The 57,671-nt window shown below is 40.6% G+C and carries 47 protein-coding genes, 2 tRNA genes and 1 pseudogene (1 of these 50 only partly in view); 32 read left to right on the top strand and 18 right to left on the bottom strand.

The window, feature by feature from the left end; translation table 11 throughout:
• Positions 1–45: 45 nt before the first annotated feature.
• From narL to AC3Z9T_RS14665, 3 genes are all read right to left on the bottom strand, one after another.
• Positions 46–702, bottom strand: coding sequence for a two-component system response regulator NarL (gene narL, locus AC3Z9T_RS14675; protein WP_490126844.1), 657 nt, complete (start codon positions 700–702; stop codon positions 46–48).
• Between the two features lie 40 nt (positions 703–742).
• Complete coding sequence (gene narX, locus AC3Z9T_RS14670; protein ID WP_490126843.1) at positions 743–2,461, bottom strand: nitrate/nitrite two-component system sensor histidine kinase NarX; 1,719 nt, start codon at positions 2,459–2,461, stop codon at positions 743–745.
• Between the two features lie 161 nt (positions 2,462–2,622).
• A complete protein-coding gene (locus tag AC3Z9T_RS14665) occupies positions 2,623–3,549 on the bottom strand; it encodes a DUF808 domain-containing protein (RefSeq protein ID WP_490126842.1) in 927 nt (308 codons plus the stop codon).
• A 348-nt stretch (positions 3,550–3,897) separates the two neighbouring features.
• Between AC3Z9T_RS14665 and AC3Z9T_RS14660 the strand changes: the two genes are divergently transcribed.
• From AC3Z9T_RS14660 to AC3Z9T_RS14635, 6 genes are all read left to right on the top strand, one after another.
• The gene (locus AC3Z9T_RS14660) at positions 3,898–4,881 is read left to right on the top strand and encodes a glycosyltransferase (RefSeq protein WP_490126841.1); all 984 of its coding nucleotides are present in this window, start codon (positions 3,898–3,900) and stop codon (positions 4,879–4,881) included.
• Positions 4,882–5,114: 233 nt separating this feature from the next.
• The gene (locus tag AC3Z9T_RS14655; RefSeq protein WP_490126840.1) at positions 5,115–5,885 is read left to right on the top strand and encodes a helix-turn-helix transcriptional regulator; all 771 of its coding nucleotides are present in this window, start codon (positions 5,115–5,117) and stop codon (positions 5,883–5,885) included.
• Positions 5,886–6,106: 221 nt separating this feature from the next.
• Positions 6,107–7,408, top strand: a complete 1,302-nt coding sequence (locus tag AC3Z9T_RS14650; RefSeq protein WP_490126839.1) for an NAD(P)/FAD-dependent oxidoreductase — start codon at positions 6,107–6,109, stop codon at positions 7,406–7,408.
• Positions 7,409–7,456: 48 nt separating this feature from the next.
• Positions 7,457–7,825, top strand: a complete 369-nt coding sequence (locus AC3Z9T_RS14645) for a cupin domain-containing protein (RefSeq protein WP_070927014.1) — start codon at positions 7,457–7,459, stop codon at positions 7,823–7,825.
• Positions 7,826–7,852: 27 nt separating this feature from the next.
• Positions 7,853–9,346 carry an aldehyde dehydrogenase family protein gene (locus tag AC3Z9T_RS14640; protein WP_490126838.1) on the top strand — a complete coding sequence of 498 codons (1,494 nt, stop codon included), beginning with the start codon at positions 7,853–7,855 and terminating at the stop codon, positions 9,344–9,346.
• A 302-nt stretch (positions 9,347–9,648) separates the two neighbouring features.
• On the top strand, positions 9,649–10,392 hold the full coding sequence (locus AC3Z9T_RS14635; RefSeq protein WP_490126837.1) for an SDR family oxidoreductase: 744 nt from the start codon (positions 9,649–9,651) through the stop codon (positions 10,390–10,392).
• 29 nt (positions 10,393–10,421) lie between these two features.
• Here AC3Z9T_RS14635 and AC3Z9T_RS14630 read toward each other — a convergent pair whose 3' ends face one another.
• Positions 10,422–11,093, bottom strand: coding sequence for a LuxR C-terminal-related transcriptional regulator (locus AC3Z9T_RS14630; protein ID WP_490126836.1), 672 nt, complete (start codon positions 11,091–11,093; stop codon positions 10,422–10,424).
• Positions 11,094–11,490: 397 nt separating this feature from the next.
• Between AC3Z9T_RS14630 and AC3Z9T_RS14625 the strand changes: the two genes are divergently transcribed.
• The 6 genes from AC3Z9T_RS14625 (at position 11,491) to AC3Z9T_RS14600 (ending at position 18,175) form a co-directional block, all read left to right on the top strand.
• On the top strand, positions 11,491–12,984 hold the full coding sequence (locus AC3Z9T_RS14625; protein ID WP_490126835.1) for an APC family permease: 1,494 nt from the start codon (positions 11,491–11,493) through the stop codon (positions 12,982–12,984).
• Positions 12,959–13,564 carry a DUF3156 family protein gene (locus AC3Z9T_RS14620; RefSeq protein ID WP_490126834.1) on the top strand — a complete coding sequence of 202 codons (606 nt, stop codon included), beginning with the start codon at positions 12,959–12,961 and terminating at the stop codon, positions 13,562–13,564. The genes AC3Z9T_RS14625 and AC3Z9T_RS14620 overlap by 26 nt, the downstream gene beginning before the upstream one ends.
• Before the next feature lie 246 nt (positions 13,565–13,810).
• Positions 13,811–15,250 carry an alkaline phosphatase gene (gene phoA, locus AC3Z9T_RS14615; RefSeq protein WP_490126833.1) on the top strand — a complete coding sequence of 480 codons (1,440 nt, stop codon included), beginning with the start codon at positions 13,811–13,813 and terminating at the stop codon, positions 15,248–15,250.
• Between the two features lie 404 nt (positions 15,251–15,654).
• Complete coding sequence (locus AC3Z9T_RS14610) at positions 15,655–17,307, top strand: Na/Pi cotransporter family protein (RefSeq protein ID WP_490126832.1); 1,653 nt, start codon at positions 15,655–15,657, stop codon at positions 17,305–17,307.
• A complete protein-coding gene (locus AC3Z9T_RS14605) occupies positions 17,291–17,818 on the top strand; it encodes a GNAT family N-acetyltransferase (RefSeq protein ID WP_490126831.1) in 528 nt (175 codons plus the stop codon). The genes AC3Z9T_RS14610 and AC3Z9T_RS14605 overlap by 17 nt, the downstream gene beginning before the upstream one ends.
• A gap of 96 nt (positions 17,819–17,914) precedes the next feature.
• Positions 17,915–18,175 carry a DUF1435 family protein gene (locus AC3Z9T_RS14600; protein WP_490126830.1) on the top strand — a complete coding sequence of 87 codons (261 nt, stop codon included), beginning with the start codon at positions 17,915–17,917 and terminating at the stop codon, positions 18,173–18,175.
• Between the two features lie 34 nt (positions 18,176–18,209).
• Here the strand turns inward: AC3Z9T_RS14600 and AC3Z9T_RS14595 are convergent.
• The 3 genes from AC3Z9T_RS14595 to rsmC all read right to left on the bottom strand — a co-directional run bounded on the left by AC3Z9T_RS14595 (position 18,210) and on the right by rsmC (position 19,641).
• A tRNA-Leu gene (locus AC3Z9T_RS14595) sits at positions 18,210–18,295 on the bottom strand.
• Between the two features lie 62 nt (positions 18,296–18,357).
• A tRNA-Leu gene (locus AC3Z9T_RS14590) sits at positions 18,358–18,444 on the bottom strand.
• Positions 18,445–18,627: 183 nt separating this feature from the next.
• Entirely contained in the window at positions 18,628–19,641 is a 1,014-nt protein-coding gene (rsmC, locus tag AC3Z9T_RS14585) for a 16S rRNA (guanine(1207)-N(2))-methyltransferase RsmC (protein WP_490126829.1), read from the bottom strand.
• A gap of 211 nt (positions 19,642–19,852) precedes the next feature.
• Between rsmC and AC3Z9T_RS14580 the strand changes: the two genes are divergently transcribed.
• Complete coding sequence (locus tag AC3Z9T_RS14580; RefSeq protein ID WP_490126828.1) at positions 19,853–20,263, top strand: DNA polymerase III subunit psi; 411 nt, start codon at positions 19,853–19,855, stop codon at positions 20,261–20,263.
• Positions 20,232–20,684, top strand: coding sequence for a ribosomal protein S18-alanine N-acetyltransferase (gene rimI / locus AC3Z9T_RS14575; protein WP_490126827.1), 453 nt, complete (start codon positions 20,232–20,234; stop codon positions 20,682–20,684). Before AC3Z9T_RS14580 ends, rimI begins: the two co-directional genes overlap by 32 nt.
• 210 nt (positions 20,685–20,894) lie before the next feature.
• Here rimI and AC3Z9T_RS14570 read toward each other — a convergent pair whose 3' ends face one another.
• From AC3Z9T_RS14570 to AC3Z9T_RS14560, 3 genes are all read right to left on the bottom strand, one after another.
• On the bottom strand, positions 20,895–21,947 hold the full coding sequence (locus tag AC3Z9T_RS14570; RefSeq protein ID WP_490126826.1) for a hypothetical protein: 1,053 nt from the start codon (positions 21,945–21,947) through the stop codon (positions 20,895–20,897).
• A gap of 236 nt (positions 21,948–22,183) precedes the next feature.
• Positions 22,184–25,108 carry an autotransporter domain-containing protein gene (locus AC3Z9T_RS14565; RefSeq protein ID WP_490126825.1) on the bottom strand — a complete coding sequence of 975 codons (2,925 nt, stop codon included), beginning with the start codon at positions 25,106–25,108 and terminating at the stop codon, positions 22,184–22,186.
• Between the two features lie 244 nt (positions 25,109–25,352).
• Positions 25,353–26,921, bottom strand: coding sequence for a BCCT family transporter (locus AC3Z9T_RS14560; protein WP_490126824.1), 1,569 nt, complete (start codon positions 26,919–26,921; stop codon positions 25,353–25,355).
• Positions 26,922–27,211: 290 nt separating this feature from the next.
• Here AC3Z9T_RS14560 and AC3Z9T_RS14555 point away from each other — a divergent pair, with 290 nt between their 5' ends.
• From AC3Z9T_RS14555 to AC3Z9T_RS14545, 3 genes are read left to right on the top strand one after another with little or no spacing between them, the layout of a single operon-like run.
• Entirely contained in the window at positions 27,212–28,339 is a 1,128-nt protein-coding gene (locus tag AC3Z9T_RS14555; protein ID WP_490126856.1) for an aromatic ring-hydroxylating oxygenase subunit alpha, read from the top strand.
• 17 nt (positions 28,340–28,356) lie between these two features.
• Positions 28,357–29,805: an NAD-dependent succinate-semialdehyde dehydrogenase gene (locus AC3Z9T_RS14550; protein WP_490126823.1), complete on the top strand. Its 1,449-nt coding sequence runs from the start codon at positions 28,357–28,359 to the stop codon at positions 29,803–29,805.
• 29 nt (positions 29,806–29,834) lie between these two features.
• A complete protein-coding gene (locus AC3Z9T_RS14545; protein WP_490126822.1) occupies positions 29,835–30,788 on the top strand; it encodes a PDR/VanB family oxidoreductase in 954 nt (317 codons plus the stop codon).
• A gap of 64 nt (positions 30,789–30,852) precedes the next feature.
• Here AC3Z9T_RS14545 and AC3Z9T_RS14540 read toward each other — a convergent pair whose 3' ends face one another.
• A complete protein-coding gene (locus tag AC3Z9T_RS14540) occupies positions 30,853–31,752 on the bottom strand; it encodes a helix-turn-helix domain-containing protein (protein WP_490126821.1) in 900 nt (299 codons plus the stop codon).
• Between the two features lie 21 nt (positions 31,753–31,773).
• The gene (locus AC3Z9T_RS14535) at positions 31,774–32,697 is read right to left on the bottom strand and encodes a LysR substrate-binding domain-containing protein (protein ID WP_490126820.1); all 924 of its coding nucleotides are present in this window, start codon (positions 32,695–32,697) and stop codon (positions 31,774–31,776) included.
• A 104-nt stretch (positions 32,698–32,801) separates the two neighbouring features.
• Here AC3Z9T_RS14535 and AC3Z9T_RS14530 point away from each other — a divergent pair, with 104 nt between their 5' ends.
• The 12 genes and pseudogenes from AC3Z9T_RS14530 (at position 32,802) to AC3Z9T_RS14475 (ending at position 45,846) form a co-directional block, all read left to right on the top strand.
• A complete protein-coding gene (locus tag AC3Z9T_RS14530; RefSeq protein ID WP_490126819.1) occupies positions 32,802–33,869 on the top strand; it encodes a tartrate dehydrogenase in 1,068 nt (355 codons plus the stop codon).
• 220 nt (positions 33,870–34,089) lie between these two features.
• Positions 34,090–35,679: a peptide chain release factor 3 gene (prfC, locus tag AC3Z9T_RS14525; RefSeq protein ID WP_490126818.1), complete on the top strand. Its 1,590-nt coding sequence runs from the start codon at positions 34,090–34,092 to the stop codon at positions 35,677–35,679.
• Positions 35,680–35,923: 244 nt separating this feature from the next.
• Positions 35,924–36,322, top strand: a complete 399-nt coding sequence (locus tag AC3Z9T_RS14520) for a BON domain-containing protein (RefSeq protein WP_490126817.1) — start codon at positions 35,924–35,926, stop codon at positions 36,320–36,322.
• Positions 36,323–36,465: 143 nt separating this feature from the next.
• Positions 36,466–37,620, top strand: a complete 1,155-nt coding sequence (locus AC3Z9T_RS14515; RefSeq protein ID WP_490126816.1) for a patatin-like phospholipase family protein — start codon at positions 36,466–36,468, stop codon at positions 37,618–37,620.
• Positions 37,613–38,419, top strand: coding sequence for a TatD family hydrolase (locus AC3Z9T_RS14510; RefSeq protein ID WP_490126815.1), 807 nt, complete (start codon positions 37,613–37,615; stop codon positions 38,417–38,419). Before AC3Z9T_RS14515 ends, AC3Z9T_RS14510 begins: the two co-directional genes overlap by 8 nt.
• Positions 38,420–38,814: 395 nt before the next feature.
• Positions 38,815–40,101 (top strand): NupC/NupG family nucleoside CNT transporter, encoded by a 1,287-nt coding sequence (locus AC3Z9T_RS14505; protein ID WP_490126814.1) that lies wholly within the window; start codon positions 38,815–38,817, stop codon positions 40,099–40,101.
• 633 nt (positions 40,102–40,734) lie between these two features.
• The gene (deoC, locus tag AC3Z9T_RS14500; RefSeq protein ID WP_490126813.1) at positions 40,735–41,514 is read left to right on the top strand and encodes a deoxyribose-phosphate aldolase; all 780 of its coding nucleotides are present in this window, start codon (positions 40,735–40,737) and stop codon (positions 41,512–41,514) included.
• A 43-nt stretch (positions 41,515–41,557) separates the two neighbouring features.
• Complete coding sequence (gene deoA / locus AC3Z9T_RS14495; RefSeq protein ID WP_490126812.1) at positions 41,558–42,880, top strand: thymidine phosphorylase; 1,323 nt, start codon at positions 41,558–41,560, stop codon at positions 42,878–42,880.
• Positions 42,881–42,945: 65 nt separating this feature from the next.
• On the top strand, positions 42,946–44,169 hold the full coding sequence (gene deoB, locus AC3Z9T_RS14490) for a phosphopentomutase (protein WP_490126811.1): 1,224 nt from the start codon (positions 42,946–42,948) through the stop codon (positions 44,167–44,169).
• Between the two features lie 160 nt (positions 44,170–44,329).
• Positions 44,330–45,046 carry a purine-nucleoside phosphorylase gene (gene deoD, locus AC3Z9T_RS14485; RefSeq protein ID WP_490126810.1) on the top strand — a complete coding sequence of 239 codons (717 nt, stop codon included), beginning with the start codon at positions 44,330–44,332 and terminating at the stop codon, positions 45,044–45,046.
• A 140-nt stretch (positions 45,047–45,186) separates the two neighbouring features.
• A pseudogene (locus tag AC3Z9T_RS14480) lies at positions 45,187–45,484 on the top strand (type II toxin-antitoxin system HigB family toxin).
• A gap of 2 nt (positions 45,485–45,486) precedes the next feature.
• Positions 45,487–45,846: a helix-turn-helix domain-containing protein gene (locus AC3Z9T_RS14475; protein ID WP_490126855.1), complete on the top strand. Its 360-nt coding sequence runs from the start codon at positions 45,487–45,489 to the stop codon at positions 45,844–45,846.
• A gap of 47 nt (positions 45,847–45,893) precedes the next feature.
• Here AC3Z9T_RS14475 and AC3Z9T_RS14470 read toward each other — a convergent pair whose 3' ends face one another.
• The 3 genes from AC3Z9T_RS14470 to AC3Z9T_RS14460 form a co-directional block, all read right to left on the bottom strand.
• Positions 45,894–46,397: a GNAT family N-acetyltransferase gene (locus AC3Z9T_RS14470; protein ID WP_490126809.1), complete on the bottom strand. Its 504-nt coding sequence runs from the start codon at positions 46,395–46,397 to the stop codon at positions 45,894–45,896.
• A 113-nt stretch (positions 46,398–46,510) separates the two neighbouring features.
• Positions 46,511–47,359 carry an AraC family transcriptional regulator gene (locus AC3Z9T_RS14465; protein WP_490126808.1) on the bottom strand — a complete coding sequence of 283 codons (849 nt, stop codon included), beginning with the start codon at positions 47,357–47,359 and terminating at the stop codon, positions 46,511–46,513.
• A gap of 30 nt (positions 47,360–47,389) precedes the next feature.
• The gene (locus tag AC3Z9T_RS14460) at positions 47,390–47,851 is read right to left on the bottom strand and encodes a MarR family winged helix-turn-helix transcriptional regulator (protein ID WP_490126807.1); all 462 of its coding nucleotides are present in this window, start codon (positions 47,849–47,851) and stop codon (positions 47,390–47,392) included.
• A 230-nt stretch (positions 47,852–48,081) separates the two neighbouring features.
• On the opposite strand from AC3Z9T_RS14460, the gene AC3Z9T_RS14455 reads away from it, so the two are divergent.
• From AC3Z9T_RS14455 to AC3Z9T_RS14445, 3 genes are all read left to right on the top strand, one after another.
• A complete protein-coding gene (locus AC3Z9T_RS14455) occupies positions 48,082–49,215 on the top strand; it encodes an LLM class flavin-dependent oxidoreductase (RefSeq protein WP_490126806.1) in 1,134 nt (377 codons plus the stop codon).
• Positions 49,212–49,688 (top strand): flavin reductase family protein, encoded by a 477-nt coding sequence (locus AC3Z9T_RS14450; protein WP_490126805.1) that lies wholly within the window; start codon positions 49,212–49,214, stop codon positions 49,686–49,688. Before AC3Z9T_RS14455 ends, AC3Z9T_RS14450 begins: the two co-directional genes overlap by 4 nt.
• A 279-nt stretch (positions 49,689–49,967) precedes the next feature.
• Positions 49,968–50,972 (top strand): hypothetical protein, encoded by a 1,005-nt coding sequence (locus tag AC3Z9T_RS14445; RefSeq protein ID WP_490126804.1) that lies wholly within the window; start codon positions 49,968–49,970, stop codon positions 50,970–50,972.
• A gap of 85 nt (positions 50,973–51,057) precedes the next feature.
• Here AC3Z9T_RS14445 and AC3Z9T_RS14440 read toward each other — a convergent pair whose 3' ends face one another.
• The 3 genes in view from AC3Z9T_RS14440 to AC3Z9T_RS14430 are tightly spaced (at most 60 nt apart) and all read right to left on the bottom strand, a layout consistent with a single transcriptional unit that may run on beyond the window.
• Complete coding sequence (locus tag AC3Z9T_RS14440) at positions 51,058–53,847, bottom strand: M16 family metallopeptidase (protein ID WP_490126803.1); 2,790 nt, start codon at positions 53,845–53,847, stop codon at positions 51,058–51,060.
• 2 nt (positions 53,848–53,849) lie between these two features.
• Positions 53,850–55,523, bottom strand: a complete 1,674-nt coding sequence (locus AC3Z9T_RS14435) for an ABC transporter ATP-binding protein/permease (RefSeq protein WP_490126802.1) — start codon at positions 55,521–55,523, stop codon at positions 53,850–53,852.
• 60 nt (positions 55,524–55,583) lie between these two features.
• Positions 55,584–57,671 carry the 3' portion of a secretin and TonB N-terminal domain-containing protein gene (locus AC3Z9T_RS14430; RefSeq protein WP_490126801.1) on the bottom strand. The gene runs 681 nt beyond the window's last position, so only the last 2,088 of its 2,769 coding nucleotides appear in the window; the start codon falls outside the window, past its right edge; it ends in the stop codon at positions 55,584–55,586.

Genomic DNA, 57,671 nt, shown 5'->3' with positions numbered 1-57,671 from the left:
ATTACTCACAGCTATTACAAATTATAGCTGTGAGCTAAATAATTGCTATTTTTGCTGAAGCACCCATACTGCGGCTTCAACTCGTGATTTGAGGTTTAATTTTTTTAATAAATGCTTCACATGCACTTTAACCGTACTCTCTGCGATATCTAACTTACGAGCAATCATTTTGTTCGAAAGCCCTTGGGATATGAGTTCTAAAATATCAGACTCCCTCGGTGTTAAGGACAGTATGTTATTTTCTGTTTGTGGACGAGTTTCTCTGAGTGATTCGGCGAGAACTGAAGTTAAAGCGGGACTCACAACCATTTTACCGCTTGCAGCTTCTTTAAGTGCGATAATAAGCTCTTCAGGCTCCATATCTTTCAATAGGTAGCCATCTGCACCACGTTTGAGTGCGCTGACAAGGTCTTCACTATAATTTGAAACAGTGAAAAGGATGATGCGACCAGACAATTCACGTTTTCTTAACTCATCTAAGGTTGCAAAGCCATTCATGCCAGGCATATTCAGATCAAGAAGGATAAGATCTGGATCCTGTTCTTCTGCGATCTTGATCCCTGTAGCACCATCACCTGCTTCACCAATAACAAGTAATGATGGTTCAAGGCTAATAAGTTGCTTAACGCCATTTCTTAGCATTGGATGGTCATCAATAAGTAAAATCGTTGATTTTTCATTTGTTATATTTGTATTTTCCATGAATTACTCTGCTCTAAAAAATAAATAATGATGCTATCGATTAAGTTATAGGCAAGGAGAATGTGACTTTTACTTTTGTTCCACCTTGCTCTCTTGGAATAATATTGCACTCGCCATTTAAACTGAGTGCTCTTTCTCTCATTATAATTAAACCATAATGGTTTTGTTTGTCAGGTGTAGTTCCTATTCCTTCGCCATTATCTTCTATGATTATTGTGACGGTGCCGGAATTTTGCTGAAGAGTCACTTGTGCCCAATTTGCATGAGCATGTTTTAGTATATTACTGAGAGCCTCTCTGATGATTTGTATGATATGAATGGATTGGTGTGGTGAAATACTTTTAGCTGGGAGATGGTAGTGTAATAAAATCTCAAAACCCATTTTTTGACTAAATTCATTAAGCGTGCTTTCAAGTGAAGGTAGCAGCCCTGGTTCTGTGAGTTTTAGCCTGAATGTTGTCAGCAGTTCTCTGAGCTGGCTGTATGCCGTGTTAATTTCCCCTCGCATTTCACTAAGTAGTTGCTGATGTTTGTCAGGTAGTGGCTCAGGTTGCATTTGCAAGTAGCTGATTTGCATTTTAAGGCAAGAGAGTGATTGGGCGATTGAGTCATGTAATTCTCTAGCAATAGCAGAACGTTCATCCATGATCAAGAGTTGCTGTTGTTGCTCTATTTGATACTCCATCGCAAGCATTCCTGATATCTGTTTGGCTAACATTAGTGCTAGATTATTTTCCTCTTCAGGTAATTCTTTATTTTGTTCTATTTCACCAATAATCACACCATAGCGGTGAATATTATCAGAGAGTTCCCATAATAATGAACGAGTTGCTTTCTCACAAACATCGGTTGTGCTATGAATTTCGTGAAAATACTCTTCATTGCTATCTTCATATAGCTTTAAATTGACACTCTTTAATTGGGTAATACTTTGTAGCTTATTAAGTACTTTCTGTAGCCTTGAATCTAGTGGTTCAGTGGAATGCAGTATTTGGTTTGATTGATAAAGATAGGAAAGTACTTGATTTTTATTGCGTAGATCAGATGTTTTTTCGGCAACTCTGGATTCTAGTTGATGATAGCTTTGAGCCAGTTCATCGGACATTTGATTTAAAGTTAAACCAAGAGCATTTAGTTCATCTTGTTGATTATTATTTGGATAGCGTTGACTAAAATCTTTCTGGCCGATGGCATTAACCATTGAGAGTAGCTTCATCCACGGGTAGTAAATTTTACGTCTGAGATGCCAAATGGTTGTCATTAATAATAAAAAAACCAAGCCAATAAAAATCATCTGTGTCATGGCGACATAAGCGATTTTCCGTTCAGTTTTGTCATCTATATCATGAACCAGTTCATCAAGTTTATTGACAAAGGCGATGACCTCATAACGTGCGTCATTAGGTGCGCTTGCGCTCTGTAATGAGGGCCGTAAGGTTTTTTGCCAGAAAGCGTGTAGTTCATCTAGCTTTGAGGTGAGTTCTTCTGCTTTAGCAACTTGAGTGAGTTCGGGGCTAGATAAATCGTTTTCGAGTATTGAGAGATATTTTTCTGAGTGATCATTTAAAGGCACCAATGATAGCAACCGATAGCTTTGCATACGAAGGGAGCCGGACTTATTAATAGCATGAGCATTGCCTTGCACACTAATGATGATGCGATTTGAAATCGTCATGCCAATGATGCCAAGAATAGCAATAAGTAGCATCAACCCAATGATTTGATTAATGATAGAAAATCGACGATGGAATGTCGGCATATCTAGTTCCTTCAAGCACCTGCTACTTATCACAGTGTTTTCTATGCACCTAACGGCACTTTAAATTATCTAAAGCATGAATGTTTTTTTAATGGTTACATCGTTAATCGTTTTCTTGAAATTAAATATACCACTTTAGAGTTAGCATGGGTTTTTTATATTCATGTTGTTAAACGAGTCTTAGCTTGTTTTATTAAAGTTATCAATACCACAAGGACAATACCAAAAAGAAGTCCAAAAATAAGATTAGCTATCGAAGGCATGATGAACTGCATGAGCGGCCCAATCTTTGGGGTTAGTGATGCAGCTAAGGCGAGTTCTTCTATCCATTGATAGATAATTGTAATACCGTGAGTTAGTATACCACCTCCAACCATAAACATGGCGGCAGTTCCAACGATAGATAAGGTTTTCATTAAATAAGGTGTTGCATAAATCAGGCTTTTCCCCAATTTACTCAGGAAAGTTGAGGTTTTTTTCTGTAAATAAAAACCAAGATCATCAATTTTAACGATCCCTGCGACGATCCCATAAACCCCGATTGTCATCACAATGGCAATGATAGAAAGAATAGCGAGCTGATTAATTAATGTTGTAGAGGAAACAATGCCGAGTGTAATGGCAATGATTTCGGCGGATAGCACAAAGTCAGTACGTATTGCTCCTTTGATTTTATTTTTTTCGAAAGCCGTGATTTCTTCTTGGGACATCATTGCTTCTTGTTCTTTCTTTTCGCTGTGTTCCTGAGGTACATGAAGATATTTGTGCATTAATTTTTCTGCGCCTTCAAAACAAAGGTAAGCGCCACCAATCATTAGTAATGGTGTCACTGCCCAAGGAATAAACGCGCTAATCAATAAGGCTAGCGGTACTAATATCAGCTTGTTGATGAATGAACCTTTTGCGACGGCCCACACTACTGGGATCTCTCGCTCTGCGCGAACACCGGTGACTTGCTGAGCATTTAGCGCTAAGTCATCGCCAAGTACTCCGGAGGTTTTTTTAGCTGCCATTTTAGTCATGACCGATATGTCATCCAACACAGCAGCGATATCATCGAGTAAAGCGAGTAAGCTTGTTCCAGCCACAGAATATCCCTTACTATTTGAGTTAATGTACGTTTATTGTTTGTTAGGTTGATATTGCGATAATTAGCTCATCGGTAAAAGAGGGAATAAGTCTGATTTAAGTAAAAATTCCATCTAGAATATCATTAAGTATGAATAATGAACTGTAATAATGGAACCAAAGTGTTCATTTTTTCTCTAATAGTTTAATTTTGTATTGAGATGAAGTTGCTTGAATAGTGATTTCAATAAAACATTTAATATACTCTCAATGATTCCAAGTGTGGCTAGGTCGCTGCATGAAGTATGGTGAGTATCAAGTGGCTAGTCGAATAGGCTGGTTAATATAGGATTTTATAAGGTTAATACATGTCATCCCATCCTGTTTTGAGTATTGTTGTTGCAGTTTACAATGGCGAAAAATTTCTTCCTCATTTTTTTGATAGCTTATTAGCACAAAATTTAAGTAACTGGGAACTCATCGTGGTGAACGATGGCTCTAAAGACAATAGCGAAGACGTTATTCGTCAATACCAAGACAAATTCAGCAACTTTAAAATGCTAACACAAGAAAATCAGGGTGTTTCAGTTGCTCGTAATACGGGTATGTTGGAAGCAACGGGGCAGTATATTACTTTCCCTGATATTGATGATGAAATCAGCCCTAAAATGTATGGCCGCTTATTAGAAATTGCGTTGGCAAGCGACTTAGATGTGGCAACCTGTAATGGAACTTATATTTATACCAATGGTGATGCGCCAAAAGCTATTTTTCCGCCCAATAAAGTACCTTCAACGGGTGTGATTAGTGGCCCTCAGTGGCTAGAAATTGGCTTAAGTTCGCGCAAGTTTTTGCATGTAACGTGGTTGAACCTCTATCGTTTGGAGCTGATCCGCCAATATAACTTTTCATTTGAACCAAAACTGCATCATCAAGATATTCCTTGGACAACAGAGCTATTATTGGTGGCGAAAAAAGTACAGTTTATCAATGAGCAGTATTACGATTATTTGATCCACAACCAGTCGGTTTCTCACTCATTGCAAGGTGACGAGCGTTCAGTTCGTAAGATCAATACTTATTTGAAAATTATCGATATGTTATTGGCTATTTACAAACGTTACCCAGAACAAGTTAAGCAAGCACCCGCTTGTTTGTGGCAGGTGGGTAAAGAAGGGCTTGGTGTCATTCAAGCGATATTGGCGATTAAGTCACCTGAGATCCAGCGTGACATGTCACGAAAATTTATTGAAAGTGGCTATTGGGATATTGTTTGGTCTCATGCGACCACAATCAAACTAAAATGGCGCCTGATCCGCCGTTATTCTAAGCTAAAAGCCGCTGCTAAATAAGTTGTTTAAGGGAGTTTATTTGTCGATGAACTCCCCTTTCTTAGCTTGATATATACAAGCATGAGTGATGATGAATTATTCATACTTTTGGGCGATAGTGTGATTTAATTAACATATTAATAACAATTGATTTGAGTTGCATGGGATAATGTGGTTTTTATAAGCATTTAGAAGGTGATTTTCTGGTACAACGAAACTGGTTTTGTTAATAAATTAATAATTTTGGAGGCAGAATGGAAAACTATCTGGATAAACTACCTGATGTGATTGATTCTGTTGCAACTAACCAGTTTTATCCTAATTTGTTAGCATGGCTATCATCTTTTATCGCATTTGATAATGCTATCGTTTACTCCTTTGAAAAAAATGCCCCCCCACGTTTCCTGTCTAAAGTTGAAAAACGTAATAGTGATAGTGTGAATCGAATTTATCAGCGCGGTGCTTATTTGATGGATCCGTTCTATCAGGCCTTACAAAAGGGTAGCGGATCACAGGTGTTAACATTAAGAGAACTTGCGCCAAAAGGCTTTTATCATACTGACTATTATCTCAATTTTTATCGCAAAACCGGTTGGTGTGATGAGGCTGCATTATTGCTAGAAATTACCAATGATAGGCAGTTAGGGATCTTTTTTGGTAATGAAGATGAGCCATTTTTATCTGAGAAAAGTACTCAAGCTCCATTAAAAGAAGCTTTTGAAATTATTCGCAGTATGGCGAAGCTGCACAAAGAAATTTCCCCCAGTGAAGTATCTAGTCATTATCGTTTGGCGGATATGCAGACGCGATTTGGGCTGACGCCTAGGGAATGTGAAATCGTGGAACTGATCCTTGAGGGCAAGGGCTCACCGCAAATTGCCCAATCATTGTTTATCAGCCTAGGCACAGTAAAAAACCATCGAAAAAATATTTATCAAAAATTGGATATCAATTCTCAAGGTGAATTATTTAACCTATTAATGGGTCAAGCTCGCCACACTTCAAACCGTAATCATTTATGTTAAAAAATGGACTTTTATCCGTATTATTAACATTAAAAAATTCATTAGCTAATTAATAAGTATGAATTTATTCCTGTTTTTTTTATATATTGTTTATATCGAAATATTCTACTTACATCACAAATGTTAAATCAATGTTTCAAATATCCCTAAAGGGCTATGTAAATGTTAATGGTGGGTTAAGATAATCGAGGTTATGACAAGATACTAACAGGGTATCCAATATGAATAACCAAGTTGAATCGTTAACCTATTACGCAGCGACGAAGAAGTATGATCTTCGTTTCCCTACACTGAAAGAAGATCTTGATGTTGACGTCGTGATCATCGGTGGTGGTTTTTCTGGTGTGAATACGGCTCTTGAGCTGTGTGAAAAAGGGATCACCAATATCGCGATAATCGAAGGCCGTCATATTGGTTACGGTGGTTCAGGTCGTAATGGTGGGCAAGTGATGGCAGGGATCGGCCATGATCTTGATGTCATTAAAAAGCATGTTGGCTCTGAAGGGTTAGAGACAATATTTAAAATCAGTAATATGGGCGCTGGTATTATTCGTGAGCGTATTGCGAAATATAATATTGATGCTGATTTTTGCCATGGCTATGCCTATTTAGGCAGTAATAAACGTCAAGAAAAAACCCTACGCAGCTGGTTAGCAGATTTTAAATCGGTTTCACCTAATGAAGAAATTGAGTTTTATACAGGCTCCGATCTGAAACAGATTATAGGTTCAGATGCCTATACTTGTGGCATTAAACATATGGGCGGTGGGCATGTTCACTCTCTGAACTTGCTATTAGGTGAAGCGAAAGCTATCACAGATTATGGTGTTAAAATTTTTGAAAATAGCCAAGTTCTTAATGTGGAATATGGTGATACCGTTACGGTACGCACGGCTATGGGCTCTGTTCGCGCCAAAAAAATGCTCTGGGCATGTGACTCATTTTTAAATGGCTTAGAGCCAACTATTTATCCAAAAACCATTAATACCTATGCATATCAGTTGATGACGGAAGAGTTATCAGACGAGATGATTGAACGTATCAGTCCGATCCGTGGTGCATACAGCGATATCCGTCCTGTTATTGACTATTACCGTGTGACCAACGAAAACCGTTTATTATTCGGTAGCTCAACCCATTTTCTTGAATATATTCCATCTGACTTAAAGGCATGGAATCGTAACTTAATGCTGAAAATTTTCCCTTATTTGAAGGATGTGAAAATTGAATTAGCGTGGGGAGGGCCAATGGCGTGTAGCGCTAACTTGTTCCCTCAAATTGGTTCATTACCAGGCCATAATAATGTCTTCTTTGTACAAGGTTATTCAGGTTTCGGTGTAACGCCGAGTCACATCGTGTGCAAGGTATTGGCTGAGGGAATGGCAGAAGGCTCACACCGTTATGACTTAATGAGTTCAATTCCTCATGCCAATATTGCCGGTAAAGATAGCATGCGTAATGTCATTGTGTCTCTGGCTAAGATTTGGCATCAAACATCGGGTTATTGGCAAGGGCGCCGCTAGCTCAACAGTTTTTGTATCATCTTGTATAATATATAGAAGGGTAAAATCATGATTAGTCCATTACTGTTAAACAAACCGCTTCCTGAGTTGCTAAATATTGGCAGCGTTACTAATTTAGGGTCTGTGGTTGTTGAAGGTGATCCGCAAGCGAGTGTTGCGATGATCCACGGTGAGCCAACGGATAACCTAACATGCGGTATTTTTGCTTGTACTAAAGGTAAATTTAAAATGGTTTACCCATTCGATGAAATGGCGACTGTTCATGAAGGTTCAGTGAAGCTAACGGATGTGAAAACAGGCCAAACGGTTGAATATCATAAAGGTGACACTTGGTTTGCCGCTAAAGGCACTGAAGTCCTGTGGGAGATCACCGCTGAGCGTTTTGTGAAGCATTATCTTGCTTGTGTAAACGCATAATTAACTTTTAAAAGTGGAGTGATAACGATGAGTCAATTAGCCTTATTGCCGGAAGTGAGTGCGTTTTTACAGCGCCAGCATGCACATTTTATTAACGGTCAGCCTGTTTCCGGTGAGGGAGAGGCTTGTTTTGAAGTCGTTAACCCTGCCACTGAACAAGTTATTGCTAAAGTAAAAGAAGGCACTAAAGCTGAAGTCGATGCCGCGATGGAATCCGCTTATAGCGCTTTTCACGGTGCATGGGCGAAAACCACGCCAATGGAAAGGGGAAATTGCCTTAATCGTTTAGCGGATTTGCTTGAGAAGCACCTCGAAGAGCTTGCGCAGTTAGAAACCTTATGTTCAGGGAAAACCATCCAGTTATCACGCTTTCTTGAAGTCGGTTCTGCTGCGCAGTTCTTACGCTATTTTGCTGGTTGGGCAACAAAAATCAGCGGTGAAACGTTGAATGTTTCACTGCCTTCCTTTAAAGGGGAGCAGTATTCAGCCTTTACTCAGCGTGAGCCTGTCGGTGTGGTTGCAGGAATTATTCCATGGAATTTCTCGATCATGATTTCCATTTGGAAACTGGCTGCGGCACTCACTTGTGGCTGTACGATTGTTCTCAAACCAAGTGAATTTACGCCGTTGACTATGTTAAGGGTTGTAGAGCTAGCTAAAGAAGCTGGGATCCCAGATGGGGTTATCAATATTGTTAATGGTGGTGGTCGTGAAGTTGGTCCTGCCTTAATTAGTCATCCTCTTTGTTCTAAAGTGACTTTTACGGGCTCTGTGCCAACTGGCCTTGCTGTAGGTCGTGCGGCAATGGATGGAAAACTAACTCGTGTTACGCTTGAATTAGGCGGAAAAAATGGCGCTGCTTTCTTGGCTGATCTTCCTGTTGAGAAAATCGTTGATGGTATTATTGAAGCCGGTTATTTAAACCAAGGGCAAATCTGTGCAGCGGCAGAGCGTTTTTACATTCCATCATCACTGATTGATGAAGTTTTAGTTCAGTTAAAACAGCGCCTTTCCACATTTAAAATCGGTTCTCCATTAGATGAAACCACTGAAATGGGGCCTCTAGCGAATAAAGCGCATTATGACAAAATTTTAGGGCTATTTGATAAGGCACGCAAAGAAGGTAATGAAATTATCTATGGTGGGCAGCCTATCGCGGGTGCTGGTTACTTTGTTCCTCCAACTATTATTCGTGCGAATAGCCCAAATGATGCATTAATGACAGAGGAGACATTTGGGCCTATCGGAACTTTCTTAAGTTACGATGATGAAGAGGAGCTGATCAAACAAATGAACAGCACGCCTTTTGGTCTTGCTGCAAGCCTTTGGACTAATGATTTAAGTAAAGCCATGCGTATGATTTCCCGTATCGAAGCGGGTACGGTATGGGTGAATATGCATACGTTCCTTGACCCAGCGGTGCCATTTGGCGGCATTAAGTCGTCTGGGATCGGACGTGAGTTTGGTAGTGCGTTTATTGAGCATTATACAGAATTGAAATCAGTCATGATACGTTATTAATTATAACACGTTGATTTTATAGTGGTTGCCCAGCGAATGCTGGGCTGGGTTGTTGACGAAGCGGGATAAAAGCGTGGTTTTTCCCGCTCCGTGTTATCAGCCGAAAATCAATAAATTGATTTTCCTGGTTTATTTCAAAAACCTTAACGACCGCAGACAAACAAAATACGTTTGTCTGCGGTCTGTGCCCAGCGAATGCTGGGCTTTTTTATTCAAACTTAATCTGAAAATAAAAATTAACAATTGAATAACAATAAACAATTGCCTACTGTGGGAAGCTCATCGCTTATTAGGAGTTTTTAATGAAAAATGTATTAATTACAGGTGGAAGCAGAGGGATTGGCAGGGCGACAGCAATACAGCTTGCGGGCTTAGGTATGCAGGTTTTTATTAACTATAAAAATAATCAAGCTGCAGCCGATGAGGTGGTTAATCATATTATCGCATCTGGTGGAAAGGCGGTTGCTGTTCAAGCGAATATTGCGAATGAAAGCGAAATCACCCAGATGTTTACTACCATTCGTGAGCGGTATGGTGATCTACATTACTTAGTGAATAATGCTGGGATCTTATTTCAGCAAAGTACAACTGAAAACCTGACTGCTGAGCGCATTAATCAAGTATTAGCCACAAATGTGACAGGGCTTCTAATTTGTAGCCGTGAATTTATTAAAAGTGCGCGCCACTTTGATAGTTTCCAAGGGAAGGCGATTGTTAATGTGTCTTCTATTGCTTCACGTACAGGATCCGCTGGGGAGTATGTTGACTATGCGGCTTCTAAAGGCGCAGTAGATACGATCACCATAGGCCTTTCGATTGAACTGGCTGAATTAGGCATTCGTGTTAATGCTGTTCGTCCTGGGGTGATTTACACCGAAATTCATGCAGATGGTGGTGAGCCTGATCGCGTTGATCGTGTTGCACATGTTGTACCGATGAAACGAGGGGGCAAGCCCGAGGAAATGGCTGATGTGATCACCTGGTTGCTCAGTGATGCTTCGTCTTACGTGACGGGGGCAATCATTGATGCGGGTGGTGGGTTGTAGCTTTTTCAATGATGTGAGTGGTTGAACACTCACATCATTTTTTCTTGGCGAATAATAAAACCGGATGAAACAAGCTCGGTTCGGTTACTCACGTTAGCTTTGGTGAATATGTTACGTAAGTGGGTCTTTACGGTAGACAGTGACACGCCCAGTAGTAGAGCAATACGTTTATTACTTGCCCCTTCGCGTACCAAATGAATGATTTCTTGTTCTTTAGGCGTATAGGAGACCAATGAATCAGGTAGTATGTCAAAGGTCATTAACTCTGCGATGGGTAAAATCGCATTTAACCGCATTACTTCTTGTTGTTGAAAAGGTCTATCGCGTAGTACGGATATACCAGCAATAATTTTATTTTTACGGCGAATAAAAATTTCTGCCATATCGGTAATATTATTTGGGCGCATAAAATCATTGTAGAACTCTTGGCTCTGCTGCTTCATATCAGGAGCCATTCTGACTAAGCGTAAATCATCGCCTTTAAATTTATCGGGGTGCAGAGGATCTAATTGATAGAAGTGTTGTAAATAATCTTGATGCATACTGGAGCTGATCCCATATAAAACATGGTTATCAGGTTGCCAAAAATCATCAACTAAGTAATAAACGGATGCTGAAACAGGGATAATATGGGCTATTGTGTTCAAGCAACAGTTTATTAACGTTCGCTGGTGGTAGCACAAAGGTGGTGTCTTCATCATATTCCCTTCCATAGTGAGCCTTATTATTATCATGCAATTAATTTCAATTAACATAAAATAAACATGTTAATAACGTGAGCTTGGTTACAATATTTAAACTTCATGAGTGATAAGCCAATTGGCTAAATACGCCTACCTGTATATTTCGCTGAAAATTTATTAATATATTAATGAATTGATGGCTTGTTATATGTTGATATTTCATGCTTTATCTTTTTTTTAGTGAATTGATTCGGTACTTTTCGCTACCCCTTTCTGTTTAACCTCTCCCGATGGGTATCGTTCTTTAGGACGATGGCGGCATGTTTATGCTTATTTCTATAGTGACAATGCAGTCACTCTATTTTTACAAAAAATTCACAATCACGACTGTGTTCTAGGAAGAGAGGGAAGCAAAATGAATATGTCCTCAAAATTAACGTCACATATTGAGAAGGGGAAAGTTGGTTTTCCAACAACTCTTGCAAGCTCTGTGGGCGTGATTATGGCAAGCCCTGTCATCTTGACGGTGACCAGCGGTTTTGGAATTGGTGGTGATACGTTCGCTTTGGCCGTATTGTTGAGCTTTATCATGATGCAAGCTCAATTGACGACGTTTTCCGAAGCGGCGGCTATTTTACCGACATCAGGCTCTGTTTATGATTATATTTCATGTGGTATGGGGCGTTTTTGGGCGATAACAGGTGCGCTGTCAGCATATCTGATCGTGCATGTGTTTGCTGGAACGGCAGAAACGATTTTGTCCGGTATCATGGCATTAGTGAACTTTGAAAGCTTAAATACCGTGATGGAAACGAGTAATACCTCCTGGATGGTTGGGGTAGGCCTGGTGGTCACATTCGGATTATTGAACGCACTAGGTATTGAAGCTTTCAGTAAAGTTGAAGTAGTGCTGACTTTTGCAATGTGGAGCACCTTGGTTATCTTCAGTATCGGTGGGTTACTGATCCCTTTCCATACTTCTGTTGATGGATGGTTTGGTCATGGTTTGAATATTTCAGATCCAACTCTTGTTTTAAGCTTTGTCGGCATGGCAATGTTTATGTTTGTAGGCTGTGAGTTGGTGACACCAATGGCACCTGAAATTAAAAACTCAGCAAAAGTTATTCCACGTGCGATGGCGACAGGGTTATGTGGCGTGGCATTCTGTATGTTCTTATTTGGGGCGGCAATGACGAATCAAGTCGAAAACGTCATTGTTGATCCTACTAATAATGTTAGTTTGTTAGAAACGCCAATGGCTATCCCTGCTTTTGCGAGTCAAGTTTTTGGTGATATTGGTAAGTATTGGATTGGGATTGCGCTGTTACTTGCTGGTGGCGCGACTATTAATACATTAATGGCTGCGGTACCAAGGATACTTTATGGCATGGCATTGGATGGTGCATTACCACGTATTTTTGCTTACTTGCATCCTCGCTTTAAAACGCCAGTCTTTGGTATCTTAGTTGCGGTAATGATCCCTTGTTTACATACATTCGCTATTCAAGGTGATTTAGACCGCATTATGCCATTAGTGTTAGCTGCGGTATGTTCTTGGGGAACGGCTTATTTACTGGTTACCATTTCAGTCATTTTATTGCGTATACGTCGCCCTGATTTGCACCGTGCTTATCGCTCACCATTTTTCCCCATTCCACAAATTATTTCGAGTGTTGGGATCATTTTAGCTATTGTCTACATTACCCCTCCTGGAATGAATAAATCTGATGTTTATATTCCATTTATCATTATGTTAGGGCTGACAGCAAGTTATGCATTAATTTGGACGGTATTTGTGCAAAAGGTTAATCCGTTTAAACCTGTTCCTGTTGAGCAAGTGTTATCAAGCACATTTACTGAGGAAGAGCTGAAGGGGGTGAAAATTGAGCCATTACGCAACCTCGCCTAAGTATACTTTTTGGCAGCGTTTGATAAAGAAGCGTTTGCCAACAGGCTATCAGCAAGGCCTAACGCTGAATAAGGTCGAACGTGATATCTTACCCTATCAGTGTGAATGGGGAGCTCCGGGGGAGCTCCTTATCCACCCACAAGATGAGTTAACGATTTGTGTTACAGAGCGGGTTAAAACGCTATTTATGGCATTTATTGTGTTTAGCCGATTCTCTGTGATAGGGCGCTGTAGTCAAACCATCGATGCGCAGATTACGGTGAAAACAGGTGGAAGCTTACGTAAAAAGCATGTTCATTTTGTGTCGAAGGATGAAAAAGGGCAATCGCTAGTGAGCTTACTGAAGCAATACCCGATTATCGCTAGTACACTCGAAGAGCTAGATTTTAATTATTGCCATTTGGAGGTTAAAAATGGCATGTGGCGTTGTGAGATAGAACCGTTTACGGCTTCTGAAATGGTCAGCAGAATTCCAGCCACAAGGCGTTATTTACGGTTAACTTCGGAACAAAGGCATCGTTTATTGAGTGCGTTGCAGTTGATTCACCAATTTATGGAAAAACATTTTGTTAAACATTGAGTTTGAAATATCAATTTGATAGTAATATTTTCCATTAAATAAATTTTCAATAGAAAATGATGTGAAAACATTACCGTTAATCGGCTATAAGGCAGTTAACCAATAACTGCCTTTTTCACATTAATGACAATCATCTTTTTTTCGACATAAATCCGTCATCCAACTGTCATCTGGCTAGCTTAGCATGCCAATCATTATTCGAAGCGACTTAATATTTAAACTTCTTTTATTGGCAAGGAAATGATTATGACAGGTCATTGCATGAAATCGATTCTAGCAGTTGCAGTAAGTACAATGCTTTTAGGCGGCACTCTCCCAGCAAATGCTGCAACACCAAACGATGCTGTTTCAGAAAATCGCGCTGCGCAAGGTGATATTACCCAATTTGGTGGCGCTCGTCGTTTAGCACAAGAACAAACTGATATCATGAAAGCGGCTCTGCATAATGGGCAAGCCAAGAACGTGATCCTGTTTATTGGTGATGGAATGGGTGATTCTGAAATTACTGTTGCACGTAACTATGCTGAAGGTGCGGGTGGTTTCTTTAAGGGCATTGATGCATTACCGATTACGGGCCAGTATACCCATTACGCATTAAACAAAAAAACCAAAAAACCTGACTATGTGACGGATTCTGCTGCATCTGCAACTGCTTGGTCATCTGGTGTAAAAACCTATAATGGTGCGCTTGGTGTTGATGTCTTCGATAAAGATCACGATACCTTAATTGAGTTAGCTAAACGAAATGGTAAAGCAACAGGAAACGTCACAACGTCAGAAATTCAAGATGCGACGCCAGCAGCTCAATTTTCTCATGTGACGGCACGTAAATGTTATGGTCCTGAAGAGACCTCAGAAAAATGCGCAACTAATGCATTAGAAAATGGTGGGCGTGGTTCAATCTCTGAACAGCTACTGGTGACTCGCGCTGATGTAACGTTAGGTGGTGGCGCGAAGAGCTTTAAGCAAGTTGCGAAGGCGGGGGATTACAAAGGTAAAACCCTCGAAGAGCAAGCAAAAGAACGTGGTTTTAATATTGTACGTGATGCGAAATCATTAGACGCTATTACTGTCGCTAATCAAGATAAGCCGGTGTTAGGTTTATTCCATGACGGTAATATGGCAGTGGCTTGGGAAGGGCCTAAAGCAACACATTATGGCAATATTAATAATCCTCCGCTTGAGTGCAAGCCGAATGCTAAGTTAGATCCTAACGCACCAACATTGGCTCAAATGACAGAGAAAGCGATTGATTTATTACAAACCAACCCAAATGGTTTCTTCTTACAAGTTGAAAGCGCTTCTATTGATAAACAAGATCATAAAGCGAATCCATGTGGTCAAATTGGTGAAACCGTTGCATTGGATGAAGCGGTACAAGTAGGTTTAGATTTTGCGAAAAAACATGGTGATACTTTAGTGATCGTGACTGCTGACCATGCGCATTCTAGCCAAATCATTCCAGAAGGGACTAAATCAACAGGTTTAACCCAAGCTCTGATCACTAAAGATGGCTCTGTGATGGTAATTAACTACGGCAACTCCGAAGAAGATGATTCACAAGAGCATACAGGCGCACAATTACGCGTAGCAGCTTATGGACCACATGCAGCTAACGTTATGGGCCTGACTGACCAAACCGATTTGTTCTTTACCATGCGTGATGCCATGGGACTGAAACAATAAACCAACCCTGTAAGTTAAATCCTCTGCGACAGGACGTTGTGGAGGATTTTTTATTTCTCCTGCCAATTATCCCCCCTTTCATATTAATGCTAAATCTTATTATGAATTTTGCGTTAATTAGTCTATTCATGTATAAAAATTATCAGGTGTTGAGGTTTTATTTGTTTGCGTTGACTTACAATTAATCAGATGATCATTCTCAATAGACTTTTATTTTAACTTTTTGAAAAATAAAAGAAATAATGTATAATGAAGTGTTTTTACATTAATTTCCTCATACTTAAATACTTAACGATTCTATCTATTGAATCGAATATGACTACTTTTAGTCTGTCATGAAAAAAACTAACTTTATATAACTAATTGTTTTAAATAAAAATAAAGCCTATAGGATTAAAATTCCAATGTTGTCCCTTTTACATCTTTTATCATCGGTCGCATTGCTGGTTTGGGGAACACACATTGTCCGTACTGGTATCATGCGCGTTTTTGGTGCAGACCTAAGACGTATTCTAGGAAAAAGCGTCAGTCGTAAATCAAGCGCATTTCTTTCCGGCGTCGGTGTCACTGCACTGGTACAAAGCAGTAATGCAACGGCATTACTGGTTATTTCCTTTGTCTCTCAAGGGCTGATTTCATTAACTCCTGCCATGGTTATTATGCTTGGTGCCGATGTTGGTACTGCACTAATGGCACGAATTTTGACGTTTGATTTGTCGTGGTTATCTCCATTGTTAATTTTGATTGGGGTAGCGACATTTTTAAGTCAGAAAAAGAATCGAACAGGACAAATTGGCCGTGTAGGGATTGGTCTTGGTTTGATCTTATTGGCTTTACAGCTGATCGTTGCATCGGCAGAGCCGATCACTCATGCAGATGCCGTTAAAGCTATTTTTACTTCATTGAGTGGTGATGTGGTATTGGCGCTATTGGTAGGTGCTTTGTTTGCCATGGTGAGCTACTCAAGTTTAGCAGCAGTGTTGTTGACTGCGACGCTAAGTGCGACGGGATTAGTACCACTTTATATTAGTTTAAGTATTGTTATTGGTTCTAACATTGGTAGTGGTTTGCTCGCTATGATGAGCAGCCGCGGGCAAAATGAAATTTCTCGCCAAGTAGTACTAGGAAGCTTGCTGTTTAAACTGATTGGTTGTGCAGTGGTACTGCCATGGGTAAAACCGATTGCACAATGGATTGGTGAGTATGGCTTTAATGCAGCGGAAGTGGTGATCTATTTCCATGTTTTTTATAACCTAATCCGTTGTTTAGTGATGTTACCTTTTGTCGGACCAATGGCAAAATTATGTAATCGATTAATCCCTATTTCGCTTTCTGCGGAGCAGCAAATAGCGCCTCGTTATTTAGACAAAAGTGCCTTAGAAACCCCATCATTAGCAATTGCTAATGCGGTGCGAGAAACCCTACGAATGGGGGATGTGCTTGAGCTCATGTTACAACGTTTTGGCGATGTGCTTAATGGTAATAAAGAGCAGAAGAGAGAAATTAACCGCTTAGAAGAAGAAGTGGATATGCTGCATAGCAGTATTAAGCTTTATCTGGCTCAGTTACAGCAAAGTGAATTAAGTGAAGAAGACTCTAGGCGTTGGGCTGAAATTATTGATACGGCTTTTAACTTGCAGCAATCTTCTGCGATTATCCATCGAATGACTTCTGAATTGGTAAAAAAATCGATTGATAACCGCCGTTCGTTTTCGAATGAAGGATTTAAAGAGCTACTTTCATTGCTAGAGCGGTTACAGGCTAATTTAAATTTAGGGATGTCAGTGTTTGTTTCGGCTGATATCGATAATGCAAAACGTTTACGCCGTGCGAAGCACCGCTTTCGCTTAATTAATCAACGTTTTGCTTATGCTCACGTAGAAAGGTTACATGAGCAAAATATGCAAAGCTTAGATACCAGTAACTTACATGTCAGTTTATTAGGGGATATGAAGCGGCTCAATTCATTATTCTGTGCTGTCGCTTATCATGCTTTAGAAGGCGTTGCAGAAAGTCGTAAAGAGCAAATGAGTTTGGAAAATGAGAAGAATACGTGAGTTACAAAGGGATGAAGTTCCATCCGTTTGGTCTATTGATAGAGCGGAATTAATCGAACATTTATATGTATATCAGCAAGGGCAATTAGCACTATCAGCACAGCGCTTTGACATGAAAGGCTGGCCTGAAGGGGAGCCTGAAGCTTATACCCCACATTTACTTGAAAGCTATGATAATGGCGCGGTATTTATTGGTGTATTTGATAAAGATACGTTAATTGCAGCTGCCAGCCTCGATAATATTTGGCGTGGTGAAAGTGATAACCTGTTGCAATTATCCTTTTTGCACGTTAGTCACCACTATCGTGGCGAAGGATTAGGTGGAATGTTATTTAAACAGTGTTGTCAGCTTGCGAAAGAGAAAGGTGCGAAAGGGCTCTATATTTCGGCAACGCCATCTGAGAATACAGTACATTTCTACCAATATATGGGATGTAAATTGATTGATAAGCCAGATCCTGAATTGTTTGCTTTAGAGCCAGAGGATATTCATTTTATTTATCCATTTTGATGACAAAGGGGATCGTGCTTTTAACAAAAAATATTGTGTTTTGCTAAAAACAGGATATGATTGATAATCATTATCATTTAAATTGTTGAGGTAGCGATGCCAAATAGCGTAACCAAAAGCACTTATCTGCGCCGCTCTGCTGCTGGATTATGGGGTGTTTTCGCCGTTATTTTATTGAGCGTGATTTATCTACTCAGCAATATGGGAATGAATAGCCTAAAAATTGTTACTATTATTACCATGCTGATGACAGTCGCTATGTTATTTAATCGTGGCTCTCGGCGTTTGCTGATTGTGCCTGCTGTTATTGCTCTTCTGTGTAGTTTGGTTGCATTAGCACTACAACATAATGCATAAATGGATTAGAAGGCAAAGTGGTGCGGGTTAACAGTGGTGCGAAAGGGGGGACTTGAACCCCCACGCCCGAAGGGCACTAACACCTGAAGCTAGCGCGTCTACCAATTCCGCCACCCTCGCAATTACTGTTAACTTCTTTGAAGCGCTATCATTTAAATAGAATACTCAAAATTAGGTCTGCATGGTGCGAAAGGGGGGACTTGAACCCCCACGTCCGTAAGGACACTAACACCTGAAGCTAGCGCGTCTACCAATTCCGCCACCCTCGCAATATCAGACTTTATATTATGTCGATAGCACGCTGCGGATTTTAGGCTAATTTAACTGCACGTCAATAATTTTTTCATTATTCACAGATTATTTGATGTAAAAAAAGCCAGTATTCGCTGGGCACAGAGTGCAGACAAACTTATTTTGTTTGTCTGCGGTCGTTAATATTGTTGATTGACGGCTTAACGTTTGGTTGCTTGGTAAACTTTAAATTTACCTGTTTTTGCTAATAACTCATGGCTGCCAAAGGCCTTATCAAGCATATCTGGGTAAGGTAAGAATGCATTCGCTACAATACGGAATTTACCACCTCTTTTCAGGTATTTTGGTGCCTGATAAATCATATTTTCTACCGCATTGTAGCTAGTGTTGAGGCCATCATGGAACGGCGGGTTAGAAATGATCCAATCAAATTGGTCATTAATGTCAGAATAGACATCGCTTGCAACGACTTTACCTGTTAACTGATTCGCTTGTAAGGTTGCAGTAGAGGACATCAAGGCAGAGGCACTAACATCGCTGAGTGTTAATGTCACTTCAGGGTTGTTTTTTCCAATCACTGCCGCTAATACGCCATTACCACAAGCAATATCAAGGACATTACCTGTTACTGGTTCAGTCAGGGTGGAAAGTAGCAAGTCACTACCAATGTCTAATTCATTATGGCTAAATACACCAGGTAGGGCATGGATCTGGACATTCTCGGCTTCATAACGACGCCACCAACGCGCAATATCGAACTGGGTTGGCTGTTCTAATTCGCCGTAATACAGGCCGCAACGTCTAGCTGAGTCAATTTTTTGCAGTGTCGCGATGCCTTCCATGATGGATTCTGCACTTTTTACACCACTGCGGTTTTCGCCAACAACAAAAATTTGGCTGCCTACAGCGAGGTGAGTGCACAGATCGTCGAGCTGAAAGCAGGCTTCTTGTTTGTTTTTTGGCCAAAAGTAGATCAACGTATTGCAAGGGCGAACAAAATTAGCATCAGCGATTGCGGCAAATTGGACATTTTCGCCCATTAAGCCATTAAGGCTTTTCCAGCGATGATATTGGTTAGTGATCACACGAACGCTAGCCGCTTCTAAGGTTGCTGCGAGTTCATCTTGAATGTCACCCGCTATTATTACATGGCGTTCTGTAAAGTGCTCAAGGTGGCGCTGGATAACTTCACTAGCAGGGGTGAGTAGTGACATAATTTAAAATCTCCTTACTTGTCATACTTTTGATACTTCAGGTTGCAGCGTTTTAACATATCCAGCAGCAACAAATTACTTGCAATAGGTATGCAAACCCAATTATTTTGCGCACACTCTATCAGAAAATGGGGAAATAGCATTGCTCTGTTGGCGCTATTAATCCCCTTTGATAAGATAATGTTGTTAACTAGCGACTGGAAAGAAATTAATGGCACGACGTGACAGGCTTTTAAATCAAATGGGTATCACTCAATGGGTAGTGAGAAACCCTGCTGTATTACGCGGTGAACGTGGTGTAAGAATTCCAGATTCGACTAAGCTTATTATTATTACTGATGAGGGCCTCGATTTAAACCACCGTCTGCTGAAAGATGTTTTTCTAGCAATGAACGTTTATCCTACAGATGTTGTGTGTATAAATTCAGAGCAACTGGCGATGATCCCAACCCCTATTACGATAAATTGTTGGGCCTTAGGTAATCAACCTCATCTTGAAAGCGTAAAAATGACCTTTATTTCTCCTGTGTTAGATGAGCTGGCGACCAGCAATAGCGCTAAACAGGCACTATGGAAGCAGATTTATCAATATGACGAAAATTTCAGCACTAAAGCAGTCTGATCTTGCCAGCGCGTTTTTAATTGAGAAGTTAAGCCATGATTTTCCTTGGACTGAGCGTGTTTTCTATGGGAATCAAGGGGAAAAGTACCATAACATTAAAATTTCTGTTGATAATCAGTTGGTTGGTTTTGCCATAACACAATGTATTCTTGATGAAGCAACGTTATTTAATATCGCAATACACCCTGATTATCAAGGAAAGGGTTATGGCCGCCTGTTAATGGAACATTTAATTGAAGATCTCGCCAGTAAAAATGTTTTAACATTGTGGCTTGAAGTACGTGAATCCAATGCACCTGCATTACATCTTTACGATAAATTAGGGTTTCATCAAGTTACCGTGCGTAAAGATTATTACCCCGCAAAACAAGGGCGTGAAGATGCGCTGATTTTGGCATTAACCTTATTTAAAGATGCATAATGATCAAATTAAACTACGGCTAATACTACTAGTCGTGGTTTATACTCGTCATACTTCAAGTTGCAGGGCTTTTCGTTAAGATATGGTGACTACGCTACGCTCGCCGAGTCACATAGTTTATCTATGCTCCCCGACTATCTTCGCTTGTCGCCTACCTGCAACTCGAATTATTTAGAGTATAAATTATCTGGCGAATAACTTTTTGACTGATTATCCCTTCACAACCAAAGGATCTTGGTTGATGAGCACGTAATCTGTATTCTTACGATAGCCAAATACTCGTACCAGTGTGCGTCGATTGTCTTTAACTGTATCTCTGCTATGAAAACTGACTGGGTTATTAATAACGAGTGCTCTAGTCGGTTGCAGATTGATCTCATCAAATTTAATGCGATCTGCGATGCTGCTAAATTTAGCGTAGGTTTTTTTGATAAATTCTGAAGCAGATGGATCAACAGAAAAGCGCTCTGAATTATAGTTTGCTACAAGTTTTCCTTTATCATTTAAATCAAGTATCGCGATATGTGTTCCTCCGATACTTTTACCTTCACTGGCTGTTTTAGCAGGGCGAAAATTGAAGCTTTTCGTCGTTAAGGCGGTGATTTCTTCTTTTGATAGCTGGCTCAGTGCTCGCTCAATCGGTGCTACTTTTGTTGTTTCTGATAATGGATTCCATCTAGCGGTGAGAATGAGTGATGAAGGTGATGGTGAGTGCCCTCGCACGACTCTAGTGGATGAGTAATAAGGATCTTCAGTATGCGGCACAATACTCTTACCTGAATGTGAGCTACCGTCAGGCACTTCATTGGCGAGTTTTTGAGTACCGCCTCCATGAAAGTTTGCGACAACTCTTACAATCTTACCTTCGTTTTCAGTATCAAAAGCGAAGGTTGTTTCGTTGAGTAAGGCTAATATAATTTGTTCTTGTGAGGCTAACTTTAATGTTTCAATGTCCGATTCCAACTCTTCAAGTGTAGGAAATTGGTGTTCTTGGGGAAGAGTGATGGGTTTACCATCAACAGTAGAATTAATGAAACCTTCAAAAACTAAGTGGGTAATTTTTTCATCAATATAATCATTAATTAGTTTTTTATCACTATCATTAAATAATTCGAATAGTTCTGTAGCAATATCTTCCGCTAGTTTCTGGTTACCTTCTTTTTGAGGGCCTCCGTTCAACGCAAGTTGGTAGGATTTTTCTTGTAAGATGATCGCAATTTTTTCATTTAATGTAATGCAAGGTGTTGATTGATTTCCCATCATGATTTTATTGTACCTATAATTAGCTTTATGAATAATGAAAGTTAATAAGTTCTATATTTAAATGACCAATTCATTAATTAGGTAATAATAAAAAAATATAAAAATAGTTAAATCATAGAATGCATTACAGACTAAGAATATACTTACCATCAAGCGTGTAGTTGGCTTGTTTGTTTTTAACATGAAAGCACCTAATTTCCATGTTGATAATTAGGTGCTTTATTTCTTTGATTTAATTAAAACCCCCATTTAATTTGAGCATTAACTCTATTTTCATCATGGTTTTTGGCTAATAACCCATTGTAGCCAACGGATAATTTTATATTTTTACCGAGTGCCAAATTGGAGTTAACTTTTACTGTCATTGCGTCTTGTCCTGCTGGAAGGCTTCTCGTCATAAATTTATCACCTCCACTATTAAAACCAAGGTGTACGCTGCGTTCTAAATCGTTATACTGATGTACCCAACCCAGTTCACCGCCAATAGCGAGAGAACGCTGTTTTTCAAATGCAAACTCATGTTCTATACGTAAGCCCACGGTGGATAATGTTGCATTAATGGCGGGGGTTTTACCTACTAGCGATGCTGCGCCACCTTTTTCAGTAAAGTTATTGCTTGATGCGTTGATGTGGGTGAAATTGATAAAAGGTTCTAAATTCACTTTTTTAGCATTAATCGCATAACCTGCTTCTAGGAAAGTCTGGCTGGTGGATGAATTATATTTGGCTTTATTATCATCATGTTGTGCTCGATAATCGGTTTTTCTTTCGGTGTCATTATTGTGCCAACTGTAGCCAATGCCAGAACGTAGAGAGAGTGCATTGATCTGTTTACCACCATATATCAGTGTATGGTAATTGCTAGTGTTTGCCGATGATTGATGACTTCCATAGATTGCAGTTCGGGTATAGCCTGTTGCTACGCCAATTTGTATGTTTTTCTCGTCAAATTTTTTATCCACACCCATTAGAAACCCATAAGTGGATGTATTAAATGCATCTGAATTACCATCGCTTGATGAATGTGACCAATTTCCAAGTAGACTGATCCAAGTATGTTTAGGTAGATTTGGTATGTGTTCTTGTGCTCTTATTCTTGAAACTAATGAATCTCTAAGGTAGCGACTTTCATTGATTTGCTGGGAAACTAGATCTGCATGAATTTGCCCAGATAAACTATCAAAAATAGTTTGTGCTTCTTCTATCGATTGAATGGTTAAAATACTTTCGAACAGAGGGTTCCCGCTCCCTAAACTTTCAATAGCATGGGCAACCTGTTGTTCATTATAAGTATTTGCGGCACTTGCAAAGGGTAGTGACGTTCGGCCGATATTCAGTTGAACATTATTATTGCTATAGGTTAAATTTGCACCTAAAAATAAATAGTTAGGTTCAATGGTGTTAAATTGCCCGCTAATTCCCTGTTCAGCGTCGAGTATGGTGAATTGTGAGCCAATTAAGCTTTGTACGTCGGTTTGTTGTAGTAAATTATCGCTATTTTCTAATGATAATTTTAGGTCACCGCCATTAATGGTGATGGTGCCTTGGCTGACAATGGTATCTATTGCGCCATCAGGGGCGATTTCCACTAAGAAGTCTGTACCATCAGAAATCACTAAGTCATTAACGACAGTCAGTGTACCGACTGAGTGACCGGGAGCGACAGTACTGCCGCTATTTAGGATCAAGTTTTGAATTGTCCCTTCACCTGTCAATATTCCCTGTTTATTTATAGTAACGGTTGAATTGACAGTACCGTCAACTAAATCAAGTGTACCTTTATTGACATTAACGGCAGAGTTTAGCGTTCCTGTTATTTGTAATGTACCGCCGTTAACTGTTGAAACGCTACTGTAAGTACTGTTACCTGCGATAAGCAGTTCTCCCTGATTAACATCAACACCACCAAAATGGTCATCACCTGATAATTTTAAGGTGCCGCTACCATTTTTAATCAATCTGCCGGGGCCATTGATGTTGTTTTTCCATTCATCCCAAAGAGTAAAACCGGGAATATCATAATCGTTATTATTTGGATCTTGATTTACAGTAAAAGTATCGTAAAAATAAGTGGGGCCGTTATATGCACAGGGTAAATTTATTAACCCCCAATAGCTATCAGGATCGCCTTCCGCTAATTGCCATGATGCAATGGAATTTGTTGGATAAGCGGTACTGGATAATATACTGAGCCGCTGGCTATTATTAAGGTAAGGGAAGCGTAAGCGTAATAAATAACCCGACATTTCAGGGATTTCGTTTGGTGTAATTAATTGAGCCTCATCATTATTTAATTGATAGTAATAACCGACGGCATTATTGAATGCATCTGAGCTATCGACTTGCTGAGCACAATTAATGATATCATTTTGGCATTCTAAAGTGAGTGTTGCCCGAGTATCGCGTGCTAGTTCAACTAGTGTTTGTGTAATGTCATCATCAGAAAGGAGCTCTGATAGAATAAAATAATTACCGACCCTTGATGCGATGGTATCTGTGGCAAAATGCATTTCTAAAATGACGCGGCTTTCACCATATTCAACTGCCCGAGAGAAAAGATCGCTGCCTTTTTCAGGGAACAAAATGGACAGTGTTGCCGCTTGTTTAAATCCTTTCCACGTGTGACCACTAGGAAATGAAGAGCCGACTATACTCGTATAATTGTTAATATAGTTGCCATTAGCATCAAGGACTTGGTAAGGGCGACCTCGAACAAAAATATCTTTTAAAATAAATTCTATCGATCTATTTCTGAATTTATTCGTATCATAAGCATAAGTAGCAATTTTATATAATGAATCAATTTTCTCAAATGAATCATTATCAATAACATCTAGTTTACTGAGTGAATTATCATCAAAAATATATTGAGCGAAAATCTTATAAATATAGTCACCGTTTTCATTTTTATCGAGAACAGCTAAAGCGTAACGCTTGGTGGCGATATTTTCAGTAATACTATTGGTGATTAATCTATCCCATTCTGCTGTATCTGAGCCTACGGCCGGGATTTCATTAATGATATTGGTTTTTAAATGATTGTACCAATCATTCCTTGAGTTTAATATCTGTGTTTTAGTTTCTTTGGTATCAATAATAGCGAATGAAATACTACTATAAAATAAACCTAATAAGCTTAGGTTATAGATGTTTGTTCTCATTAAAATGACTCCATTAATATGTAAATGAAGGCACATTAGAGGTAAAGTGTGAATATTTGATGACAGGATATCTGTTGTTAATCCTAATTGAATTTTTCTTTTTATTTTATCTTTCCATTTTTCATAAGGTAAATTTTAACTACTTATTCATTTAAACTATCTTAATAATTATTTATTACAGTTATCACTTAATGAAAAGCCACTGTTATGATGCAGTGGCTCAATATGTTAATATTGTTATTAATTATTCTGACTGCTTTTCAGTGGTCGGTAAAATAGATTGCCTAGCGACTACACGGATCTTCTTTCTGTACTTTTGTTCTGCTTTTTCAATGCTGATTTCTTCATTTAACCCTTTATAGGTTGAATAACACATTATTAGCATCAATATAGAAAGTGGAATTGCTGTGGCAACAAGTGCAGATTGTAAACCTGATAAGCCGCCTGTGATGATTAATACAATGGCGATGGCTGCAATGACCACTCCCCAAATGGTTTTCGTGGTATGAGTTGGGTTCGGGTTACCATTCTCACTAACCATCCCCAGTACAAATACCGCCGAATTAGCCGATGTAATGAAAAATACCATGACTAGCACCATTGCCAATACGCACATAAAAGTACTGGCTGGGAAGTAATCTAAGAACTTGAAGAATGCTGATGTGACATCTGTTTTAACAGCTTCAGCCAGCGCTTTTTGTCCCATATTTTGGATCAAATGAATAGCCGAACCCCCCATGACAGCAAACCAAGTAAATGAGCCTAGTACAGGGATAAATACTGCTCCTATCATAAACTCTTTAATTGTGCGGCCTTTGGAAATTCGAGCAACAAAACTACCCACTAATGGTGCCCATGCGATCCACCATCCGAAGTAAAACAGTGTCCAGTTAGCGATCCACGTACCATCATTGTATGGTTCTGTGCGGAAAGACATACTGACAAAGTTTTGTACATAGTCGCCGATCCCCTGAAAAAGAACTTTTAAGATAGTTTGGGTTGGGCCAGCAAACAGAATAAAACCCATTAATGCAAAGGCTAATATCATATTCAGGTTTGATAGATGTTTGATAGCACCTTGTAGCCCTGAAATGGTTGAGGCGATATAAATGATAGTGACAATCGCAATAATGGCTGCTTGGATCCAAATGCTGATTGGCAGCCCCCAGAGATAATTCATACCGGTATTCACTTGCAGAGTACCAAATCCAAGTGAGGTTGCGATACCAATGACAATAGAAAGAACAACTAACACATCGACCCATTTACCTATAGACCCTTTGATTCGATCCCCAATCAGTGGATAGAACACTGAACTAAGCGATGCAGGTAATTTCTTTCTGAATTGGAAAAAAGCCAGTGATACGCCAACTAACGCATAGCACGCCCAAGCCGATACACCCCAATGCAAATAGACATACTGCATTGCCGTTTTAGCCGCTTGTTCGCTATAACCCGTGCCAACTGGAGGGCTAATATAGTAGGACACCGGCTCTGCAACGCCCCAAAATACTAAGCTGATACCAATTGATGCACTGAATAACATGCCGATCCATGTTGCAGTGCTGTATTCAGGACGATCTGTATCATCACCAAGCCGAATATGACCGAACTTGGAAAATCCGAGATACATACAAAAGCTAAAAAAAATGAAAACGGCTCCGAGTATAAACCAACCTAAATTGTTATAGATAAAACCCAGAGAGTAATTTGAAAATGCTTCGAGTTTGTCAGGTATAAAAGTGCCTAAGCTAATTAACGCCAAACTAAAGGCGAGCGATACGTAAAATACAGATTTCTTATTATTCATCATACCTCTTCTCCAGTTGCTCACTTATTGTTATGTCTTTTAATGAGAGTTGGTTTGCAGGGAATGCTACTTTTGGTTTACAGAGAATATCCATGCAAACATTAGGTAGTCAACAGTTAATTAACCAATAATTAACATTAGTGAATTTGAATTTGTTGTTATGCTAATGATATTAAATGATTAAATTTTTATTGTGCTATTTTTGTTAACTTTTTATTTGATCATTATTGAGATCTGGATTAACATTCCAAAAAAATAATGTTAACTATAAGTTTACATAAGTGAGGGCAATGATGAGCAATGCAAACAAAGTCATTTCAATTAATGATCACCTTGATATTGATAACGCATGGACGATCCCTGCACGCTATTACACATCTGATGATGTATTTGAATTTGAAAAAGAAAATATCTTTGCTAACTCTTGGGTGTGTGTTGCTCATTGCAGTGAAGTCAAAGAGAAAAATGCTTATATCACTCGTCAATTGATCGGCGAAAGTCTCGTCATTGTCAGAGGCCGAGATGATGTTCTGCGTGGTTTTTATAACGTATGCCCACATCGTGGACACCAGTTAATCAGTGGTGAAAGCGGTAAAATGAAGAATGTGATTACCTGTCCTTATCACGCGTGGGCATTCAAATTGGATGGCCAGTTAGCTCATGCGACTAACTGTGAGAATGTTAATAATTTTGAAGCAGATGCAATGTCGTTAAGTAGCTTCCATGTTATTGAACATGCAGGGTTTATCTATATAAACCTAACTCAAGGTGAACCTCAACCGATTGAAGAGCAATTACCGGGTCTGGCTGCAAAAATGGAAGAAGCTTGCTCGGTGATCCGTGATTTGAAGCTAGCGGCTCGTTTTGTTAGCCAGACACCAGCTAACTGGAAAACAATCGTTGATAACTATATTGAGTGCTATCACTGTCCAACCAACCATGTCAGTTTTGCCAGTTCGGTTGATGTGAATGTGTATGAGCATCAATTGAATGAAAATTGGACGGTGCAGATTGGTAAGGCTAAGCCATCCGAATCATCATATCAATTTGATGAGTCTGTACTGGATCCGCGATTCTTTGGATTTTGGATATGGCCTAGCACGATGTTTAACATGCCTCCTGGTGGCGACTTTATGACAGTAATCTATGAGTTTCCAACCAGCGCAGGCGAAACCCTGCAGCATTACGACATCTACTTTCTCAACGAAGAATTGACTGAGTATCAGAAAAATTTAGTGGAGTGGTATCGTACCGTTTTTCGCCCTGAAGATCTGCGTTTAGTTGAAAGTGTACAAAGGGGGTTACGTTCGCGAGGTTATCGTGGTCAAGGGCGGATCATGGCTGATAGGCAGCGTAGTGGGATCAGTGAGCACGGTGTGGCGCACTTTCATAAGTTATTGGCAGGGGCTCATACTGAATAATTATGGGGGATCCACACATGAAAAGACTGCTTAATTCGTCATTATTTCGCCAATCCTGTTATATCAATGGTCAATGGGTTGATAATGCAAACACCATTTCAGTGACTAATCCTGTGGATCAATCTGTGCTGGGAACTATTCCCAGCCTTTCAATTGACCAAGTGAATGAGGCAATTATCAAGGCACATCAAGCCATGGATGGGTGGAGTAAATTAACAGCAAAAGCACGTTCTATCATTTTGCGTCGTTGGTTTACGTTAATTGAAGACAACATTGATGATCTTGGCTTATTGATGACGCTAGAACAAGGCAAGCCATTGCAAGAGGCAAAAGGTGAAATCCGCTATGCAGCATCATTTATTGAATGGTTTGCTGAAGAAGGTAAACGTGTTTATGGGGAAACCATTCCTCAAACGGTAACCAGCAACCGTATTTCAACGATAAAACAACCTATTGGAGTTTGTAGTGCGATTACACCATGGAATTTTCCTGCTGCGATGATCACCCGCAAAGCGGCTCCTGCACTTGCAGCGGGTTGTAGCATGATTATAAAGCCTGCGACTGAAACACCTTTTACTGCATTAGCGCTGGCTGCGTTGGCTGAACAGGCAGGGATCCCTGCTGGGGTGTTTAATATCGTTACGGGGGAGTCGCGAGTATTGGGGGAATTGCTAACTAAACATGAGCTAATCAGTAAGTTTTCTTTTACAGGCTCGACACAAGTGGGAAGGCAATTGTATGAACAATGCGCATCGACGATTAAAAAAACCTCTTTAGAGCTCGGTGGCAATGCCCCCTTTATAGTGTTTGAAGATGCTGATATCGATAAAGCGGTAAACAGTGCGATCCAAGCCAAATTTCGTAATGGTGGGCAAACTTGTGTTTGTGTGAATCGTTTTTACATTCACGATGAAATTTACAATGAATTCTTAGGTAAATTCGCTGATAAGGTAGCTAAGCTGCATGTGGGTAATGGTCTTGATGAAGGAACGGATATTGGCCCGATGATCACCGGGCGTGCTATTAATGGAATGGCTCGGCTAGTCAAAGATGCGATAGAAAAAGGGGCTCGTCAGCTGACATTAGGTAATGAAATTGTCGAACAAGATAATTTTATCAACCCGAAAGTACTAGTGGATGTCGATGATTCAATGGATATTGTGCATGAAGAGATTTTTGGGCCTATTGCAACCTTAATTCGTTTTTATGATGAAGAAGAAGTGATTAAGCGAGCAAATAATACTATTTATGGTTTAGCTGCTTACTTTTTCTCTAAAGATGTTGGGCGTGTCTATCGTGTTGCAGAGAAACTGCAAAGTGGCATGGTCGGGGTTAATACAGGCATGATTTCAAACGAAGTCGCACCATTTGGCGGTGTTAAGCAATCTGGCTTAGGTAAAGAAGGTTCGCGATATGGAATCGAAGACTACCTTAGCGTGAAATATCTATGTATTGATATTGCTTAAGTGAAGATGAAATCAAGGAGGGAATTGTTATGGGCCCACAAAAAATAGCTGTTAATGTTAGCCGCATAGAGCAAGTTAGTCCTACCATTAAAATGTTTGAATTCATTGCTAAAGATGCCGTTTTTGATCCGTTTAGTGCTGGAAGCCATGTAACGGTGCATATGAATGAAGAAATGGGGTTACAACGTGCTTACTCGCTAATTAGTGATCCTAAAAACAGTGATCATTATCGTATCTCAGTATTACGTGATGAAAACTCAAAAGGTGGCTCAGCTTACATGCATGAGCAGCTGGCGGAAGGGGATTTGGTCTATTTATCGCCAGCAGAAAACTATTTTTCATTGGAACATGACAATTCCTGTAAACATATTCTTATTGCCGGGGGGATTGGTATCACCCCATTTATAGCTTATCTGTATGAGTTGGAACAAACAGGAATGGATTTTGAGCTCCATTATTGTTTTCGAGATCAAAACACCGCCGCATTTGTTGAACAGCTTCAACAGCGAATCGGAGAACACTTACACCTATACGATAATGCGAAAGGGCAGCGTTTATCCGTTGAACAATTAATTAAAGAACAACCTGAAAATAGCCATGTGTATGTTTGTGGACCTGAAACATTGATTAATGCAGTGGTTGAGCATGGCAATGCCTATTTAGGGAAGGAGCGGGTGCATTTTGAAAACTTCGGTGAAGTGGCAAACGTAGGTAATGCTTTTGAGGTCCATTTCCAACGCTCTGGTTTTAGCTTGAATGTTGGCAAAGATGTGTCAATTTTACAGGCAATCGAAGCAGATAGACGCATTCAAGTTGAGTGCTTATGCCGCAATGGTGTATGTGGTACGTGTGAAACGGCTATCTTAGAAGGTGAGGCAGATCATCGTGATCACTATTTAGATGATGATGAACGTGCCGAGCAAAAAACCATGATGTTGTGCGTTTCACGCGCTAAAACGAAAAGGCTAGTGTTAGATCTTTAATCATCATTGTTGGTCTTGCAGCCCCATTGGGGCTGTTTAATGTTTTCTATTCAGGGAATAGTCCTTATTTCAGCTGAAACATTAAAAAAGGTTGGTTTTCATCATTCAAATGATAGGATGCGCTGATCTCTTGATCCTGAAAATGAATATGTCCATGACCTTTTTGATACACTTCTTCTAACCATGTTTTATGGTTAATCGCGAGTTGATAGAGTAGTCGTTGCAGCTCTAGGTAATCGATATCAATTGTTTGACTTTCTAGATTACTGGTGAGAATTTCACCTGCTTTATCGGTAAATACCACAAGGTGGTTAAAGTGAGTAAGGAGTACATCAAAGTAGCTTTTGATTTTGCGTAGCCGAAGCTCGCTATTTTTACGTTCAGTATTGTCTAAGCTGATCCCAACCAGTTTAGTTACCTTGCCATTAGGGCCTTTCACACCCGTTGCTCGTGAAGTGATCCAGCGATAACCTTCATCCCACGCAATTTTGAAATCCATTTCATGGGCACCACCTTCACGAATTATCTTTGAGTAGCCATTAATTAACTTTTCTTTTGATTCTTGGTTCATTAACGCCCAAAAATCATCGTTAGTGGTGATTTTGATCCCATAGACATCTTCTACGTTATCCGAATAATTGAGATCGCCGGTCAGTAAATCCCATTCCCAAGTGACGATTTCAGTGGATTCTTGTAAATGAACTTCATTGATATTGCGAATAACCGAAGAGGGGAATGTTGCTGATGAATGGTTGGCATACTCGCCATATTTGAGCCATATTTTATCAACGTTTAGTAACTGAGCTAAACTTTCTAGATTGCTTTCATCAATCATGCCGCCTTTTGTCCATTTATTGACCGCTGTTCGAGATATCCCGAGTGCTTCAGCCGCTTTTAACTGGCTCATTTTTTGTTGTTTCAATAAGGCCAGCAAACGTTGTCCAAATGTTTGCGTTTCTGTCATTGACTCATATCCACCTTTTGTTTATTCATCCTGAAATTGATGCGGTAAATGTTTTGATAAGTATTGCTCAAGATTTTCAATAAACACACGTAAATTCGCGTTATTACGTGCTGTCCTTGAATAAACAGCATATACATCAGCAGGTTGGTGCCATTTCGCTAATACTCGCGTTAATTTTCCTGTCTCTAATTCAGGTAAAACACTCCATAATGAACGTAATAAAATGCCCTCGCCGCCAAGGCACCATTGCTTAGCCACGTCACCGTTATTGACCATGAGTTTACTATTTGGTGCAATCAGCATGCTTTCGGTTTGTTGCTGTAACTTCCATTGTGCAGGTGCTTGATTACGCTCTTTAATTGTGATGCAAAAATGTTGTTTCTCAAGTTCTTGAGGGTGAGAGGGCTGACCATGCTGCTCTAAATAAGCGGGTGCTGCACAAAGAATGCGTTTGTTTGTAGCGATCCGTTTTGCAATATAATGATCAGGGATAGTGCCACCAATATAGATATCGAGATCGATATTTTCACTAATAATCTCGACAGATCTGTCGGTCAATGTCAGATCGATACCTAATTGTGGATAGCTGGCTCGCAATGCCAAAATAAAAGGATTCAAATAGGCGCTACCAAAACCCGTGCTGCAACTTACCCTTAATTCACCTCGGATCTCCTCACGGCATGCTTTCAATTCGTTGTGCATGTTATCAAGCTCTAACAATAGCTGTTCACCACTTTTGAGCACAATACGCCCTTCGTGGGTCAGATTTATCGTGCGGGCTGTTCGCAAAAATAGGGTTTGCCCGAGGTTTTCTTCGAGTAATTTTATGCGCTTGGAAACATAAGCAGGGGAAACAAGCAGTAGCTCCGCAGCACGCGCAAAACTCATTAGGCGTGCGACAGTAACAAAAACCTTAATGTCTTCTAATGCGGGTAGCTTGTTCATAGTTTGTAAACCTAAAGATTACACTTTGTCTCTATACTTTATCACAGCAACTCATAAACTGGAGATCTTACTGATAAAAATCACTGTTGTGGGGGAGCCGTAACATGTCACAATTTAATATTGCTGTTATACCGGGTGATGGTATTGGAACTGAAGTTATCCCTGAAGGCTTAAAAGTATTAGAAGCTGCGGCATCTAAACATCAAGTAAAATTTAACTTTACGCATTTTGATTGGTCCTGTGAAACCTATCATCGTACAGGCCGGATGATGCCAGAAGATGGCTTAGAACAGTTAAAAAAATTTGATGCAATCTTTTTAGGCGCAGTTGGCTTTCCTGGTGTACCTGATCATATCTCTCTATGGGGCCTGCTATTACCCATTCGTCGCGCATTCAACCAATATGTCAACTTACGGCCAGTTCGCTTGTTTGAAGGGATCAAATCACCTTTAGCAGATAAAAAACCGGGTGATATTGATTTTTATGTTGTGCGTGAGAACGTTGAAGGTGAATACTCTGCTATTGGTGGTATTCAATATGAAGGCACTGATGATGAAGTGGTATCTCAGCAAAGCATTTTCACACGAAAGGGTACTGATCGTATTTTAAAATATGCATTTGAATTAGCGCAATCTCGTGAGAAAAAACATCTAAGTTCAGCAACTAAGTCAAATGGCCTTTTCCATTCAATGCCTTATTGGGATAGCCGCTTTGCAGCTATGGCAAAGCAATATCCAGAGGTGAAAGCAGATCAATTTCATATTGATATTTTTGCCGCTAACTTAGTTCGGATGCCTGAATTTTATGATGTAATTGTGGGGTCTAATTTATTTGGTGATATTTTGTCTGATTTAGGGCCTGCTTGTACTGGAACAATTGCAATTGCCCCTTCGGCAAATATCAACCCTGAAAAGCAGTTTCCATCGATGTTTGAACCCGTTCACGGCTCGGCTCCTGATATAGCAGGGCAAAATATTGCTAACCCAATTGGTACTATCTGGGCAGCTGCGATGATGATGCAGCACTTAGGCCATACTGAGATGCACGATACCATCATGAATGCGGTGGAAACGGTGATTAAACAGCGTCATCACTTAACTCGTGACATGGGGGGTAATGCAAGTACTCAAGAGCTAGGGCAAGCAATTGCAGATTTGATTGCTATAAAATAATAGTCTTACTGCCTGCTTCAATAATATAAGAGGGGAGATTTGCTCCCCTTAACTCATTAAATTGCGGCTAATTAAGCGACCTTTGATTGTTTATAACCCCAAGATCTGAGAAAATAGCCGCCAATTTCGATTAACAAGACGGATTTGCTGAGCTAAGAGCCACCTATTGCCTCTCCTAATGCATGTACAAATCTGTAATCAGACAAAAAAGAACGGTTAAATGGCAGATCAGAATTTTCTACATGAAGTCAACGCGCGCAGGACGTTTGCAATTATCTCTCACCCTGACGCAGGTAAAACCACCATTACTGAAAAAGTATTATTGTTCGGGCAAGCGATTCAGCGTGCAGGGACAGTAAAAGGTCGTGGCTCTAACCAACATGCAAAATCAGACTGGATGGAAATGGAGAAGCAGCGTGGTATTTCGATTACGACGTCAGTGATGCAGTTTCCTTACCATGATTGCTTAGTTAACTTACTCGATACCCCAGGGCACGAAGACTTCTCGGAAGATACTTATCGTACATTAACTGCGGTTGACTGTTGTTTGATGGTGATTGACTCAGGTAAAGGGGTTGAAGATCGCACACGTAAATTGATGGAAGTCACTCGCTTGCGTGATACACCGATCTTAACCTTTATGAACAAACTTGACCGTGATATCCGTGACCCAATGGAATTAATGGATGAAGTGGAGAATGAGCTAAATATTGCTTGTTGTCCAATTACATGGCCGATTGGTTGCGGTAAATTATTCAAAGGTGTTTATCACTTGCTGCGTGATGAGACAATCCTTTATCAAACAGGTCAAGGTCATACTATCCAAGAAGTGCGTATCATTAAAGGCCTAGATAACCCTGAATTAGATAAAGCGGTGGGGGATGACCTTGCTGCTCAGCTACGTGATGAATTAGAACTGGTCAAAGGGGCTTCTCATGAATTTGAGCAAGAAGCCTTTTTAGACGGTGAGCTGACCCCAGTCTTCTTTGGTACTGCGTTAGGTAACTTTGGCGTTGACCATATGCTTGATGGTTTAGTGCAATGGGCACCAGCACCACAACCACGTAAAACTGATGTGCGTGAAGTTGAAGCGACAGAAGAGAAATTTACAGGGTTCGTCTTCAAAATTCAGGCCAATATGGATCCAAAACACCGTGACCGCGTGGCTTTCATGCGCATTGTTTCGGGTACTTATGAAAAAGGCATGAAACTGCGCCAAGTACGTACCAAAAAAGATGTCGTGATTTCTGATGCTCTAACCTTTATGGCGGGTGATCGTTCGCATGTTGAGAATGCTTTTGCGGGCGATATTATTGGATTACATAACCACGGCACTATTCAAATCGGTGATACCTTCACGCAAGGTGAAGACATGAAGTTTACTGGTATTCCTAACTTTGCGCCTGAACTATTCCGTCGTATTCGTTTACGTGACCCTCTGAAGCAAAAACAATTGCTAAAAGGGCTGGTACAGCTGTCAGAAGAGGGGGCTGTACAGGTTTTCCGCCCATTAACTAATAATGATCTTATTGTTGGTGCTGTCGGTGTGCTTCAGTTTGACGTGGTCGTGTCTCGCTTGAAAAGCGAATATAATGTTGAAGCGATTTATGAGGCCGTCAACGTTTCAACGGCACGTTGGGTTGAATGTGACGACGTGAAGAAATTTGAAGAGTTCAAGCGTAAGAATGAACAAAACCTCGCATTGGATGGTGGTGACAATTTGTCCTATATCGCCCCAACGATGGTTAATTTGAATTTAACTAGCGAACGTTACCCTGATGTAAAATTCCGTAAAACGAGAGAGCATTAATCTCTTTATATGACTTGGCCCACTATTGAAAAAACACTTTTAATAGTGGGTTTCCTCCTAATGATTATCTGTTTTCGAATACTCTCCTGTTTTTTTATCTAAAGTTTGCAGATTGCTCTGGCTTTTGCATGAGAACGCTTTATTTCATGATGTTTTTCTCATAGTCTATGATTATCAATTGGTATACGTTATCTATATTCGTAATACCCCAATCTTTAAAACAGCAGTAAAAAGGAAGGTTCAGATGAAAAATTCAGCGCTTTTACGTTCTTTATTAGTTATTGGGTTGAGTGGCGCTTTGTTTGCTTGTAGCGCACCGTTAAAAGAGCAAGCTTCTGATACTTGGGACAGTGCCGTGAAGACCGCAGATATTGCAGGTAAAGATACCAGCGAAGCGGTTTCGAGTGGTGTGAAAAGCACCGATAATTACATCGATGACTCCTCAATTACTGCTCAAGTAAAAAGTAAGCTACTCACAACTAGCGGCATCGATAGCAACTCGATTTCAGTGAAAACCGTTCACGGAGTGGTTTACCTCTCTGGCTTTGTTAAATCAAACAGCCAAGTAGACAAGGTCGTGCAAGTGGTCTCAATGGTTAATGGTGTGAAATCAGTACAAAACGGCTTGGTTGTTGCGAATTAATGGAAGAACTGTAAACAGGAAAACTGGGCCTCTATACTAAATGAGGTTCAGTTTTTACTGCTTAATTTATGACAATTGTGCCTATTGGCGGCTGCATTGATAAGTGAGCACCTCTAGGCAGAAATCATTGTCAGGGGGGTTGTATGGGTAAACATGTAGCAGTCACGCTCGGTAGCATTGAACCTTTAGCTTTTTTTGATGAACTCAATAAAGGTAAAACCGCACTTATCTGTGAAGGCGGTGGCCAACGCGGTATTTTTACTGCGGGGGTACTTGATGAGTTCTTAAAAACAGGTTTCAACCCTTTCGATATCATGATCGGCACCTCTGCGGGCGCACAAAATCTTTCTGCTTATATCTGCGGGCAGCATGGTTATGCACGACGTGTGATCACTCGCTATACAACAAGCCCTTTATTCTTCAATCCACTGCGTTTTATACGTGGCGGTCATCTTATTGATCTAGACTGGTTGGTAGAAAGTACATCAAAGGAGCTCCCTTTGCAGATGCATTCAGGTATTGAATTAATGAATGCAGGTCGTGAATTTTATATGGGAGCAAGTCGTAGTGAGGATTTTGAGGCTGAGTTTTTGCAGCCGACGGAAGAAACGTGGCTAGATATTATTAGAGCTTCGAGTGCAATCCCTGGTTTTTATCGTTCAGGCGTTGAATTTGATGGCACGCTGTACCACGATGGCGGTATTAGTGCCGCAGTCCCTGTTGAAGAGGCATATCGCCGTGGTGCTGATACTATTGTGGTTATTCGCACGGTACCTTCTCAAATGTACTTTACTCCTGAATGGGTTAAAAGAATGACCCGTTGGCTCGAAGGGGAAAAGTATGGCCTACAACGCATGGCGGCCATGCTAAAAGTTCATTTGAAAAGCTACCGTTGCACTCAAGAATTTATTGAAAATCCACCCGGTGACTTGCAAATTTTTGAAATTTATCCACCGACGCCGTTAAAAAGTAGTGCGTTGGGGAGTCGTTTATCATCACTTAATCAGGACTACCATACAGGACGCCGTTGCGGTCGTTATTTTATTGCCGCGTTGGGGCATAACTTTGCTATGGATAATGATTCGTTAAATCGTTTTAGCTTTGAAAACGCAGCTCATGAAGAGATGCAAATTGAAGAAGATTATGCAGAAGCGTTATTTGAGGCGAAACATACCGCGGAGTTAGTGGCTCAAAGCCAAGCGAAGAAAGCGACAGATACAGCACAAGCGATTATGACTGGTGCGATGATGGCAGCAAATGAAGAGTCTGCTAAGCAGGTCAACGAAAAAAATGACTAAATCATTTGTTGATACTCACTGCCATTTTGATTTTCCGCCTTTTATTGATGCAATGGAGGCAAGTCTTGCATCCGCTGATGCTGCGGGGATCACTGATATTATTATTCCAACAGTCAGCGTGGATAATTTCGAGCGAGTTTGGCATTTGGCGCACAGTTACCCGCAACTACATGCTGCGATGGGGTTCCACCCACTGTATTTGAATATGTTTCAAGAACAGCATATGGAAAAGTTATCGTCTTACCTTGCACAACATAGTGCTAAATGTGTCGCTGTTGGTGAAATTGGCCTTGATTTGTATATGCAGGAACCGCTGTTTGAGTTACAACAGCGGGTGTTGATTGAGCAGCTTAAGTTAGCGAAGCGATTTGATCTGCCTGTTATTTTGCATTCACGTAAAAGCCATGATCAGTTGGCTGCCATTCTGCGCCGCCATCCAGTGCCTGCATGTGGTGTCGTGCATGGTTTTGCAGGTAGCTTATCACAAGCCCAATCATTGATTAAACTAGGCTACTTTATTGGCGTAGGTGGCACTATCACTTATGAGCGTGCGAATAAAACTCGCCAAGCAATCGCCCAATTACCTTTAACATCATTGCTTTTTGAGACTGATGCACCTGATATGCCAGTGTCGGGGTTCCAAGGAGAACCAAACCGCCCTGAACGTATTCAATGGATTTTTAAATCATTATGTGAACTACGGCACGAAAGCCCCGATGAAATCGCCGAACAGTTGTATATAAATAGTCTATCATTATTTAAGCTATACTCGTCATACTTCAAGTTGCAGCGTTGTTGAGCTTCGCTCACTCGCACCAGTCACATAGTTATCTATGCTCCTGGCGACTTATTCACTTGTCGCCTAACTGCACCTCGAATTATTTAGAGTATACATCATTAAAGTCACTTTAAATTGATTGCCAATGGCTATTAATTGATGCAGTTTTTTCTCCTTAATCCATTCAGTTTTTTACCTACTTATTACGTCCTTTTGTGCTTTCCAGATTAAACTGACAATAAAATGTGATTTTAATCACAAGAATTGAATTTTTGTTACTTTTTGCACTATGTATTTGTGACGAAGATTGCGGGTTATTGAAATGGACTAGGTATAATCATCGCACAAAGAGTCAAGGAAACGGAGACGTTTCCTTATCTACATCAATCTAAAATTAAGTGAACAGGGATACTTCCATGCAACTCATTATGAGTCTGGTCGGGATGGCGGTGCTGATAGCAATTGCCGTGCTATTTTCCAGCAATCGTCGAGCGATTAAACTCCGCACTGTTGGCGGAGCTTTTATCATTCAAGTCGTTATCGGCGCTTTTGTTCTTTATGTTCCAGCGGGTCGTAGCGTATTACAAGGGATGTCAGATGGCGTTTCCAAGGTAATTGGTTATGGTCAAGATGGAATGAGCTTTATTTTTGGCGGCCTTGTTTCTGACAAAATGTTTGAGTTGTTTGGCGGTGGCGGATTTATTTTCGCATTACGCGTATTACCAATCATTGTTTTCTTTTCTTCTTTAATCGCCGTGCTTTATTACCTAGGTATCATGCAATTGGTAATCAAAGTATTGGGTGGTGGTTTGCAAAAAGTACTTGGCACATCAAGAACTGAGTCACTATCTGCAACAGCAAACATCTTTGTTGGGCAAACAGAAGCGCCGTTAGTAGTGCGTCCATACATTGCAACAATGACAAACTCTGAATTGTTTGCGGTAATGTGTGGTGGCTTAGCATCGGTTGCAGGCTCTGTGTTGGCGGGGTACGCACAAATGGGCGTGCCGATGGAGTACCTGATCGCGGCGTCATTTATGGCGGCGCCGGGTGGACTACTGTTCGCTAAGTTATTAGTTCCTGAAACTGAAGAGGCTCGTGATAACGTTAATGCAGCTGATCTGGTTGCAGAAGATGAACGCCCTGCGAACATCATTGATGCGGCAGCGTCAGGTGCGGCTTCTGGTATGCAGCTAGCACTCAACGTGGGTGCGATGTTGTTAGCATTTATTGCATTAATTGCCTTGATCAACGGTATTCTTGGTGGCATTGGGGGGTGGTTTGATCATCCAGAACTGTCTCTTGAACTGATCCTTGGTTGGGTGTTTGCGCCGATCGCTTACTTGATTGGTGTGCCATGGAGTGAAGCAAATATTGCAGGTTCATTTATTGGGCAAAAAGTGGTGGTTAACGAATTTGTTGCCTTTATGAACTTTGGCGAATATATGAAACCGGATGCGGAGGTTCTTGCGGCAGGTAAACAAGTCCTTTCTGAACACACTAAAGCTATTATTTCATTTGCACTGTGTGGTTTTGCTAACTTGTCTTCTGTGGCGATTTTACTGGGTGGTTTAGGTGGCATGGCACCAAACCGTCGTAGTGATGTTGCTCGCCTTGGCATGAAAGCGGTTTTGGCCGGTACGCTCTCTAACTTGATGAGTGCTACTATTGCTGGTTTCTTCTTAACCCTCGCAATTATCTAGTCTATGTATATTGAAAAGGGCATTTGCCCTTTTGAGGTTGTTGACGAAGCGGGATAAAAGCGTGGTTTTTCCCGCTCCGTATTATCAGCCGAAAATCAATAAATTGATTTTCCTCGTTGATTTCAAAAACCTTAACGACGGCAGACAAACAAAATACGTTTGTCTGCCGTCTGAAAAGGGCATTTGCCCTTTTCAATTCATTATGTTCAGTTATATTCTTTCTGTTTTTATCCCTTACTCCATCATTTTTGAACTACGCTTAATCGAGTGAATTAACGACGTTTAATTGAGTGATTAATAAAGTAAGAAAGAAAAGCCATTTGAGAGAATAAAACTGAAACGAAATAGCGTATAATTGCGATAATGTTCACAAGTTTTTATTTAACAATGTAACGTTCAGGCAATTAATGTGATTTGTGGCACATAAAATAACCTAGTTCTATGGTCAAATAGGTACAAGTAAGCTGCTATGGACTGCTAGTTCTCAGAGTGGATGTACTCTAGGGCATTGTGCGGTGAGAAGGAATTCAGCTGCTACATTCGGGTTTTCGAGTAGCATCTTTAAGGAACCAAGCCCGCTCGCCAACAAAGAACGTGTTGTTCTGACAGAATTCACAACGTTGGAGAGTTTTTATGACTGATTTAACTGCAGCTGCGCAACGCGCACTGAACCTCATGGATTTAACTACCCTGAATGACGATGATACCGATGAAAAAGTGATCGCATTGTGTCATCAAGCAAAAAGCCCTGCGGGTCAGACTGCGGCTATTTGTATTTATCCTCGTTTTATTCCTATCGCACGTAAAACCTTACGTGAGCAAGGCACCCCCGAAGTACGTATTGCTACAGTAACTAACTTCCCACATGGTAATGATGATATTGATATCGCACTAGCTGAAACGCGTGCTGCTATTGCTTACGGTGCTGATGAAGTTGATGTCGTTTTCCCTTACCGAGCACTGATGGCGGGAAATGAAAAAATTGGTTTTGACTTAGTGAAAGCGTGTAAAGATGCATGTGCAGCAGCAAATGTGCTATTGAAAGTGATCATCGAAACAGGTGAACTTAAAGATCCTGCACTTATCCGTAAAGCATCTGAAATTTCCATCAAAGCAGGCGCAGATTTCATTAAAACATCTACAGGTAAAGTGCCTGTAAATGCCACTCTTGAAAGCGCTGAAATCATGATGCAAGTCATCCATGATATGGGCGTTGCAGAAACCGTGGGCTTTAAACCTGCTGGTGGTGTTCGTACAGCTGAAGAAGCGGCTCAATACTTAGCATTAGCAGATAGAATTTTAGGTAAAGGCTGGGCAGATGCGCGCCATTTCCGTTTTGGCGCATCAAGTTTGCTGGCTAACTTGCTGAATACTCTTGGTTTTGATACTAAAAAATCAAGCAGCAGTTATTAATTTTAGAAATTACCAAGATCCTGTTGTAGTTAAGGAGCATACCGTGTTTCTGGCACAAGAAATTATCCGTAAAAAACGAGATGGTAAACCACTTAGCGAAGAAGAAATCCGCTTCTTTATTAATGGAGTGCGTGATAATTCCGTTTCTGAAGGTCAGATTGCCGCATTGGCAATGACCATCTATTTTAACGATATGACAATGGATGAACGTGTTGCGCTAACATTAGCCATGCGTGATTCAGGCACTGTATTAAATTGGAAATCACTCAACCTGAATGGTCCGTTGGTTGATAAACACTCAACGGGTGGTGTTGGGGATGTCACTTCACTGATGCTTGGCCCCATGGTGGCGGCATGTGGTGGTTACGTTCCAATGATCTCAGGTCGCGGCTTAGGTCATACTGGGGGAACGCTAGATAAACTCGAAGCAATCCCTAATTTTGATATTTTCCCAAATGATGAGCGTTTTCGTGACATCATCAGCGATGTTGGGGTGGCAATTATTGGTCAAACTAACTCACTAGCACCGGCTGATAAACGTTTTTATGCCACACGTGATATCACTGCAACCGTGGATTCAATTCCACTGATCACAGCTTCCATTTTAGGTAAAAAATTGGCTGAAGGCCTTGATGCTCTAGTGATGGATGTCAAAGTTGGTTCAGGTGCATTTATGCCAACTTATGAAAAATCAGAGCAACTTGCAGAATCAATCGTTAAAGTGGCGAACGGTGCGGGCTGTAAAACCACGGCTTTGTTGACTGATATGAATGAAGTCCTCGCATCTAGCGCTGGCAATGCCGTTGAAGTTCGTGAAGCAGTACAGTTTTTAACTGGCGAATATCGTAACCCACGTTTGTATGAAGTGACGATGGCACTGTGTGTTGAAATGCTTGTGTCTGGCACATTAGCTGCTAATAGAGATGAAGCACGTCAGAAATTACAAGCGGTATTGGATAACGGTAAAGCGGCTGAAGTGTTTGGGCGCATGGTTGCTGCTCAAAAAGGTCCAAGTGATTTCGTCGAAAATTACAGCAAATATCTACCTACCGCAGTACTGAATAAAGCGGTATACGCTGATAAACCAGGTATTGTCAGCGCCATGGATACTCGAGCTCTGGGTATGTCTGTGGTGACATTGGGCGGCGGTCGTCGCAAAGCAACCGATCTTATTGATTATAGCGTTGGTTTAAGCGATATCGCGGCATTGGGTGCGACTGTTGATAGCCAAACACCATTAGCCATTATTCATGCGAACAGTGAAAAAGCATGGGAAGAAGCGGCTAAAGAAGTACGAGCTGCTATGGTTATTAGTGATAAAGTGCCAGAAACGACGCCAATGGTTTATCGCCAAATTAGCGAATAATTAACAAATTAGTTTTATCAGTGGCTCTTCCCGATGGCTGGGAACGATGACGCAGGAGAGAAGTTATGAAACGTACATTTATTATGGTGTTGGATTCTTTCGGGATTGGTGCAGCAGGTGATGCGCACAAATTTAATGATGAAGGCTCAAACACATTAGGCCACATTGCAGATGCTTGTGCGCGTGGCGAAGCAGACAAGGGCCGTAAGGGGCCTCTGCATTTGCCTAACTTAACCAAACTGGGTCTGGGTAAAGCCGCTGAAGAGTCTTGTGGTAAGTTCCCAGCGGGTCTTGATCCTAACTCTGAGATCATTGGCGCTTATGCCTATGCCAGTGAACTTTCTTCTGGTAAAGACACGCCGTCGGGCCACTGGGAAATTGCGGGTGTTCCTGTGTTATTTGATTGGGGCTACTTCTCTGATCATGAGAACAGCTTCCCACAAGAGCTGCTCGATATCATTGTTAAACGTGCGAACCTGCCTGGCTATTTAGGTAATTGCCATTCTTCTGGTACCGTGATCCTTGATCAACTGGGTGAAGAGCACATGAAAACAGGTAAGCCAATTTTCTATACCTCTGCGGACTCGGTATTCCAGATCGCTTGCCATGAAGAAACTTACGGTTTAGATAAGCTGTATGAGCTATGTGAGATCGCTCGTGAAGAGCTAACAAATGGCGGTTATAACATTGGTCGTGTTATCGCTCGTCCATTTATTGGTGATAAAGCAGGTAATTTCGAACGTACTGGTAACCGTCATGATCTTGCTGTTGAACCACCAGCACCAACTATGCTGCAAAAATTAGTGGAAGAAAAACAAGGTGAAGTGGTTTCTATCGGTAAAATCGCCGACATCTATGCACATGTTGGTATCACTAAAAAAGTGAAAGCAACAGGAATTGATGCGCTGTTTGATGCAACAGTAAAAGAAATGAAATTAGCGGGCGACAAAACTATCGTTTTCACTAACTTTGTTGATTTTGACTCAGCTTATGGCCACCGTCGTGATGTTGCTGGCTATGCAGGTGCGTTAGAGCTGTTTGACCGCCGTTTACCTGAGTTGATGGAATTAGTAGAAGACGATGATATTTTGATCTTAACGGCTGACCATGGTTGTGACCCAACGTGGGAAGGTACAGATCATACACGTGAACATATTCCAGTTTTAGTCTATGGACCAAAAGTTAAACCCGGTTCTTTAGGCCATCGTGAAACCTTTGCGGATATTGGGCAAACGGTAGCGAAATACTTCGATCTATCGCCAATGGATTACGGAAAATCAATGCTGTAAGTATGGCCGTATGATTTAAATAAGGCAGGAAACTGCCTTATTTGTTTAAGATGCTAATGAAAATGGGCATTTGCCGTAGACAGCCAGTAGTATGAATCGCTACACTATCCGGCAGTTACGCTAAACCATTTAATTCAATGATTTATAAGGAATAACAATAATGGCTACTCCTCATATTAATGCGGAAATGGGTGATTTTGCTGACGTCGTTTTAATGCCTGGTGACCCTTTACGTGCAAAATATATCGCTGAAACTTTCCTTAAAGACGTTCGTCAGGTTAACAATGTCCGTGGCATGCTAGGTTTCACGGGGACTTATAAAGGCCGCAAAATCTCCGTTATGGGTCACGGTATGGGGATCCCATCTTGCTCTATCTATGCAAAAGAGCTGATCACTGATTTTGGTGTAAAAGTGATTATTCGTGTGGGTTCATGTGGTGCGGTAATGGATGATGTTAAGCTGCGTGATGTGGTTATTGGCATGGGCGCATGTACAGACTCTAAAGTAAACCGCCAACGTTTTAAAGATCACGATTTTGCTGCGATTGCTGATTATGAACTGGTTCATAATGCCGTCGAAGCCGCGAAAGCTAAAAATGTGAATGTACGCGTAGGTAACTTGTTCTCTGCGGATCTGTTCTATTCACCTGATCCTGATATGTTCAAAGTGATGGAAAAATACGGCATCCTTGGTGTTGAAATGGAAGCTGCGGGTATCTACGGTGTGGCTGCGGAGTTTGGTGCACGTGCACTGACTATTTGTACTGTTTCTGATCATATTAAAACAGGCGAGCAAACCACTTCAGATGAACGCCAAACCACCTTTAATGAAATGATTGAAATCGCATTGGATTCAGTTCTGTTAGGCGATAAATAATAATTGTTCGAACAATTATTTTGTTTATGCTTAGGTGCCGTACAAATTTTGTACGGCATTTTTATTGCAAGTTGATAAAGTTAGTCCTAATATGGGACTGATGTATTGTGATCGTACTGACTTCAAGCTAATTTTGGCTGATGAAAATTATATCTGTCAAAACACTAAAGGATTTTTGGGCGAGAAATCCTGACTCAGAACAATCGCTAAAGGCTTGGGTGGATGAGGTATCTAAAGCTGAATAGAAAATGCCAGCTGAGATAAAGGAAATGTACCGTAGCGCGAGTATTTTGAAAAATAGGCGTGTGGTCTTCAACATCAAAGGAAATTGTTATCGGATTATAGTCGCTATAGCGTATCAGCGTGTTTGTGAAGTTTATTGGAACACATAGGCAATATGATCAAATTGATGCAGAAACTGTAGAGTTGGAGTCGTGATGATGAAAATTAAACCGATTAAAACGGAACAAGATTACCAAGCGGCATTGAAAGCTATTTCACCTATGTTTGATAATGAGCCAGAGCTGAACTCACCAGAAGGTGATTATTTTGAGGTTATGTGCTTGCTGATCCATGCATATGAAAAAAAACACTATCCTATAGAGGCTCCAGATCCTATAGAGGCGATTAAATTTCGTATGGACCAGCTTGGGTTAACAGTCAAAGATTTAGAGCCCGCGATTGGAAAAGCTAATCGTGTTTATGAAATCCTTAATGGTAAGCGCAATCTAACGCTACCGATGATCCGTAAGTTACATCAGCAGTTTGGTATTCCACTAGACAGTTTAGTGGGAGTATAAAATGGTTGAATGCCATACATCACAACTTGTACGGCATTTTTACGAGTCTAACCCCGTTTTTTATTGATTCGGCTCATCACAATAGCATCAACATATTCACCATCGCGGAACGCGTAGTCACGCATAATGCCTTCTTGTTCAAAGCCAAACTTCTTATACAGCCCAAGACCACTGTCATTGAGGGCATAGACTTCGAGCTCGATACGGCGAACATTGAGCCAGTTATCACAGTAATCCACCATCACAGCCATTAATTTCGAGCCAATGCCTTTGCCTTGATGGTGATGGCTAACTGTTACACCAAAGCTAGCAGCATGACGGCGGCGTATTTGGCTTGGTTGATGAACAGTTAAGATCCCAACAACCTCATTATCTAGGGTTGCAATGAAATGAGTGACCAGAGGATCATTAGCGCCTAGCCGATCTTCCCAAATTTTTGTTGATGGATAGGGAAGTTGCAGGGTATTTGCATAGGCGGAATAGTCTGCATGCATTTTCGTTAGAGCAGGAACATCATCAATGGTTGCTCTGCGGATAATTATGTCACTCATTATTTCATGTTCCTTAATATCTTTAAATATCAATATTATTGATCACATGAAGTGTGTTGGTTGTCAATTGATAATCTTGGAATATGAAACATCAAATTAAATAATTTCAAGCCTTATAATGAATGATTAAACATTGTCCCTTTTAAGCTCTGACTCGGCGTTTCGCCAAATCGAGCTTTATATTCAGCACTAAAGCGCCCCATATGGGCAAATCCCCAACGTAAGGCGATCCCTGTGACATTATTGACATCGCCAGATAAAAGCTCTGAACGTACTTTATCCAATCTTAATGTTTTCAGATATTGCATTGGACTGACATTTAAAAAATGGCGAAAGCCGCTATATAAGCTGCGCGAACTGACACCCGCGACGAGTGCAAGTTGCTCCATGGTAATATTTTCATGGGCGTGGATATGCAGAAAATCTTGTGCTTTTTTGACATGCCTAGGGCAAACATTGCTGATCCTTTGGTTGGTGCCTGTGCTGTGATTATGGGGAAATGTCGACAAGATAGAATTTACAATTAATTTTTCCAATTGGCTGACAACGTGCTTTTGTTGTCTTAATACTTCGTGATCTGAAATGCAGCTAAGTAAGTATTTAGCGAGATGGCGCCAAGTGCAGGCATTGTAACTAGAAAGTTCGGTTTCAAACACAATTGGTGTGTCAATAAGATGACCTAGCTGGCTCACCAGTGTTCGTTCTAACAGCGAATAAGGAATAAAAATCAGCAGTGTTTCTTCTCGATGATTCCAGATAAATTGGCTGGAATTGTTTTTATTAATCAATGAAATATGTTCATTGTTTTGCACAAAATATGCATTTCCATCAAACAAAGCCGCATCGCTGCGAAGAGGAATATGCAGTATAAAACAATTGGCCTGTTCTTGATGTTGGACTTGAACAGTATCGCCATAGCGTAAACAATATAGTTTTAATTCACCAAATGTTGTCATACTCATAATATCCTCTTTATTTTTCAAGAATATATATCACTCTTCCGTTAAGCTATTTTTTAATGCGCTTAACAAATCATAAAGCAATGCTTTATCCTGTGGATTGATATTTTTTAATAATCCATCTAGCCATTTTTTATGTTCAATTGAAATTAACTCAAATAATTCATTGCCTTGCGGTGTTATTTTTATATAGTTTGAACGGCGGTCTTGATCATTAATAATCCTTTCTGCTAATTCCATTTTCTCCAATCCATCGACTAGGCTAGTGATATTGCCATCGGTAACTAACATCAAACGAGAAAGCTCCTTCATTTTGATCCCTTCCGGATGGCGCTGTAGTTGCGACAGTAAATCAAATCTTGGCAGGGTAAATTCAAAATTTTCCCTGAGCTTTTTGCGCAGATCCGTTTCGATTAACTTGACGCAGGACAGCATGCGTAACCAAAGCTTCACATCGGAAGTATCATTTCGTGTTTCGTTTGCTTGTTTATCCATTCCTTTAAAGCCCCTTATTGGTCATAAATCTTATTTCAATATTTAACTAATTGAATTTTAACTGAATTAAATTTTAAAGCGACTTTTGTGTCCTGAAACGCATTTTTTGTTTGATTTATAACCAAGAGTCAAATACTTTAATATTAAATACTTTAACATTAAACAATTTAAGTTTGAAGTATTTTTGTTGTTGTAATGTGGTAAGCAAACTATAACTATGAGATGAAATAATGAAAAAAATAATATCAAATCAGATGTTTAACGATAATAAATTCAAGCTTGGTCTATTTGCAGCAAACTGTTCAGGAGGGATGGCGGTCACAAAAATTCCTGAACGGTGGGATAACTCATGGGAAAATAATTTACAAATGGCAGAGATAGCCGATGCTGCGGGCATCGAATTTCTTTTACCAATAGCAAGATGGATAGGTTATGGCGGCGAAACAAATTTCCATGGCAATGTTTTAGAAACAATCACTTGGGCTTCAGCATTACTGGCAAGAACACGTCATATTAGTATTTTTAGTACGGTGCACACCTCGTTTAATCACCCTGTTGTTGTGGCAAAGCAAATCGCAACGATGGATAACATTGGTCATGGTCGAGCTGGGCTGAATGTGGTTTGTGGTTGGAATCGCCCTGAATATGAGGCACTTGGCGGTGAGTTACCTTATGATCATGAAAGCCGTTACGCTTATGGCCAAGAATGGGTTGATGTGATCAAAGCGCTATGGAAAGAAGAAAAGCCTTTTGATTGGCATCGTGAATTCTTTAATTTAAAAAATACTTACAGCTACCCACATCCACTGAATAAAAATGTCCCAATTTTAAATGCCGCAGGCTCTGCTCAAGGGCGTAAATTTGCGATCCGCAATGCCGATTTCCTTTTCACCTCCACCATTACCTTAGAAAGTTCAGAAAAAGAAATTGCAGAGTTGAAACAGCAAGCCGAACAAATTGAAAGGCAAAATGCGTTAAATATTTTAACTTTCTCCTATGTGGTGTGCCGTGAAAACCGTAAAGAGGCCGAAGAGTTTCATGAATGGTACTCACAAGAACATGCAGACTGGGGCGCTGTTGATAATGTGATCCGTTTAATGTTTGAAAACGCGGAATCTTTTCCAAAAGATAAACTGAATTTTATTCGCAATCGTTTTTCAGCCGGTCATGGTGGGTACCCTTTAGTGGGAACACCTGATGATGTTGCTGATGGTATCGAACGCCTTTCTAAGGCTGGTTTTGCGGGATCAACGCTAGCGTTTGTGAATTACGCAAAAGAGTTGCCATATTTCTGCCAAGAAGTATTACCTCGATTAGAGGCAAAAGGTTTGAGGTTGCCATTTAATGGAGGAGAGAATCTATGACTCAGTTAACGGCTGATGATTTCAAACTGGGTATGCGTAAACTAGCACTGCCTGTTGCGGTGATCTCAGTGAAATCGGATGAGCAACGTAATGGGTTAACGGCATCGTCATTTTGTTCGGTGAGTGTCGACCCCCCACGTTTCCTGATCTGTGTGGGTAAGGCAGCCAGCGCACATCCACAGATCAGCATTGGTGAAGGCATTGCGGTCAATGTGTTGTCAGAGTCACAGCATGAACAGGCGATGCAATTTGCCAGTAAAACGCATAAAGGTGAACAACGTTTTAGCTTAGGTGAATGGAACACTTTACACACAGGTGCACCAATATTAGATGACACAACCATTAGTTTTGATTGTATTGTTGATAACATCATTGATGATGTGACGCACAGTATTATTACCGCAACAGTGGTGGCACAAAAACATACAGAGAATATGTGTTTACTGTATCGCGATGGTAAGCCAATGAGTTAAAACGTCATGTTAGGCTCATTTCAGACGTCTATTTATGGTCTGCTATGAGCCTAACTAATTATCATTACACGAAATTTGCTCTATTTCTACTGTAGTTGTTCTTATTTGTTTTTCTTTACCTATTAATAAACAACAGTTCTAACTAATATTAGATTTATATGTAAATAATGTTGTAGCGATATTTAAAAGCATTACCTTGTTGTTAATATATTGTTAATTATAGATAAGTTATCTCTTTTGAAATTATTCTCATTGCGATTATTTAAAAGGAAGGTAATTATGTTTAATCATATAAAGAGTGGTGATGCATTGGCTGTATCAATTCAGAAGAAAAATAATAATAATGATATTTCACAAAAATCATTAAATAAGATTAAAGATAAAATTATACTAATAAAAAATAGTGTAGCTTCTGAAGTTTTTAAAAAAAACATGGATAGCATTAAAGTTCAGGTTTCTGAAATGAAAAGCCACACTGTAAGTGAGAAAATAAATAAAGTCATCAATGCATGTTTGACTAAAGAAAACCAATCAAATCAATCGGCCTCAAATGAAGTAAAGAATGAAGCGGGGAATAAAGTAGCGACTGATCCTAAATTTAGTCGTATTCGCTCTAGTCACACAATAGAGGAAGCGATTTTACTCAAAGTCGTTTTTAATGGTATCTCTCAACAGTCGTTAAATAAAATTGAAACTAAAATCAAGAATAAGTTAAAAGAAATGATATCAAGCCAAACTCCTGAGTTATTTGAACGTGAAATGTTGAATGCACAATCTATTTTGAAAAAATATGATAATGAAGTGGTGTGTGAAGAAATAAACAAAATTATTAACAAGTACTTGGATAAATACGAACGGTTTATCTGCGAAGGGAAAACACCACTAAACAGAATTTGTTATGCGATACAATCCGTCGAAAAATTACAAAGTATTACTCCACGTAAGCTAAATGAATTTAAAATGGCAATTATCGATAGCTTTAAATATCAACCAATAGAGTCTATTGATGCACACTCAGAATATTTAATAGAGGTAGTATTCAAATATACTCATGAAAATATTAAGCAGGAAATCAATGGTTTTATCGAACTATATGCCATAGATAGAGCAAAAGAATTGAAGGGGGATAAACAGTATCATATTGAAAGTAATAGGGAATTATTGAACGTTCAAAGAGACCCTAATGCGGAAGAATTGATGGAGACGATAAGTGTCAAAAAAATATTCTCTCATCTATTCAGTCGATTAATAAACAATATACGAAAAATTTTTTCCAGAAATTAATTAATAATGAATTTTACTGATGTAGCAATGCCGCTAAAGATATAAAAATCAGCCAACTGTTTTTGCTGGCTGATTTTTACTCATATTATGGTGTCATGGTAAACACTTTTGTATTCTGCCCTAAATATTGGCGAGCAATGCGGTTAATATCTTCTACCTGCAATTGACCAATAATCACGGTCTCTTGGTTCAAACGTTGATACTGCTGATCATCAGCGGCAATTTGCGCCAGTGCCTCTGTCCAATAACCTGAGCTATCAACAACCTGTGCATTTTCGGTCAGCCAAATGTTTTTTGCTTCGCTAAGTTCTTTATTATTAATACCAGATGTTCGTAGCTGCTGAATGGTTTGTTGAGCAATATGTTCCATTTCATCAGTGCGTTCAGGTGATGTGGTAAAGTTTAATCGAGCAAAATAGTACGGTTGCGGTTTCTTAGCTAACATTTGAGAAAAACCAAGCGCATAGATACCGCTGGCCTTTTCGCGCAATTCACTACGCAAGCGCTGGCTCACGATGGTATCTAGCAATTGCATCGCTAATTGATCTTGTTGTGTCCACTGAGCAGGGGCTGCAAATTGAATGCTTACCATGCTTTTATCACTGCTACTGATTGGATAACGTTTATTGAAGCTTGCCATCTTAGGTATGATCCCTTGATCACGCCATGTGAGCTGTCGATTGGCAGTTGGGATCGAAGCTACCCATTGTTCTAGCTGTGCCTTAAGTTGCTTACTGTTGATTGCCCCCGTGATCACCAAAGTCATATCTGCCGTTGAGGTGAGGAGCTGACGATTCGCTTGTTGTAGCTGACCTGCGGTGAACTGCTTCCAGCCACCTTGTGGATCAATGGTTAATAATTCACCATGCTGATAGCTTTCTTTATTGATATTATCTAGGAATGTCCGTTCTACAGGGGTTTTAGCTAAATTCAATGCAAAAGATTGTTTTTGCTGCTCAAGCTTTTCACCGCTGAACTGTGGTGCAGTCAGTTTCAAATGTAATAATTGCAATGCGGTTTCTAAATTATCGGCGGGTGCTTTACCGCGAAAACCGTGTGTTAACAATTCACTATAGGGACGGATTGAGATCTGATTTTGTTTAGCGAGTAATGATAGGTCGCGAGCGCTGTATTCGCCATAACCACTGCTTTCAGGTAGTTTCAGTGCCCAGTCAGTTAGCCCTGAAGTTTGTGCCGTCTCAAGTGAGCGGCCGCCTGCGAGTTGTAAATTGAACTGAATATCATCTTTAAGGTTGTTGTCTGCTTTAACAATCACCTGAATACCATTACTTAATTGCCAGCGCTCTGTTTTTGCAACGGGTAGCGGTGTTTGTTGGGTAATAGCTCCTTTTATTACATTAGGTAATTGCAGGGTGATTGCTTGAGAACGTAAGGTAAATGGCCCCGGTGAACTGTGGCGAATATTATTCCATTGTTGTGTGAAAACAGAACGCTCAAAGGTGGTTGCATCAGTATCGGGACCAATCAAGGCTAGGCGCGGCGATGCGGTATTTAATAAACTGACGATATGCTGTTTTAAATCTTGTGGTGTTACTTTACTGATCATTTGATAGCTATTATCAAGCTGTTGGCGTTTGTTCCACATTGGCATATCGTATTCAAGCGCGGTAGTGAGCTGCCCTGCTAAATAATCATTAGTATAGCGTTGCTCTGAAGCAGCTTGCTGACTCAGTTTTTTCAACATACCTTGGCGTGCGCTATCCAGTTCTGCTTGAGTGACTGGCTCCGTGGCTAAGCGTTGCAACTCAGTAAATAACACTTCAGTCGCCGCTGCATAATCATTGCCTTTTGGATGAATAATCATTAGCTGCTGGAGGCGTTGATTATCTAACATCGATCCTTGCTCATTGATGCTAATTGCTGGCAAAACGCCATTATCAACGAGAACAGAAAAACGTTGATTCAAAATCGCCAACCATAAGCTATCCATAAGGTCTTCATATTGCCCTTGGCGTGTGTTGAGTGGGGCAGAAACATCTTTTTGTAATGCGAATTGAATAAAGCGTGCACCTTGCTCTTTATCAAATACAGGTTGAATTAACATCTGAGTCGAGTTAGCAAACTGTTTCCACTCAGGGTTATCTTGAGAAGGAGTCGCTGGTTGAGGTAAAGCAAACAATGTGTTGATTTCACTACGGACGTTACTGTTATTGAAATCGCCAATGACCAATAACACCATACGCTGTGGCTGATACCATGTTTGGTAATAGTTTTTGGCTTGCTCAATCGGTGCCTGACGTACGATATCTAATGATCCTATTGGGTTACGTTGTGCATAACGACTACCATGGTAACGTAATTGTTCAAGGCTATCGTTAATACGATAGCCCATACCTTGGCGCAAGCGCCACTCTTCAACGATCACAGGACGTTCTTTTTCAAACGCCTCCTGATCAAAGGTCATATTTGATGCCCAATCGGCAATCACTTGTAGACCCGTTGAAATTTGTGCAGGTGTCGCTTCCGGTAATGAAAGCTTATACAAAGTCGAATTTAGGCTAGTGATGGCATTGACATGACTACCTAATTTAAGACCTTGCTGCTCCAATTGTTTAAAACCCGTGGTGCCGGGGAAGTGCTTAGTGCCTTTAAACGCCATATGCTCAGTAAAGTGAGCTAGACCAAGCTGTTGCTCATTTTCTTGCAGTGAACCACTTTTGACTAATAAACGTAATTCAACACCGGGCTGATTACGCTGTAATAGATAAACCTGCAAACCATTATCTAATTGATAATATTGTAAATCATGGCGAACAGGTAGCGGAGCCTGCTTATTTACGCGCTGAGTGGCATTGTTTGTACAGCCACTCAGTATTAAGCCAATCAAGGCGGTCAAGGTGATTTGACGAAACATAATTAGATGTTCCTATGAGGTTCAATAAGAGGAAGTTGCTGCTCGGCTAATGGCCACAAGAAGCGTTGATGGCTGACGAGCACAATGGCACTATCCGGTAATTGCGCTTTTAGCAATTGCAGCATTTCAAGGGCGCTATTTTCATCGAGCGCTGAGGTGGTTTCATCTAACAACATCAGTTGTGGACGATTTAATAATAAACGAGCAAACATGATGCGTTGTTGCTCACCGCCAGATAAGCGGTTGTGCCAGTCGGTTTCTAAACTGAGTTGATGATGCAGTTTTTCCAAGCCAACTTGGCTTAACGCATGTTTGAAGTCAGCTTCGGTAAACTGTGAGCTCGCTTTTGGGTAAGCCAGTAGGCTTTCTAAGCGACTGACCGGTAAATAAAGCCGTTGCGGGATCCACATAACATGATCTGTACGTTCAATCTTGCCAGTAAAAAATGGCCAGTGACCACTTAAGGTGCGCAGTAGTGTTGATTTACCAATACCTGAACGACCTGAAATGAGGGTCAATTGACCTTGAGTGGCAGTGACTGCCACCGGTTCAAACAAGGTACGGTTATCTGCTGTTGAAACGGAAAGAGTAGCATTGAGCGCAGGACGCTGTTCAGTAATACTCACTTGTGCCGCGTTATCGTTTTCCAATAAGATCACAAAATTATACAGTCGTGAAACTGTGGCTTGCCAAGCAGCGATCTCTTTATAAGCAAAAATAAACCAACCCAATGAGGTGGCGACACTGCTAAAGGCTTGGCGGAGTTGCATTAATCCACCTAACATTATTTCACCTGCAAGGAATTTAGGCAGCGCAAGTAATACAGGAGCTAGTGCTGTCACCTGTTGGTAGCCAACGGTATAGAATGATAAGTTTCGTTCGCAGCGGATCAGTCGATTCCAGTTACCAACAATTTCAGCAAATCGCTGCATTAACTCTTTTTTGTCTTGGCTTTCACCTCGCTGACCTGCGATGGCATCACTGTGCTGGCGGCAATTGATTAGCGTACTACGGTAGTCTGCCTCACGACGCTGTTTATCCATATTTAAACGGCGTAGTGGGAAGCCAATCCACTGAGTGAGCGCAATACCAATGATGGTGTAAATAATACAAGCCCAAAACATATAGCCTGGAATTGTCCAAGCGCTATCAGCAAATTGAAATGACAGGCTACCTGAGAGAGTCCATAAAATGGTGGCGAATGACACTAATGTCAGCATGGAATGTAAGAAGGTCACTAACAAATTTAAGGTGGATTCAATCAGTAAGCGAATATCTTCAGCAATACGTTGGTCTGGGTTGTCCGGCTCTTGAGACGTTAGGCGCAACATATAGTGTTTGCTATTGGGTGACAACCAGCGGCTAAGTACTTGTTCAGTCATACCCTTTCGCCAGCGGATGATGAGCATCTGTTTGAGGTAGTTTCCCATTACCACAACGAGGATCAGCCCACTTACTAGCACTACAAAATATTGCAGTAGGCCATATAGTGCTTGCCCATCGAGTTTTTGCAGTGCGTTATAGAAATCACCGTTCCACATGTTCATTTTCACGTTGAACCACACCGAAGAGAGTGTCAGCCCCAGTGAAGCAGCCAGTAATAGCCAGCAGAATAGGGCAGCACGCTGCCCCCAAAATGGTTTAACTAAGTAGAAAAATTGTTTTAATGTCTTCATGACTTATTTCGTATGATGGTAAAAGACTCACATTGCTAACTAAATTGTTAAAAGTGGTGCCTAAAGGTCATAGTTAACCTGTAGCCAGAACTGGCGACCTGGGTCATAAGACTTCAATACCCTGTCTTCAAACATAAAACGGTCAGCGATATTTTTATTATTGAGGATATTGTTCACTTCAACGGAGAAGCCAAAACCATAGGCAAAGTCAGGTTTCCAGCCTAGGCGAGTATCCCATGTGTATTTACTGGCGAAATGTTGTTTGGTGTATTTACGAACTTGTCCATATTCAGGATCAAAAGCGTAGGAGTTGTCATAACGGACGGCTTGGTCACGTGCTCCCCACCATTGTAGGCGGTTATACCAAGTCAGGTCGTAGTCATCCCAAACACTGGTGAGCTCTAAATTGAATTTAAATGGCGAGTTAAAACTGGTTGAAGGTAGCTTAGATGCATCGATGATTTTGCCGTCATACCAAACTTTATTAAGGTTAACTTTATTGGCGGGGTCGAATGAGTTATAGCCCGAATCTTTAGGGGTATTACTTTCAGTTTGCTGCCATGTCAGTGATGCAGTCATCACATGTGAAGCATCCGCCCATTCCCACGGTTGGCTATTGTTGACTGAAAGCGTGACGGTATCGTGAGAGCTACGACCGCCATTGTCATACATGCGGATACTGCGTTTGTCGCTGGCACGAGTATCATACTTGGTGCGTGTTCTCACTTCATCATAGCCTTCACGATGTACATACTGTAAACGCCATGTCGTTGATAGAACTTCTTGTTGTAATGCGACTGTCAGCTCATCATTGTATGGAGTTTTGAGTGAATTGAGCCCTTCGTAATCTTTTTTGTTATCCCAATCATTTTTGTTAGGGTTCATTGAGCAAGGTGAGTCTTCATCACCATAACAATTCTGCATGCCGTCATTTTGCGCACCATACAGTGCATAGGTTAGCATTGAACGACCGTAGTAACGGTTAGCACCCGCAATGATTTGGGTTTTACCATCACCAAATACATCATAGTTACCTGTTAGACGCGGGGCGACGTTGGTGCGATTAACGAAGTCATCACGATCAAGGCGAACACCGGGGCGTAATGTCAGCTTGCCGTATTGAATACTGTCATCAAGGAACAAGGCGTAGTTAGTATACTCAGCGGAGTAGGTGCCTGATTGGAAGCGGTTGATATGGCTTAAATAGCCTTTATAGGTTTGATCACTGTCGATCTCCCCTGTGTAGGTATAGCGGAAGTAATCGTGATCACGCTGATAGGTGCCTTTGGTATAATTGACTTCTGCACCTAAGGTTGGTTTGTGGCTGAGGCCTAAACCATCTTCAATCGTGTTGAAACGCATAACACTTTTCAGGCCGTGGTTTTTCTGTTTTGAGGTCAAATCCCCTAAACCACCACTATTCAGTTCAGTGGTTTGCCAGTTCTCATCCAGAGCACGAACGGTTAGTGCATATTTTTGATCGTCTTTACGATCGTCTTTGAGATCTTGGGTGTTAGCCGTGAGTTCAAGTTGTCCAATATCTAATTGATGCTTAAATACTGCAGTAAAGCCAAGACCATTATGCGTCGAATCATAGCCCGAATTCATGATCGAAGCAGAAAATAGGTGACTATCATAAGAGGCATAATTAGCGGATAGATCTAAAGAGCTTTTATCCGAAAGGTCGAGGGAGTACTTGAGAAAATAATTGTCAGAGATACGACGTTGTTTTTTATTGCCATAGGCAAAATCAACCATTTCAACCTGATTGTTTTCATTTAGGATCGCAGAGTCACCACCGGTAACGGTCATTGGAATGGTTGAACTGCGGCGTGAAGCTGAGAAAACGATCCCTGAATTTTCACTGACGCCTAATTCAAACCAACCGCCGAAATCATTTTTATCATAGCGGTTCTGGAAACGTGCAGGGTTGGCGGTGTCATTTTTGCTGGTATCAATATTTTGTGCGGAATCATGGAATAAATTATTCCAGCCTGAACGAGTTAATCGATAATATGCATGGGCGCTATTCTCTCCTTGCCAGCGACGGCTATTGACTTCAACGGTTCCACCTGTGAAACCTCCAAATTCAACAGGAATATTATTATCATAGACAGCCATACTATCGATTAGCCTACTATCGATATA

The organism is Providencia sp. 6390 (genome assembly GCF_058148425.1).
Note: the sequence above shows the minus strand (reverse complement) of the source record. Positions and strands in the feature narration are given on the sequence as shown.

Coding starts and splice junctions, on each gene's coding strand:
- AC3Z9T_RS14565 (WP_490126825.1), bottom strand. CDS start 25,108: ATGAGAACAAACATCTATAACCTAAGCTTATTAGGTTTATTTTATAGT.
- narX (WP_490126843.1), bottom strand. CDS start 2,461: ATGCCGACATTCCATCGTCGATTTTCTATCATTAATCAAATCATTGGG.
- AC3Z9T_RS14445 (WP_490126804.1), top strand. CDS start 49,968: ATGTTTAATCATATAAAGAGTGGTGATGCATTGGCTGTATCAATTCAG.
- AC3Z9T_RS14570 (WP_490126826.1), bottom strand. CDS start 21,947: ATGATGGGAAATCAATCAACACCTTGCATTACATTAAATGAAAAAATT.
- AC3Z9T_RS14475 (WP_490126855.1), top strand. CDS start 45,487: ATGAAAATTAAACCGATTAAAACGGAACAAGATTACCAAGCGGCATTG.
- AC3Z9T_RS14610 (WP_490126832.1), top strand. CDS start 15,655: ATGTTGTCCCTTTTACATCTTTTATCATCGGTCGCATTGCTGGTTTGG.
- narL (WP_490126844.1), bottom strand. CDS start 702: ATGGAAAATACAAATATAACAAATGAAAAATCAACGATTTTACTTATT.
- AC3Z9T_RS14640 (WP_490126838.1), top strand. CDS start 7,853: ATGAGTCAATTAGCCTTATTGCCGGAAGTGAGTGCGTTTTTACAGCGC.
- AC3Z9T_RS14550 (WP_490126823.1), top strand. CDS start 28,357: ATGAAAAGACTGCTTAATTCGTCATTATTTCGCCAATCCTGTTATATC.
- deoD (WP_490126810.1), top strand. CDS start 44,330: ATGGCTACTCCTCATATTAATGCGGAAATGGGTGATTTTGCTGACGTC.
- AC3Z9T_RS14630 (WP_490126836.1), bottom strand. CDS start 11,093: ATGATGAAGACACCACCTTTGTGCTACCACCAGCGAACGTTAATAAAC.
- AC3Z9T_RS14460 (WP_490126807.1), bottom strand. CDS start 47,851: ATGGATAAACAAGCAAACGAAACACGAAATGATACTTCCGATGTGAAG.
- rimI (WP_490126827.1), top strand. CDS start 20,232: ATGACGAAAATTTCAGCACTAAAGCAGTCTGATCTTGCCAGCGCGTTT.
- deoB (WP_490126811.1), top strand. CDS start 42,946: ATGAAACGTACATTTATTATGGTGTTGGATTCTTTCGGGATTGGTGCA.
- AC3Z9T_RS14645 (WP_070927014.1), top strand. CDS start 7,457: ATGATTAGTCCATTACTGTTAAACAAACCGCTTCCTGAGTTGCTAAAT.
- phoA (WP_490126833.1), top strand. CDS start 13,811: ATGACAGGTCATTGCATGAAATCGATTCTAGCAGTTGCAGTAAGTACA.
- AC3Z9T_RS14535 (WP_490126820.1), bottom strand. CDS start 32,697: ATGAACAAGCTACCCGCATTAGAAGACATTAAGGTTTTTGTTACTGTC.
- AC3Z9T_RS14520 (WP_490126817.1), top strand. CDS start 35,924: ATGAAAAATTCAGCGCTTTTACGTTCTTTATTAGTTATTGGGTTGAGT.
- AC3Z9T_RS14540 (WP_490126821.1), bottom strand. CDS start 31,752: ATGACAGAAACGCAAACATTTGGACAACGTTTGCTGGCCTTATTGAAA.
- AC3Z9T_RS14660 (WP_490126841.1), top strand. CDS start 3,898: ATGTCATCCCATCCTGTTTTGAGTATTGTTGTTGCAGTTTACAATGGC.
- AC3Z9T_RS14650 (WP_490126839.1), top strand. CDS start 6,107: ATGAATAACCAAGTTGAATCGTTAACCTATTACGCAGCGACGAAGAAG.
- deoC (WP_490126813.1), top strand. CDS start 40,735: ATGACTGATTTAACTGCAGCTGCGCAACGCGCACTGAACCTCATGGAT.
- AC3Z9T_RS14605 (WP_490126831.1), top strand. CDS start 17,291: ATGAGAAGAATACGTGAGTTACAAAGGGATGAAGTTCCATCCGTTTGG.
- AC3Z9T_RS14555 (WP_490126856.1), top strand. CDS start 27,212: ATGAGCAATGCAAACAAAGTCATTTCAATTAATGATCACCTTGATATT.
- AC3Z9T_RS14530 (WP_490126819.1), top strand. CDS start 32,802: ATGTCACAATTTAATATTGCTGTTATACCGGGTGATGGTATTGGAACT.
- AC3Z9T_RS14515 (WP_490126816.1), top strand. CDS start 36,466: ATGGGTAAACATGTAGCAGTCACGCTCGGTAGCATTGAACCTTTAGCT.
- AC3Z9T_RS14580 (WP_490126828.1), top strand. CDS start 19,853: ATGGCACGACGTGACAGGCTTTTAAATCAAATGGGTATCACTCAATGG.
- AC3Z9T_RS14600 (WP_490126830.1), top strand. CDS start 17,915: ATGCCAAATAGCGTAACCAAAAGCACTTATCTGCGCCGCTCTGCTGCT.
- AC3Z9T_RS14435 (WP_490126802.1), bottom strand. CDS start 55,523: ATGAAGACATTAAAACAATTTTTCTACTTAGTTAAACCATTTTGGGGG.
- AC3Z9T_RS14450 (WP_490126805.1), top strand. CDS start 49,212: ATGACTCAGTTAACGGCTGATGATTTCAAACTGGGTATGCGTAAACTA.
- AC3Z9T_RS14635 (WP_490126837.1), top strand. CDS start 9,649: ATGAAAAATGTATTAATTACAGGTGGAAGCAGAGGGATTGGCAGGGCG.
- AC3Z9T_RS14545 (WP_490126822.1), top strand. CDS start 29,835: ATGGGCCCACAAAAAATAGCTGTTAATGTTAGCCGCATAGAGCAAGTT.
- AC3Z9T_RS14440 (WP_490126803.1), bottom strand. CDS start 53,847: ATGTTTCGTCAAATCACCTTGACCGCCTTGATTGGCTTAATACTGAGT.
- AC3Z9T_RS14510 (WP_490126815.1), top strand. CDS start 37,613: ATGACTAAATCATTTGTTGATACTCACTGCCATTTTGATTTTCCGCCT.
- prfC (WP_490126818.1), top strand. CDS start 34,090: ATGGCAGATCAGAATTTTCTACATGAAGTCAACGCGCGCAGGACGTTT.
- AC3Z9T_RS14470 (WP_490126809.1), bottom strand. CDS start 46,397: ATGAGTGACATAATTATCCGCAGAGCAACCATTGATGATGTTCCTGCT.
- AC3Z9T_RS14560 (WP_490126824.1), bottom strand. CDS start 26,921: ATGATGAATAATAAGAAATCTGTATTTTACGTATCGCTCGCCTTTAGT.
- AC3Z9T_RS14455 (WP_490126806.1), top strand. CDS start 48,082: ATGAAAAAAATAATATCAAATCAGATGTTTAACGATAATAAATTCAAG.
- AC3Z9T_RS14465 (WP_490126808.1), bottom strand. CDS start 47,359: ATGAGTATGACAACATTTGGTGAATTAAAACTATATTGTTTACGCTAT.
- rsmC (WP_490126829.1), bottom strand. CDS start 19,641: ATGTCACTACTCACCCCTGCTAGTGAAGTTATCCAGCGCCACCTTGAG.
- AC3Z9T_RS14505 (WP_490126814.1), top strand. CDS start 38,815: ATGCAACTCATTATGAGTCTGGTCGGGATGGCGGTGCTGATAGCAATT.
- AC3Z9T_RS14655 (WP_490126840.1), top strand. CDS start 5,115: ATGGAAAACTATCTGGATAAACTACCTGATGTGATTGATTCTGTTGCA.
- AC3Z9T_RS14625 (WP_490126835.1), top strand. CDS start 11,491: ATGAATATGTCCTCAAAATTAACGTCACATATTGAGAAGGGGAAAGTT.